Origin of the sequence: Flavobacterium sp. ACN2 (genome assembly GCF_002303885.1) — a bacterium.
GTDB lineage: Bacteria > Bacteroidota > Bacteroidia > Flavobacteriales > Flavobacteriaceae > Flavobacterium.
In genome coordinates, this window is record NZ_MRCM01000016.1 from 57,672 (window position 1) to 114,008 (window position 56,337).

Sequence of the window (56,337 nt, forward strand, 5' to 3'; positions counted from 1 at the left end):
TTCTAAAAAAGCTTTTCCTAAGTATTTAATAATAGTAGAAGCTGTAAAAGACTCATAACCTGTTTTGGACAAAGCTAAATCGGCTGTTAGTCCGTGGAGGTAGACACCAAATTTTGAGGCATATTTAGGTTCGTAGCCTTGTGCTAGAAGGCTGGTGAGGATTCCAGTTAAGGTATCTCCGCTTCCTGCAGTTGCTAAAGCTGCGTTTCCTGTTGTATTTTCGTATACCGAAGTTCTGTTGATAATGTAGGTTGGTGCGCCTTTCATAACCACAATGACTTTATATTTTTCTGAAAAAGCGATTGTTTTTTGAAATTTCTCAGCTTCTGAATTCCATTTTCCAATCAAACGTTCTAATTCTTTTGGGTGAGGTGTCAGAATCGTGTCTTCTGGAACTAATTCTAACCAAGATAAATTTTCTGAAATAATATTCAACGCATCGGCATCGAGAACTAAAGGCGCTTTATTGACTCTTAAAAACTCAAACAAAGCTTTTTGTGTTCCGAGCTCCTTTCCTATTCCTGGGCCGAATCCAACTGCTTGCGGAATTAATGGCAGATGAATATTGGTTATAAAATTCACATTTTCATCAGTTGCCACCATCACTTCTGGAATGGAAATTTGAAGTATTTGATAACCGCATTTGGGTACAAAAGTTGTTACGAGTCCGCAGCCTGTTTTTAGGCAGGATTTTGAAGCTAAAACCGCTGCTCCTATTTTGCCATAACTTCCGGCAATAATCACCGCATGACCTTGTGTTCCTTTATGTGCTTTGGAATCTATTGGTTTGTATAATTTCAGAATCTCTTCTTTTGTAATTAAATACGATGATTTCATTTGAATACTTTTATATAATAAAATTACGTAAAAAATCGAAATCATGATTGTTCTTTTGAAACTGTTAGCCCTAGCCCTGATTACTTCACCATATTTTTATTTTTATAGGAGTTCAGTGAACTTCGTTTGTAGCGATATCCTTTTTGTTTTTTCTTTAAAAACAAAAAGATATAGCGGATAGCAGGAAATAGCTCCTAATTATTGCGAAATTTATAATTTAAGACATTCAAATTTGATATTTTTTGAATAGATTTGCAAAACAATTTTATAAAACAACACAATGAAAAATACTGCGCTTACGCACATACATGAAGGTTTAGGAGCGAAAATGCTTCCTTTTGCTGGTTATAATATGCCTATTACTTATGAAGGGGTTAATGCTGAACACGAAACGGTTCGTAACAGCGTAGGAGTTTTTGACGTTTCGCATATGGGTGAATTTTTGTTGACAGGTCCAAATGCTTTGGCTTTGATTCAAAAAGTGACTTCAAACGATGCATCTACTTTGACAATTGGAAGAGCGCAATATTCTTGTCTTCCAAATAATGAAGGCGGAATTGTTGATGATTTGATTATTTATAAAATGAAAGAAGAGCAGTATTTACTAGTTGTAAATGCTTCGAATATTGAAAAAGACTGGAACTGGATTTCTTCTCACAATGATTTGGGAGTTGATATGAAGAATATTTCCGAAGACTATTCTTTATTGGCGATTCAAGGTCCAAAAGCGGTTGAAGCTATGCAGGCTTTGACTTCTGTAAATTTATCTGAAATTGCTTATTATCATTTTGAAGTTGGTGATTTTGCTGGAATCGCACATGTAATTATTTCTGCTACAGGATATACTGGTTCTGGAGGATTTGAAATTTATTGCAAAAACAGCGAAGTAGAGCAAATCTGGAATAAGGTTTTTGAAGCGGGTGCTTCTTACGGAATTAAACCAATTGGTCTTGCGGCTCGTGATACTTTACGTCTTGAAATGGGATTCTGTCTTTACGGAAATGATATTAACGACACAACTTCTCCACTTGAAGCTGGTTTAGGATGGATTACGAAATTCACAAAAGATTTCACTAATTCTGAAGCGCTTAAAAAACAAAAAGAAGCTGGTGTTACAAGAAAATTAGTTGCTTTTGAAATGCAAGAGCGCGCTGTGCCAAGACATGATTACGAAATTGTAGATGGTTCTGGAGCAGTAATTGGAATTGTAACTTCTGGAACTATGTCTCCTTCTATGAATAAAGGAATTGGTTTAGGATATGTAACAGTTGCAAATAGTGCGGTTGACAGCGATATTTTTATTAGAATTAGAAAAAATGATGTTCCTGCAAAAGTGGTTAAATTACCGTTTTACAAGAAATAAGTTTTGACTTTATAGTTTAAAAATGCGTTACGATTGTAACGCATTTTTTTTTCTTCAAAATAGGCAAATTCGAGTTAAATTATTTGGTGTACGTTCGTTTAACGATTAAAAACTTTTCATTGTCGATATTTTGCTAAAAAACCTACAATTTGTAAAAAATTTAGTGTAACTTTAATCATGAACCCATGAATTTCCATTTATGAAAAAGATTTCACTACTCCTTTTTTTGCTGACATCAACTATATCCATTGGTCAGAACAGCGCAGAAACTTGTGAAATATTAAACAAAATAAATGCGCTTATTCAAGCAGAACACTTAAGGCCAAAACCCGTTGATGACAGTCTTTCTGTGTTTGTTTTTGACAATCTTATTAACGAACTCGATCCTTCACGCAATATCTTCTTCAAGAGCGAATATGACGAATTGGCTCAGAAATACCGTTACAATCTCGACAATTTAATTTTAAAGAACGACTGCAGCTTTCTTACCGATATTAAAGCTACCTACATCAACGGCCTTTTACGTACTAAAAAAATTTTAGAAAAAATTCAGACCATTCCGATTGATTATACGAAGAAAGATACCATCCGTTTTTATAAAAAATCTTTTGCTTTTTATTTGAAGAAAGAAGACTTAGAAAAGGTTTGGGTAAAAAAACTGCGCTATCAAATCTTAGATGATATTGTTGAAACGAGCGATAATCTCGATTCTTTAAAAACCAATTTTAAATCTATTGAACAGGCTTCTAAAAATCAAATCGTTACAAATGAAATCTGTCGTTTTAATTCGCTAATAGACTCTAATACGAAACAGGAAGAAAAACTATACAATTTCTTCTGTACCTATTTTGACCCTCATACGGCTTATTTTAGCGATGATTCTAAAACGAGTTTTGTTGCTTCTTTGTCTAAAGAACATTTATCACTTGGAATGACGGTAAACCTCAACGAGAAAAACGAAATTATAATCGATGAGGTAGATCCAAACGGACCGGCTTATCAAACAGGACAGATAAAAAAAGGCGATCAGATTATTTCGATTTCCAATCAGAAAGAAACACTTCAGGTTTCTTGTGCTTCTTTGGAGTCTATATCGTCCATGATTTTATCTGAAAATAACAAGCATATTACGCTTACTTTAAAACGCAATTCGGGCAAAAATTTTGATGTTTATATTGAAAAACAAATGATGAAAGATGAAGAAAACTCTGTTTTCAGTTTCATCATTGGCAAAGACAGTAAAATTGGATATATAAAAATTCCGAGTTTCTATGCCGACCTTGATGGCAATAGCAGAAAAGGCTGTGCAGATGATGTGGCGCGCGAGGTTATTAAACTGCAAAGAGATAGCATACAAGGACTTGTTATTGATCTTATAGACAATGGGGGCGGCTCTATGGAAGAAGCTATAAAACTGGCAGGAATGTTTGTAGATTACGGTCCGCTTTCTATTGTAATAGATAATAAAAAAGAGAAATCTGTAATTAACGATCCGTTTAAAGGTGTTATTTATAGAGGCCCAATTGTAGTTTTGGTAAATAGCAATACGGCTTCAGCAAGCGAGTTTTTTGCTTCTATTATGCAAGATTATAACCGTGCGCTTTTGCTAGGAAGCAATACCCTCGGAAAAGCCACAATGCAGACTATTCTTCCGCTTGAAGAAGATAAAAACACGGATTTCTTAAAAATTACAATCAATAAATTTTACAGGATTACGGGCAAAAGTCATCAATATATCGGCGTAAAGCCAGATGTTGTGCTACCTGAATTTTACGAAGATATTTACCAAAAAGAAAGCGACTTTCCTACGGCGATAAAAAATGACAGCATCGAACCGTTCTTAAAATACAAGACGTATGTAAAGCGAAATTTGATAGACAAAATTGCTAAAAACAGCTCGGCGAGATTATCAGACAATTATTTTTTCAATAACATTAAAAAGATTAACCTTAAAATAGATCAGATTGTGAATGCCCCTAAAGCCGAAATTCCAATGACATTAGATTCGGTTTTCAAGCAGAAAAAGACATTAGGTGCACTTTGGACAGAGATCAATACTTTTAATGATGAAAATAATCCGCTTGATGTGTACAATTCTAGCGTTAATCAGTTTCTTCTAGGCGCTTATCCAAATGATAAAACGATTAATCAATATCAAATGGACAATCTTAAAACTAATCCGTACCTCAACGAAGCCGTAAATATCATTAATGAATTTAATGGAATTAGTAAGTAATGGTTTTGTTTCAGGTTTCAGGTTTCAGGTTTAACCGCAAAGTGCGCAAAGGTTTACGCAAGGTTCGCAAGGTTTTATTTATATAGCTTTGTAAACTTTTTTTATTTTATAACTTAACTTAAAAATTTCTTTGTGTGCTTTGCGTAAACCTTTGCGCACTTTGCGGTTAAATTCAACACAACCTAAATAACTTGAAACCTGAAACCTGAAACAAAAAAGAACAATTTTGTTTTTGTAAAAATTAGGAAAACCTTATTTTTGCATCACAAAACTAAAAATTAGAAATGGGAAGAGCGTTCGAATTTAGAAAAGGAAGAAAAATGAAACGTTGGTCTGCAATGGCCAAAACGTTTACCAGAATTGGTAAAGATATCGTAATGGCTGTTAAAGAAGGTGGACCAAACCCAGATGCCAATTCTAGATTAAGAGCTGTTATACAAAATGCGAAAGCTGCCAACATGCCTAAAGACAATGTGGAGCGCGCGATTAAAAATGCAAGTAATAAAGATACTGCCAACTATAAAGAAATTTTGTTTGAAGGATACGCTCCTCACGGAATTGCAATCTTAATTGAAACTGCTTCTGATAACAATAACAGAACTGTAGCTAATATTCGTAGTTATTTCAACAAATGCAACGGAACAATGGGAACTCAAGGTTCTGTTGAGTTTATGTTTGACCATACTTGCAACTTCAGAATTGCAAAAGACGGTATCGACGCTGAGGAATTAGAATTAGAACTTATCGATTTTGGTGCTGAAGAGGTTTTTGAAGATGAAGACGGAATCTTAATCTATGCTCCTTTTGGAAGCTTTGGTGCTTTACAGAAAGAATTAGAAAACAGAGGTCTTGAAATTTTATCTTCTGGTTTTGAGCGTATTCCGCAAATCACTAAAGAATTAACGGAAGCTCAAATTGCTGATGTTGAGAAATTGATCGAGAAAATCGAAGAAGATGATGACGTAATGAACGTTTATCATACCATGAAAGAAGAATAGTCTTTCTATCAAATATATTAAAAAAGCTCTGGATTTTTCTGGAGCTTTTTTTTACCCTAAATACAAATTCGTAAAATGATGAATTCTTATTTTAATAAATTTCAGGATGGAATATTTGTAATTATCAAATTAGACAATAAGCCATCTATTTATTTTGGAGAAAATTCATGGTGGCTTTTAGACGATTGGGAAAATGAAATTCTGAACAATAAATACTTACAAGAAATAGAACCTTTAAAAATTGAATTTGAAAGTATTTATAATGCATTTAAAACCGAATATTCCAATTTAAATAAAAGCACTTATAATAATTTTCTTCCAAGTTTGTACATTGATTTTGACCCATAAAAAGCTTTATAGCAACTTCTTTGATCAGTCTTTAGAAAATAGAATTATGGAAGGCTGGAAAGGTATTTTTATAGAAAATCAAGTTCAGTTTTTAGAACTGATTCCTGAAAATTACAAGTATTGGAAATATAAAAATTAAAATTTCTAAAACTTTTCCTGTTTCAATTTATTTGGGCTTTAGTTTCAAATAAAAAATTATATTTGCTACTATCAGATATAAACTAACTTAAATCTTCAATTATGCAATCATCAAAATTTATGAAATTTGCTGTAATAGCACTTGTAATCTTATTTATTGTGATTAGTGTTATTAGCTAAAAAAAAAATATAAGTCTTTTGATTTTCAGAAGACTTTTTTATTTCAAGACAAATTCCCTAAATGAAACTAATAGAAAACTTCTACTGCATTCAATCTGTAAATTTTGAAAACGATATTGAAGGAATAAGTTCAATAAAAACCGAATTGATAAGACCTTCCATAAAAATATTAGAAGTAGAATATTCAGAGAAAAAAAACTATAGAAAAAGGTTAGTTGGCGATTTATCTGGAGATTCTCATGAATATTTTTCATTAGAAGAATTATTGTTTTTATCCAAAACATACGGATTTGAAATCGAAGAGAGCATCTATTCTAAAGGATATTATTACAGCGTTTTAAAAATACATAAACTATATGATGTTCCAGGCTATATTACTTTAATGGAATTGGATGAAAAAGAATATCTAATGATTGAATTTAACCGTTGGCAATTTGATTATCAGCCTAGAGGAGCCGGAGAAGATAGTTTGGGCGAAGATGTAACTTATATTCTTGGCATTTGGGAATCTCCATTACTGACAGATGAAATAATTGCAAAAATAAAAAAGCGATAATTAAAAGTCAGACTACTCATTATGACCAAAATTTCAATTATAAAAAAAATACAATTAGGTGGCGAAAGATCGTTTCCAATTGAATCTCCTGATTCTGAAGTATATTTTAATTTCTACTGCGGAAATGGAGGAATAAAGCATGAAGCTATTATCTCTTTTAAAAACTCTAATTTTTTAAGCTCATTAATCGAAACTGGTCTGATAACAAATCATGATTTAGCCCAAAACAATATAGTTAAACTAGAATATTTGGAGGATCAAAACGCAGTATTTTCATTTAGGTATCAGATTTGTAATTTTAAAGATTGCCAGAACACTTATCTTTTAATTTTTGATGTTCATGAAAATAGAGGTTATTATGGCTTTTTTATACATAGAGTTTTACAGATAGAAAAAATAATTATTGAATAGTTTATGGATAAAAAAGAGCTTTTTAAAGACGCACTTATCAATGCAGGATGGTATGAAGGAAGAAACATAAAAGACGAAATTGAAAATACACCTCTTTATAAAATGTTTCCACCGAAAATTCAAGATTTTTATTGTGAATTTGGCGGTCTGACCCTTCATGCTGAAAATAAACTAGAAACAATGACTATCGATATAGATCATTTTAGCAATCTAAAAGTTGTAGAATACTATAATTTTAAGATTTATAGAATAAATGATGAAATTGATTTTAAAAAGGATAATCTTGAGTATTATTATTCAACATTGATTGGCAGACCATTGTATTATGTTGCCGGATTAATCGAAAATAACACAGTCCATATGGATGAAAATGGCAATTTTTATATCATAGACTTTATACCCCAATTTACCTGGGTTTCAGATAATGCTTTTGAGGCTCTTGCCAAAATAGTAATAGGTTCAGCATATATGTACATTTTTAATGAGCATACTATGAAATGGATGCCTCCTGTTGGAAAAGAATTACCTCACCCTCTGCCTATTAACCCATTGTTTAAAGATAATCCTTGGGGTTAAAAACTTTTGAATATGAATAAGATTCGTTTACATTCGAAAAAATTATAAAATACCTCATCGCAGAACAATGAATTTAAAAAACGAATTAGAAAAAACTTTCAATTACCTTTTTTTTGACGGCTTAAAACTGTATAAAGTAGCCAATCAATACTATGATTGGTTTAGTTCTGATGATTACGCTATTTGGAGTAATTCGTATGTAGAACTAAACAATAAAAGAATTTATATTATTAAAGAAAATGTGAAGGTATTATCGACCTTTAGATTCTATACTAAGGAAGAACTCGAATCAATATCTTCAAAATATAATTTTCAAATAAAAGAAGAAAATGGAGTTTATTATGCTTTTACAGAAACTTCCAGTTTTAGACAATTTGAAATTTCAGAAAATGATGAGCTAATTGTTATTTACTGTACCAATGGAAGTTATGCGCCTGAAAGCATTTTCATTTATGGAGTTTATGAAAAATAAAAAATGATCATAAATTATTTGAACTCATTTTAAACTAGGCCTAAAGATAGCTAAGGGTAACATTTCGATTATATTTGCAATACCTCAAATAATTAAAACTAAAAAATGCAAACATCAAAAATCACCCGAATTGCTGTCGTAGCACTAGTCCTTTTATTCTTAGTATTAAGTGTAATTAGCTGCAGTACACATACACACGTTCATAACCACCCTGCTCCATCTGGTAAAAAAATGCCACCAGGACAAGCCAAAAAAATGCATGGAGATAAAAGTGCAAAAGCTTACGCTCCAGGCCAGCAGAAAAAGAGATAATTTACAAGCCTTCTGAAATTCAGAAGGTTTTTTATTTTTATCTCAATTTTAAATAACTTCATCATTCCTATTCAAAAAATTAAGAGGAAGTTTATATATTGGATATTATATATTTTTATTAAAAGAAGTTTGAATTAGAGAATTCAAAGAACAAACTAATTATACTTTCAATATAAATGAATACTTTTAAAAGACTATCTAAATAATTTTGATATGATAACTTTAAAATATAAAATTAAACCAACTATTTATTTTGAAGACAAGGAACTTTGGATTTTTAATAATGAAATTCTAGAAATGTCCTTTTCTATGATAGAGGATGGCATTACAAGCTGTAAACGAGTAATGAATGGAGAATATCCACAAATGTCATGGGGTCTGGAAGTATCCGAATTATTGATAAATAAAGAAATGAGCACTTTGGAATATCACGGAAAATTTGTAGCAGAAATACCAACAGCAGAGATTTGTGAAATGCTAGAAAAATATCGAGACAAATTAAAAGAATATCAGAGTGAAGAAGGTTTAATATAAGATTTTTAAAAAAAACTTTCAAACTTTATCAACGAGCGAAGTACTTATGCCTGATGCCCATAAATGATTTACAGGTAAATACGAAAGACAGCTCCAATTGCCCAAAAAACACACAAAAACCTGCAGAAGAATAAAAATGAAAAAACTGTTAGCCTATATTACATTAGTCTTTGCTATTGGTGGATTAATTTCTGAATTAACACATAATTTCAGGGATCTCAAATTAATATATTATAATTTGGATCCAGCTAAATATTATGAAAAAGATAAATTATACATTTATAAGATAGAGAATAATAATTCCTCCAATTCAAGCGGATCTAATTCTTGGTATTATGGTGTTTTAGAAAAACAAAAAATAAATGAAAACATATACTATTCTACTTCTTATTTAATGGAAAATACCTCGCTAGATACAAAGGGACAATATTTAAAAGTGTGGTATTGCAAAAATGTAAACAAAACTATATTACGAGATACAAATGAACTACAACCTACAATTTATATTAAAGGTATAATTATTTATGCACTGATTTTACTCATAATTCCTTGTCTGATTTCTATTTTAAAAAAAAGTAAAAGTTAAACAGCTGTTCTTAAATCTCATTTCTTTAAATTCTCAAAACGAAAATGAAGGCTACTTAATTAAATGTAACAAGGATATTACACAAACCTTAACAATTATTTCTTAGAACCATTAATAACCTTAATCAAATAAGTTCCTTCTGGTAAATCAGTTATATTAGAGGCATTGGCACTCATTATTTGCTTTCCTTGTGAGAAAACCTCAATAGTTTTACCACTTTTATTGGTTTCTGCTGAAGTCGCGGGAGCTGCAGTCTTTACAGGCATAGCTGTTGCAACAGCTTTTTTTGATGCATTTGAAATTGCGGGACTTGAGACTGGTATGCTTTCGGTTACCGGAGCACCACTTGGTTTGGAACTATTATACGCTTCCCTCACCTGTTCGTCTGTCATGGCAACACTATACAATCTTAAATCATCAATATCTGCATTGATGCTCGTTGAGGTATTCAATTTTCCAAGATTTAAAATATAACCTTTTGCTGCACGCTGAATTCCTTCTGCAGATTTTAGCAATTCGCCATTTCGGTAGATTTTAGAAATATTTCCATCATAAGTAATACTATAAAAATACCAAGTTTCTTTTACTAAAGGCACAGAAACAATTACATTATTTGCGTCTCCCCATCCTACCAAACTTACATCTGCGCTAGATCCTACTGCTGGCTGCTGAACTAATCCAAAGTATTGCCCGTTTACGGCATTACCATATCCTAAAATATAATTAGGAATGTTGACCGCATTAAATTTTACCCAAACCGATATTGTTTTTGGTTTATTATCTTGTGGAAGCTCTCCTACCACAGCCTGATACCCCTTATTTACAAGTCGTAAAGCACTTTTAGGACTTCCCATTCTATCGTTTACAAAAAGCGGTGTGCCTAAAAATGAAATGGAGTTATCGGCACTGTTTAAATTTCCGTTGAAATTAAACTCCTGCACCGGATTTTGCGCATTGGCAGTTAAAAAATTTACAAACAATAAAGTGAGTAATATTTTTTTCATAGTAGTAGCTTTTATCAGAATAGTTTTGGTTTAAGGCAAATAGCAACTGACTGTAAAATTTAAATTCTTTAGATTTTGCAGTTCTAAAATTTCGTTTATTATTTTTAGAAAATTTGTTAAAACTATAATTAAAATTCAGCATCTCCAAACAATTCCTACACACAAATGCATAATTCTCACAAAAATACTTTTACCCATCAAACACCTTTCTTTTACAGAATATTTGAAGTGCTACAGAGTTATCTATCGAACAAATTAAAAAAAGCCTTCTGAACACAGAAAGCTTTCCTTACTATTCCAAAAACCCAATTGCTTGCGCAATAAAAAAACTAACTAACATTTAAAAACTAAAAAACCTTTATTTAGAAGTAATTTTCTTTGACGGAGTGCTGGTAATTTTTAATAAATAAGTCCCTTCTGGAAGATTGCTAATATTTGCCGCATTACTTCCTACTATTTTTTGTCCTTGCGAATAAATTTCAACTGTCTTAGATGCACCACTTATATCGCTTGAACTAATAATCGTCTCATTTGCAGTTTTTGCTTTTACGGCCGTTTTTGCCGTTTTTGTTTCTACAGAAGTCGCAACCAAATTAGTTGCTTTTTCGCTTTCATATAATCCTGTTACCTGCTCTGGCGTTAAAGCTACATCGTAAATCTTTAAATCGTCTATATCAGCATTTATTCCAACCATTGTATTTATTTCGCCCAATCTAAAAATAGTACCATTAGTAGATCTGGCCATACCTTCTAAATATTTCAATAATTTGCCATCTCGGTATATTTTAGAGGTAGTTCCTTCATAAGTAATGGTATAATTGTACCAAACACTTTTTTCTAGAGATGTAGACACAATAACATCATTAGAAGCTCCCCAAGCTGCTAAACTCAAATCGGAGTTAGAAGTAGTGGTTGCTTGATGTAATAAGCCACAGTATTGAGCATTTAACGGATTTCCGTACCCCCAAATATAGTTTGCGTTTGAAATATCATTGAACTTAACCCAAATACTAACTGTTCTTGAGCTTTTTCCTTGAGGGAGATTGTCAATTACAGCTTCTAGAGCTTTATTATTCAATCGCTGAGCTCCTTTTAAAACTCCAGCTCTGTCTGCTACGAAATTGTTGGTACCGATAAACGAAGTGGTGTTTGCAGTATTATTTAAAGTACCATTAAAGTTAAATTCCTGAATCGGTGTTTGCGCATTCACATTCAAATAACTTACAAACAATACTGTTAGTAGTATTTTTTTCATAATAGTAGATTTTAGGGATTAAACAACTATGTTATTTTAATACCCCTAAACTATATTATTATGGTCTCGAGCTAAAATATTTCCGACAACTTACCTAAATACTCGTTAAAATAACGTTTTTTAAGCATTTCATCTATAAAAAGTCATTTTTTAAAAATCAAAAATTTCATTAAAACTTTAAATTAAATTTATTAATCTTAATAATTTCCTACGTATAAATACGGTACAATCAACAAAATAATAAATTTTAACTTTTACACTTTTGTTCACTTACGGAAAAAGAAGCCAACAAAAAAAACTCCATTCGAAAATTACGAATGGAGTTTCTATATTAATATAAAGTACTATATATTACTTTACGAATTCAATTTTTTGAGCTTCTTCTTCATTAACACTATCAAAGAAACCTTGCTCGTTCATCCAGTCATCGCTGAATACTTTACTCATGTAACGAGAACCATGATCTGGGAAGATAGCAATAATATTACTTTCTTTTGTAAATTCTCCTTCTTCAGCATATTGTTTAATAGCTTGCATTACTGCTCCAGAAGTATATCCAACAAATAAACCTTCTTTTCTAGTAATCTCTCTAGCAGAGTGAGCACTTTCTTCGTCTGTTACTTTCATGAACTTATCAATAATATCAAAATCTGTAGCCGATGGGATTAAGTTTTTACCAAGACCTTCTATACGATAAGGGTAAATTTCTTTGCTATCGAATTCTTTTGTCTCATGGTATTTTTTCAATACAGAACCAAAAGCATCAACTCCTAAAATTCTAATATTTGGATTTTTTTCTTTTAAGAATTTTGCAGTTCCAGAGATAGTTCCTCCTGTTCCGCTGCAAGCAACTAAGTGCGTAATTTGTCCTTTTGTTTGTTCCCAAATCTCTGGACCTGTAGTGTTGTAGTGAGCATCAATATTTAATTGATTAAAATATTGATTAATGTAGACTGAACCTTTTGTCTCTTCGTGCAAACGTTTTGCTACATTATAATAAGATCTTTCATCATCTGCAGAAACGTGAGCCGGACAGACATACACTTTGGCGCCTAAACTTCTCAACATGTCAATTTTATCTTTAGATGATTTTGAACTTACAGCCAAAATACAATTGTAACCTTTAATAATGCTTACCATTGCTAAACTAAATCCTGTGTTACCAGATGTTGTTTCGATAATGGTATCTCCCGGAGATAGAATTCCTTTTCTTTCGGCTTCTTCAATAATATATAGTGCTATTCTATCTTTTGAGGAATGACCTGGGTTGAAAGCTTCTACCTTTGCGTAGAAATTTCCTTCTAACTCTTCGGTAATTTTATTTAGCTTAATAAGGGGGGTGTTTCCTATTAACTCTAAAACATTATTATAAGCAGTTATTTCTTCTTTCATAAAAAAATAGTTAATCAAAGGTCTTTTCTAAATTAACCTTGATAGGTTGCAAATTTAACAAAAAATTTCTAATTAGCTTTTAATTTTTTCTAAATCTAATAAAAAACTAAATTCTTTTGCTAAGTCTTTTAAAGCCTCAAAACGTCCCGAAGCCCCGCCATGACCTGCATCCATGTTGGTATCTAAAAACAAAAGTTTATTATTTGTTTTCAAATCTCGCAATTTCGCAACCCATTTAGCTGGCTCCCAATATTGTACCTGCGAATCATGAAGACCAGTAGACACATACATATTAGGATATTCTTGTGCTTTTACGTTATCGTAAGGCGAATACGACAACATATAATCGTAATATTCTTTCTTGTTTGGGTTCCCCCATTCGTCATACTCTCCAGTTGTAAGCGGAATACTGTCGTCCAACATCGTGGTAATTACGTCTACAAAAGGCACCTGAGCGATAACGCCATTATACAATTCAGGAGCTTCATTTACAATCACTCCCATTAAAAGTCCTCCAGCAGATCCTCCCTCAGCATAAAGATGTTCAGGAGAAGTATACTTTTGGTCTATTACAAATTTAGAGCAATCGATGAAATCTGTAAAGGTATTTTTCTTTTTTAACAGTTTTCCGTCTTCATACCATTGTCTTCCTAAGTCCTCGCCTCCTCTGATATGCGCAATAGCATAAACAAATCCGCGGTCTAAAAGTGATAATCTTGTTGAAGAAAAGTACGTATCCATCGTAATTCCGTACGAACCGTATGCGTAAAGCAGTAACGGATTTTTACCATTTTTCTCCAATCCTTTTCTGTAAACCATCGAAATAGGCACTTTTACACCATCTCTCGCTGTTGCCCAAACTCTTTCTTCTATATAATTGTTCTTATCAAATTTTCCTCCCAAAACCTCTTGTTCTTTCAAGATTTCTTTGGTTTTTGTCTTCATATTAAAATCAATTACAGAAGACGGCGTTGCCAATGATTGATAACTGTAACGCAAAATATCAGTATCAAAATCAACATTGGTTGTCGTGTACGCATTATACGTTTCACTGCCAAAAGGAAGATAATAATCTGGCTCATCGCCCCAAGGCATGATTCTGATATGATTTAATCCGTTAGAACGTTCTTCTACGACTAAATAATTCTTAAAGATTTCAATATCTTCCAACAAGACATCTTCTCTATGCGGAATAAGATCTACCCAGTTTTTCTTTCCTGTTTTACCTTCAGGCGTTTTCATCAATTTAAAATTGGTCGCCTTATCTTTATTGGTTAGAATATAAAAAGAATCTTCGTAATGAGAAATACTGTATTCTAACCCGCGTACACGAGGCTGAAAGACTGTAAATTCTCCATCTGGATTACTTGAGTTTAGAATTCTATATTCTGTCGTCAAAGTACTCCCAGAACCAATTACAATATATTTTCTTGATTTTTCTTTACTGATCGACACATTAAAAGTATCATCAGTTTCATCAAAAACCAAAACATCATTTTCAGATGCAGTATTTAATTTATGTCTAAAAACCTTATCGGCTCTCAACGTAACTTGATCTTGTCTCACATAAAAAATAGTACTGTTGTCATTTGCCCAAACTGAAGCTCCTGTAACATTTTCTATTTTATCCGCCAAGATTTCACCAGTCTCTAAGTTTTTTACTTGAATCGTATAAATTCTTCTTCCAACAATATCTACTCCAAAACTAGCAAATTTGTTATCTGGACTAATGCTTAAACCACCTAATTTGAAATAAGCGTGTCCTTTTGCCATTTCGTTACAATTAAAAAGAATTTCTTCTTCGGCAGAAAGGCTTCCTTTTTTTCTAGCAAAAATTGGATAATCCTGCCCTGTTTCGAAACGTGTAATATAAAAATATCCGTTATAGAAATAAGGAACAGAAGAATCGTCTTCTTTAATCCTTGCTTTCATCTCTTCAAACAGACTATCTTTTAAATTTCGGGTATGAGAAGTCATGCTTTGGTAATAAGCATTCTCCTTATTTAGATAATCAATTACTTCAGAATCCTCTCGGTCATTAAGCCAGAAATAGTTGTCAATTCTAGCTTCTTTATGTTTTTTTAATGTCTTTGGAATTATTTTAGCCTTTGGGGCCGATATATCATTTTGCATTTATTGAGCATTAATTTTTAAATATGAAGACGCAAAAATAGCACAAACCCAACAGAACAGAATTAATTTTTTCTTAAATTATTCTATTGAATTCACACAGCAATATAGTAATTTTGTCTGAAATAATTTAAAAAATCAACAAAAATGGATTTAATGGGAATGATGGGCAAACTTAAAGAAACCCAGCAAAAAATTGAAGATACTAAAAAGCGTTTAGATACTGTTTTGATTGATGAACAAAGCGCTGACGGATTATTAAAAGTTACTATCACTGCAAGCAGAAAAATAAAATCGCTTTCTATTGATGATTCTCTTTTAGAAGATAAAGAGCAATTAGAAGACTATTTAATTGTAACGTTAAATAAAGCTATAGAAAAAGCAACAAGTGTAAACGAAAAAGAATTAGACGCTGTAGCTAGAATGGATATGCCGTCTATTCCTGGAATGGATAATTTGTTTAAATAAGATTCTAAGAAACTAAGATTCTAAGTTTCTGAGTTTTCCCTATTGAAGACTTAGAAACTTAGAATCTTAAAAACTTAGTAACTTTCTCTAAAACTTCGAAAGCGTATCTATTACATACGTATGCATCACTTCTTTATAATCTAAATGTGTTACAATACGAAGTTTGTTATGCCCTAGCGAACTTATCAATATATTTTTCTGTTTTAATTTTTCGATTAGCAATTGGTCGCTGTAACCTTCTGCAAGCGAAAAAATCAAAATATTGGTTTCAACGGGTTCAATAGATGCAATCCAAGGTTTTGTGCTTAAAATCTTTGCAATTTCTTTCGCTCTGCGATGATCTTCTGCCAATCTTTCGATATTATGAGCCAAAGCATATAATCCTGCCGCAGCCAAATAACCAACTTGACGCATTCCTCCACCCAATATCTTCCTGATTCTCAACGCTCTGTGAATATCAGCTTTACTTCCAAGCAGTACAGAACCAATTGGAGCACCTAATCCTTTAGACAAACAAACTGAAATTGTATCGAAAATTGCTCCAAATTCTCTGGGATTCTGTCTTTTAGCCACTAATGCATTCCAGATTCTCGCACCATCTAAATGAAACTTCAAATTATGAGCATCACAGACTTTTTTTATCTCTTTTAAATCTTCTAATTCGTAACAAGCGCCACCACCTTTATTAGTTGTATTTTCTACACAAACCAAACTCGTTAGCGGACTATGATAAAACTCTGGATCGTTTATTGCGGCTTTTACTTGCGCAGCAGTTATCATTCCGCGATTTCCATCCAATAAACAGCAAGAAACACCGCTATTAAAAGAAACTCCTCCACCTTCATAATGATAAACGTGAGCATATTTATCTGCAATTAATTGTTCTCCAGGCTGCGTGTGCAGTTTAATTGCAGTCTGGTTTGCCATAGTTCCAGACGGAAAAAAAAGTCCAGCTTCCATACCAAAAAACTCCGCTGTTCTATTTTCTAATTCAATCACCGTTGGGTCCTGTTTGTATACATCATCGCCGACATGAGCGTTAAACATATACTGAAGCATCTCATAAGTAGGCTTTGTTATGGTATCGCTGATTAAATTTATTTCCATATTCTAAAAACTATATCTTATTTTTGTATGCAAAATTACGTATTACAAATAGTTATTCTGGGCAAGTTTAATAAAATTTAACTCGCTCGTTTCTATAGACCAAATTAACGTAATAATTCTAAAAAACATATAAAAACCTATTAATTAATTTATGACAACAGCCGAACAAGTAAAAGGTATTGTGGAGCGCCTTGGTGCGTTGAGGAGGTATCTTTGACGTCGATGCTAAACTAATCGAGATTGCAAACGAAGAAGAAAAAACTTTTGCTCCTGATTTTTGGAACAATCCAAAAGAAGCAGAGAACATTGTAAAGAACCTTCGAAACAAGAAAAAATGGATTGAAGATTATGACAAAGCCGTATCACTTACAGAAGAATTACAGCTAGCTTATGATTTTTACAAAGAAGGAGAACTTACTGTAGAGGAACTGGATGAACAATATGAAGCGGCACAAGCACATATTGAAAATATCGAGTTCAAAAACATGCTTTCTGACGAAGGCGACAGCTTAAGTGCGGTAGTTCAAATTACTGCAGGAGCTGGCGGAACTGAAAGTTGCGATTGGGCAGGAATGCTGATGCGTATGTACATGATGTGGGGAGAAAGCTATGGCTACAAAATCAAAGAACTTAACTTTCAAGAAGGCGACGTAGCTGGAATTAAAACCGTAACTTTAGAATTCGAAGGAGATTATTCTTTTGGATATTTAAAAGGAGAAAATGGTGTTCACCGTTTGGTTCGTATTTCGCCTTTTGACAGTAATGCAAAACGTCATACTTCTTTCGTATCGGTTTATGTTTATCCATTAGTTGATGATAGTATTGAAATCGACATTAATCCTGCCGATATCGAAATCACAACTTCTCGTTCGAGTGGTGCTGGTGGACAGAATGTAAATAAAGTTGAAACTAAAGTTCAGTTAGTTCACAAACCAACTGGAATTCAGATTCAATGTTCTGAAACCAGATCTCAGCAAGACAACAGACAACGTGCCATGCAAATGCTTCGTTCTCAATTGTATGAAATCGAATTGAAGAAACAACAAGCGCAACGTGCTGATATTGAAGCTGGAAAAATGAAAATCGAATGGGGTTCGCAAATTCGTAATTACGTTATGCAACCTTATAAATTGGTAAAAGACGTTCGTACAGGTTACGAAACCAGCGATGTGGACGGTGTAATGAACGGAAATATCGATCCATTCCTTAAAGCCTATCTAATGATGATGGGACAGAAGGAAGAGGAATAGTATTCAGTGTTCAGTGTTCAGTTTTTTTTTAGTGGTCAGTTGCAGTAAACTTGAAACCTGAAACTTTAAACTTTAAACTTTAAAACAAAAAAGTTATGATAAAATGGGCAGATGTAATTCATTTTACAAATAAAGGAAATCCAACTCCAGACAAAAGAGTGGAGAAAACGGATGAAGAATGGAAACAAATTCTAACTCCAGAAGAATTTCAGGTTACACGTTTAAAGGGAACTGAAAGATCTTTTAGCTCAGAAATGTGCAGTTTATTTGAACCTGGAATTTACGAATGTAAATGCTGCGGCACTTTATTGTTTGATGCCAGCGAAAAGTTCGAATCTGGAACAGGATGGCCCTCTTTTACACAACCCGTAAAAGAAAATGCGGTTGGATATCACGCCGATAGATCTCACGGAATGATCCGTGTTGAAGTAACCTGTAATGTTTGCGATTCGCATTTAGGCCACATTTTTCCTGATGGTCCGCCTCCAAGTGGCTTACGCTACTGCATTAACGCAGTTTCTTTATCAAAAATCAAAGAATAATACATCAAAAAGCGGTTCATTAAAACGAATCGCTTTTTTTATTAAACCCTCACTATAAATGATTTAACAAAACAAATGTAAGCGATAACCTAACAATTAAATTATTTATTTTCTATACTCACTTTTCAATTATTCTACACAAAATACCCAAGCGTCTATTACTCAATTTATTAAAAAACCCTCATTAAATTAATACACTGAATGTTAATTTTGTAAAAATTACCATCTTATTTTAAACATTTATTAAGAAACGTGAAAAAATAATTAGGTAATTAAAATCTAATTCATTTTATTTGGCAAAAAATAACCCTTTAGTCGATTAAAATTTGTCAATGAGATCCTATTCAATTCAAGAAATTAGCGAAGTTATTAATGGTGTAATTTACGGCAGTACTTCACAAAGCGTAACTGCAACAGAACAATTAGAAAAAGCAACGACTTCGGAAATCTCATTTATCGGAAATAAAAAATACGAAAAATACTGGTCGACATCTAATGCTTCCATTGCAGTTGTAAACGAAGATATTTCAATAGAGCCTGGAGAGAACCGCGCTTTTATAAAAGTAAAAAATGCCGATTTGGCAATGTCACAAATCCTTGCCCTTTTTGCTCCCCCTCCCCCAATCTTTCATAACAACATTCATAAAACAGCCACTATAGACGAAACCGCTATAATTGGTGAAGGCGTTAAAATTGGCGCTGGCTGCTACATTGGCCCAAAAGTAGAAATTGGCGCTAACACCGTAATTTATCCTAACGTGACCATTTTAGACGAATGTACAATCGGAAGAAACACGATTATCTGGTCTGGAACCGTTATTCGTGAACGTTGTCATATCGGAAGCGAATGCATCATTCATCCAAATGCAACAATTGGTGCAGATGGTTTTGGATTTCGTCCTTGCACAGAAAAAGGATTGGTAAAGATTCCGCAAATTGGAAATGTTATCATTGGAAATGGAGTTGAAATTGGCGCAAATTCTTGTGTTGACCGAGGAAAATTCAGCTCTACAATTCTTGGCGACGGATGCAAAATTGACAATTTAGTTCAGATTGGACATAATAGCAAATTAGGCAAGTTCTGCATTATGGCTGGAAACAGTGGTTTAGCAGGTTCTGTAACCTTAGGAAACGGAGTTATTATTGGCGGAAGCGCTTCTATAAAAGACCACACTACAATTGGAGATGGTGCCATAATTGGTGCCGGATCTGGCGTTACTGGAGATGTTCCTGCAGGAAAAACAATGTTGGGATACCCTGCCGTTGAAGCTCGTGATGCTTTAAAACAATGGGCTTTGCTTAAACAAATGGTTTGCATTCCTAAAAAATAATTCAATTCTATTTATAAAAAAAACATCCGCTTTTGCGGATGTTTTTTTGTTTTATAAAGCTTCACATTCAAAGCCAATAACTTTCATCAGGAAAATTACTTTTTCGATGATATCATCTTTACATTCAAATCTGAGAATATTATCACGATCTTCAAGATCAAAATTCCATTTTGAATCTGGAAACAAACGATTCAGTTTTGGCGTAACTTTCTTCACTTTCGAAATGCTGTCAACATTTGTTTTGAATACAAAAATCATGATTTTACCCGTTTTTAATCTTACTTAAAATTTTAGAATCAATATAAAAAGTACCAAAGGGAATTATACAAGCTAAAAGCACTTTCCATGTTGTAGTTGCAAACTTCCAGTTCTGCTCTACTCCAACGCTTATTGTATTAAATACAAAAAGTAGAAATAAAGCTCCATGAATGGTTCCTACTGGCCTGGTCAAAAATGGCATTTCAAAAATATATTTCATGGGCATTGCTATAAAAAGCAAAATCAAAAGTGAAGTTCCTTCGAGAAATCCAATAATTCGTAAACGTCCGGTATTGGTGTGAAATAAATTTTTCATAATTATCTAAAATAAGGTCGGTTAGCAAGAGGTGAAAATGGCCACGGAATGGCAATAAAAATGATTATTAAAGCGATAGAAAACCAAATAAGCATGGTTTTAAACTTCTCTTTGTCAGAAAGTTTTCTTTTGGCTAAAGCAGATCCAATTGTTATAAAAATAATCGCTACAAGCATTAAAGTAATATGAATAATTCCGAAGAAAGAAGCATCCAGATTTTGAACAGCATCTTTATAATTTCTCCAAAAATATTTCACAATTGGACTTTGCACATATACCAATATTCCAAAGAGAAGCTGAATATGAGCAATTGTGGCTGTCCAGTGTCTGAGGAGATTATCCTTTTTGGTAAAAGGAAGTTTTTGAGAATAACCTTTGTAAGCAATAAAAATAGAATACAGTAAGCTTACTAATACAAGCCACCTCACAAATGAATGGCCTTCTAAAAGTGTTTGATACATTGTTTTTTGATTTTAGACAATGCAAATATATTCAAAAACATACTAATTGGTATGTTTTTGAATATTAATTTTATTTCAAACCATTCAAATAAACATTAAGTTCCTTTAAATAAACTAGATAAGAAGAATTATCGTTCTGAAGTTTCCCGAAATTTCGTATTCCCCAATAACCAGATAAGATAAAAAATGCTACTTGTTCACCAACGACATCTTTACGAATTAAACCTGCTTCTTTTCCTTTTTCAATTGAATTGATGATGGTTGCCTTCCATAAATCAACCAATTCGGCTAAAGCTTCACTGAATTTAGTATTCCATGGCGTCATTTCCTGAGTAAGATTTCCAACTGGACAGCCGTATTTTACCTGCAGGAAAGGATCTTCAAACAACAAATATGAAATCATATTATAAAAATCTTCAATAGGATTTTGAGAGGCTTCTGTTGGCTTTATGAAATGTTCCTGCATCGTTGGTTTTAGAATTTCTTCAATAATTGCAACTCCCATTTCATCTTTCGTTTTAAAATGATAGTAGAAAGCACCTTTTGTTACTTGAGTTGTCGCAATAATTTCATCAATACTAGTGGTTTGATACCCTTTGGTATAAATCAATTCAAATGCTTTATGTAGAATTGAAAGTCGTGTATTTGCCGCTTTTGACATAAAAAATACTAATTAGTATGAAATAACAAATTAAAGAAAAATAATTGAGTAATCCTTCTCGCCCTACTTTTGAAAAATACAATGAAAAAACATTTGCAAGCTATTTCTTAAATTCGTGAAGCTACTCATTTATTTCAATTGATTTTGTAAATTAGCCAACACTATTTTATCAAATCAATACTACATCATGGATTTAAACTTCAATAAAAACGAAGATCACAATAAATTACTTCTTTCTGAACTAAAACAAAAATTCGCCAAAGTAAAATTAGGCGGAGGCGAAAAAAGAATCGAAAAACTGCATGCTGAAGGTAAAATGACCGCTCGCGAAAGAATTGCTTATTTATTGGATGAAAATTCTAAAAGTATTGAGATTGGAGGGTTTGCTGGAGAAGGAATGTACCCAGAACATGGTGGCTGCCCTTCTGGAGGTGTTGTGGTGAAAATTGGCTACATCAAAGGCAAACAATGTATTGTAGTTGCCAATGATGCAACTGTAAAAGCCGGAGCTTGGTTTCCGATTACAGGAAAGAAAAATCTTCGTGCGCAGGAAATTGCGATGGAAAACCGACTTCCTATAATTTATCTTGTAGACAGTGCAGGAGTTTATCTGCCAATGCAAGATGAAATTTTTCCAGACAAAGAACATTTTGGACGTATTTTTAGAAACAACGCTCAAATGAGCAGCATGGGCATTACCCAAATTGCTGCCGTTATGGGAAGCTGTGTTGCTGGCGGAGCTTATCTGCCAATTATGAGTGACGAAGCTCTAATCGTTGACAAAACGGGAAGTATTTTCCTTGCTGGAAGCTATTTAGTAAAAGCTGCTATTGGAGAAACAATAGACAATGAAACTTTAGGTGGTGCGACAACACATTGCGAAATTTCAGGCGTTACCGATTATAAAGCCAAAGACGATAAAGATGCTTTAGATAAAATCAAAAATATTGTAGATAAAATTGGTGATTTTGATAAAGCAGGCTATAGCCGAATCAAATCGGAAAAACCGGCATTAGAACCAAATGACATTTACGGAATCCTTCCAAAAGCCAGAACCGAACAATACGATATGATGGAAATCATTAAGCGTCTGGTTGATAATTCAGAATTTGAAGCTTACAAAGAAGGTTACGGACAATCTCTAATTACAGGTTATGCCAGAATTGATGGCTGGGCTGTAGGTATTATCGCCAACCAAAGAAAAGTGGTGAAAACCAAAAAAGGAGAAATGCAGTTTGGCGGTGTTATTTATTCTGACAGTGCCGATAAAGCTACTCGTTTTATTGCCAATTGCAACCAGAAAAAAATTCCATTGGTGTTTTTACAAGATGTTACTGGTTTCATGGTAGGTTCAAAATCTGAACATGGCGGAATTATTAAAGACGGTGCCAAAATGGTAAATGCTGTAAGCAATTCAGTTGTTCCAAAATTTACAGTTATTGTCGGAAATTCATACGGAGCAGGAAACTATGCTATGTGCGGAAAAGCTTATGATCCTCGATTAATATTTGCATGGCCAAGCGCAGAACTTGCTGTAATGGGTGGAACTCAAGCGGCAAAAGTATTAGCACAAATTGAAGCTTCTTCGCTTAAAGCAAAAGGAGAGAAAGTCGATGAAGCCAAAGAAACAGAGCTATTCAATAAAATAAAAGCACGTTACGACGAGCAGACTTCTCCTTATTATGCAGCCTCAAGATTGTGGACAGACGCAATTATTGATCCATTAGAAACCCGCAATTGGATTTCAATGGGAATTGAAGCTGCAAACCACGCTCCTATTCAAAAACCATTCAATTTGGGAGTCATTCAAGTTTAGTAATTTAAGAATTCTTAAAGAAACATTAAATTAAAAGCAAGAAGCTTATTTTCAATATGTTAAAAATAAATATTTAATTAAAAATTAGTAACTTAGTAATGTAATTTTTAATCACACAACATCATGGAAAATGTAAAAAGTTTGAATAAATGGGCAAATTCGCACACTTATTTACCAGTTGATTTAGTACGTATTGTTTTGGGTGGATTTTTATTTATGAAAGGTGTCTCTTTCGTCACCAATATTCAATACCTGCATGATTTGATTTCCCCTATCGATAAGTATGGCGGAGGTATGTTTATGCTACATTACATTGCTCCTGCCCACATGATTGGTGGTATAATGATTATTTTTGGACTTTTAACCAGATGGGCAATAGCAGCTCAATTACCAATTTTATTCGGAGCCGTTCTCATTAACTTTATGGGACAAATGCACTCCGAAAGTTTAGTTTTAGCATTAATCATTTTATTTGTCTGCATCTTTTTCCTATTCTATGGAAGCGGTAAACACTCGGCAGATTACTATTTTAAAATGCAACAATAACTCTTAAGGCCCCATTTTATTGGGGTCTTTTTTTTGAGTGTTAATTAATTCTATAAAATTTCTTTAATTGCGTTTTATGACTTAAATTCGCCGGCATGAATTGGATTCGTAAAACCGTTATTTTCATTACGCTTTTGCTAGCGGGATTGTTTGCTTATCAGGCAGACCAAGCTTCTGCACGCATAATCGAAACAGAAAAATCGGATACCAATTTCTGTAAAGACGTTTTAGATTCTTCTGCATTTATACAGCCTCAGGGAAGTTATCAGTTTGCGGCAAACATCAAAACAAATCCTAGCGGAATTATTAAATGTTTTGACACGCTATTACCGTTAATCCCACAACATCAAACCGTTACTTATAACACAGCATATACTAAACTCTTTACTACTCAAAGTAAAAAGGTTTTGGTCATACTTTATGCTTTCCATTTTTTCTGGTAAATAAATACTTGATTTTTCTTTAGAAGATTTATTCTTCTAGCTCTTAATTAGCCGTTTTCAAACTGAAAACCGCTTTGTATATCATTTATTTATTTCATTAAAAACATCATGGAAACTACTACTACCATTATGGGTATTGTGATTTTAATTATTGTCGCTATCCCAGTATATTTTTCTGCGCGCTCATCTGCAGCTAGTAAATCAAGAATTTTAAACATCAAGAAAAGATTCAATCCAAATCATCCAGAAGATTTTGACTTGACAGAATCAATCAACAATAAGACTTTAACGATTGACCAGAAAAATAATAAATTCATTTTGATGAATTTCAATCCAAATCAGCAGGAATCAACCTATGTCGACTTAAATACAATTGCTTCCAGCAAATTAATTCCGACAACAGATGCTGGTTCTGATACAATTATCAAAATTGATTTCGAATTTCAAGAAAAAGAAACATCCAAAAAAATATTAATTCCATTCTATGATTTTGATGATGACCGCATCAAACAGATTAGTGTCTATCAAGATCATCAGTTTGCGAAAAAATGGCTTAAAATCATCCAAGATTCTATATCACGTTAGTTATTTAATTCAGTAAAGAGACTCAATTTTGGGTCTCTTTTTTTTTACAAGTTATATGATATTTGTCATTTTATGTCTTCGCCTTAAGTTTTAATTTTGATGAAAACTAAATCCGTCGTTATGAAAATTTCTTTGACACAAAAGTACAATGTCCCAGGTCCAAGATATACTAGTTATCCGACAGTTCCATATTGGAACGAAGCTGACTTTACATCAGAAAAATGGATTACTACTTTAAAACAATCATTCTCAGAAAGCAATTCAAAGAACGGAATCAGTTTATACATTCACCTGCCTTTTTGCGAAAGCATGTGCACTTTCTGCGGATGCAACAAACGTATTACTAAAAATCATTCAGTAGAAGAGAAATACATTCAGGCAGTTCTTAAAGAATGGGAAATGTATTGTGATTTACTTCCAGAAAAGCCCGTTATTAAAGAAATACATTTAGGGGGAGGAACTCCAACATTCTTTTCAAAAGAAAATCTGGAGAGCCTTATAAACGGAATTTTTAAAAATGCTGTGAAAGCAGCAAATCACGAATTTAGTTTTGAAGGACACCCAAACAATACAACTTACGAACAGCTTAAAAAACTTTACGAATTAGGCTTTCGCCGAGTAAGTTTTGGAGTTCAAGATTACTCTGCAACTGTTCAAAAAGCTATAAATAGAATTCAGCCATTTCATAATGTTGCCAAAGTAACTTTTTGGGCAAAAGAAATTGGCTACACATCAATTGGACACGATATTATCTTTGGACTTCCGTTTCAAACTATTGAAGATGTAATAGATACAGTTGAAAAAACCAACTCATTAAAACCAGACAGGCTAGCATTTTACAGTTATGCGCACGTACCTTGGATAAAAGGGAATGGACAACGAGGTTTTAATGACGAAAATCTACCTAAAGATTCGGAAAAAAGAAAACTGTATGAAATTGGTAAAAAACTTTTAATTCAAAACGGCTATCATGAAATTGGTATGGACCATTTTGCTTTAGCAGACGATAGTTTATATAAAGCCGCACATAACGGAAATCTGCACAGAAATTTCATGGGCTATAGTGCTTCTAAAACACAAGTTATGATTGGACTTGGCGTATCTTCTATTAGCGACAGCTGGTATAGTTTTGCACAAAACACCAAAAGTCTAGAGGAATATTACGAGATTTTAGAGTCTGACCAACTTCCTGTTGTAAAAGGTCATATTTTGAACGCTGAAGATCTAATCATTAGAAAACATATTCTGAATTTAACCTGCGAATTGGAGACTTCCTGGTCTGGTGAATCTCTCAATTTTGCCGAACTTCCTGAGGTTATAATTGCTTTAAAAGAAATTAAAAACGATAATTTAATTGTTGTTGAAAGTAATAAAATCAAAATTACAGAAGAAGGAAGACCTTTTGTACGTAATATTTGTATGGCTTTTGATTTACATCTAAAAAGAAAGTCACCGGAAACAAATTTGTTTTCGATGACCGTATAAAATCTTTTTAAAATATCTTTTTAGTGGCAGTTTGGAGTCTGCTGCACAAATAAACTCATGTTTGAAGGAGAAATATAAGGAATACCCAATCCTAATCCGCGAAGGATAAATAAAACTCCAATTATAACTGCTACATAAGGAATTGCCTTTTGAATTTTGTTTCTGAAAGGCAATTTAAGCAATGTATTGACATAAACTACAATAGTCATCAAAGGAATTGTTCCGATTCCAAACAAAAGCATATAAAGCACACCAAAACCTGCACTCTGCATGGCAATTGCTCCAAACAAAGCAACATAAACCATTCCGCAAGGCAAAAATCCGTTTAGAAGACCAATTGTAAAAAGAGATTTATAGCTCTTGTTTTTAAACTGACTTCCTAAATTCGCTTTAATTTTAGAAATGATTTTATATACTGGCTTAGAAAAATTGTATTGCGCAAATTTCTTCTCAGGAATCAAAACCACGACAATCATAATTACACCAATAATTATTGACATTTTCTGCTGTAATCCTGCGAGAAAAAAACCTCTTCCTAGCAATCCAAAAATCAACCCAATTGCTGAATACGCAGTTAATCGACCAAAATGATATGTCATAATCTGTGTTGCTCTTTTGGCTTCATTTTGCCTGTCTACAGGAAGCATCATAGCAATTGGTCCGCACATTCCAACACAATGCAGACTACTGATTAAACCTAAAAAGAAAGCAGAGAATAACATTTTATTTTAGTTTACGTAAATAACTTCTTTAGTGAGATATTTTTTACCCTCATACTGCCACTCCATATTAACATCCCAGCGTCCTTTCAATAATTTTTTCTGTGGAATAATAATTTCTGAATTAGTTAAAGCAATTTGAGTATTAAAATCGAATTTTTTGTTTGAAGGTCTATACAATTGAATATTCCCTTTCACTTTGTCACTTTCAAATCCTGCAGGAAAAATTACCGCTACACCATCTTCAGTATATTTTATTGATGGCTTATGCTGTAAATCGTGTGCATTTTGAATCCTTGCCATTTCGTCCTGAAAGTGCGTATCGTGTTTGTAATATTCTTCAACTACCAGATCGTTATCGTATTTAGAATTTGACTGCACTTCAAAAACAAAATATAAAATGAATGTCATAAACAATCCGAATGCAATGACAATTCCAGTTCCCCAATTAAATTTCATAATACTATATTTTTAATTAAAACTACGTGGTCCTAAGAAATTTGTTGTTGTTGTTTCTATGAGTTCAGAACCATTATAAACCCCAATTTTCACCTTTGTTTTATCACTTTCCAATAAAACTTCATCGATTTCGATGAATAATGTTCCTTGAGAAATTCCTTCTTTTGCAACCTTAAAATGTCTCTTACCAACATTTTTAATTTCTCCCTTTTGATCGATTAATTCGAAATGAATATCGTTGTAATCTTTCATCGTTTTGTTTACAATTTTATACGTGTAAACATTACTAATTTTTTCCCCATTGTGCTGGAACAACTGACCTGGCAAACGTAAAACCACCGCTTGAACATCAGTTCTTAAAAACAGCATACCAACAAAAATACTCAATAAAATAAAGAGAACAGCCGTATAACCTTTCATTCTTGCTGTAAATTTGAAAGGCTCTTTTTTAGCAATTTCATCTTCAGAAGCATAACGGATAAGACCTTTTGGCAATCCTACAGATTCCATAATATGATCGCACTCATCGATACAAGCTGTACAGTTTGTACATTCTAACTGAGTTCCGTTTCTAATGTCAATTCCCATAGGACAAACATGAACACATTGCAGGCAATCAATACAATCTCCTTTTCCAGTTGATGTTCTGTCTTCATTTTTCTTGAATTTTGCACGTCCTTCTTCTTTTTCACCACGAACAAAGTCGTAAGCAACATTTATAGATTTATTATCTAAAAGAACACCTTGTAATCTTCCATATGGGCAAGCAATAATACAAACCTGTTCACGAAACCATACAAAAACAAAATAGAAAACTCCAGTAAATATTAGTAACGCTATAAAATTGCTTGCTTGTTTTATCGGGCCTTGCTCAATCATTAAAAATAATGTGTCGCTTCCTACCAAATAAGCAAGAAAGACATTAGCGATAAGGAAAGAGATCAGAAAGAAAATAGTCCACTTAATCAGTCTTTTTCTAATTTTTTCTGCATTCCATTCTTGTTTTGCTAGACGAGTTTGCGCTCCGCGATCTCCATCGATCCAATATTCTATTCGACGGAAAACCAATTCAAGAAAAATAGTCTGCGGACAAATCCATCCACAAAAAATCCTCCCAAAAACAACAGTAAATAAGAGTATAAATACAACGCCGATCAGCATTGAAATTACGAAAAGATAAAAATCCTGTGGCCAAAAAGGGAATCCAAAGATATTAAAACGACGCTCTAAGATATTGAACATCATAAACTGATTCCCATTAACCTTGATAAAAGGATTTATGAATAAAATTGCCAACAAAACATAGCTGACAATTTTTCTATAATCATAAAATTTACCAGACGGTTTTTTAGGAAATATAAATTTTCGTTTTCCACCTTCATCTATTGTTCCAATGGTATCTCTAAAAGCTTCGTCTGGTAAATTTGACATGATATTCTAATTATTTTTTAACTTGTGTGGTATCTTTTGGTGCTGCAGCGGCCGCATCTGTTTTAGGGGCACTATCATCTACCCAAACTTCTCCTTCAGCTTCTTTTGGGTCTTTAGGATTACTTCCTCGTAAAGAAAGAATATAACTTGCCACTTTTTGTATTTCTTTTGGTTTAAGGGTTCCTTTCCAAGCAATCATCCCTTTACCATCTCTACCTCCATTTGTAATAGTGTGGAATAAATTTTTAATTCCTCCTCCTAAAATCCATTTATCATCTGTAAGGTTAGGCCCAATTTGACCTCCTCCATCTGCACGGTGGCATGCGGCACAATTGGTTGTAAAGATTGTTTTACCTTCATCCAAACTTGGTGCATCAGTTAGTAAAACAACTGTTTTTTCATCCATTAAATCTGGTGCTGTTTTCATGTATTCTGCAACATCAATCTTTGCTTGAGCTAATTCTTTTTTCAGCTCCATTTCTTGATCATCAGCTCCTAAAACATCGTAACGAACTACATAGATTACTCCAAAAATGATACAGATGTAGAATAAATATACCCACCATGGTGGTAAATTATTATCTAATTCTTTGATTCCGTCATAATCATGATCCATCAATAAATCAGCTTCTTTCTCAATCGGTTCTGTTTTAGTCAATTTATGCATAAGGTTTTTAAACCAAGTGCTTTCTTTGAAGCTTAAACTTTCTTCAAGTTCTTTTTGCGCTTTTTCTTCTGGTGATAGCAATTGATACATCACTCGATTTACAGCGCTAAGCGTAATTTCGATTGCAATCAGAATAAATAAAAAGACAAATAAAAACAGGGCTACCATTGGGAACTTTACAAAAGCTGGCTTATCGCCTGAGTCTATAAAATATTCCATCAAAGCAAATACGATGAAGAAAATCAACGGTACTCTAACATATACTGGGAAAAACTTTTTCATTTTTATCTATCTTTTGTAATTACACTAAGTCCTTCATCTAAAGGTATATTACTCATTTCTTGAATTTTTTCTTTTCTATAAGAGAATACCCAAACGCCTAATCCTACAAAGAATAAGAAGAAAATTAAGAGGGAAATAATCGGGTAAACTTCTATACCCGATATTGTTTCCATATTGTGTTTTATTTGTTCAAACATAATGCTGTTATTTTGAAGTTTCTTTTACTTTAATATCAGTACCAAGTCTTTGAATATAAGCGATCAAAGCAACGATTTCTCTTTCGTTCATTGGAATGAATTTCTCGCCTTTTGCTTCAGCTTTTTTACGGCTATCTTCATAACTCTTGACGAAATCAGGATCGCTTTCTAAGTTTTTTTCTATCTTAACAGCCTGCTCTCTTAATGTTCTTTGCGCATTTGCAACCTCTTCTGGAGTATATGGCACCCCTAAAGAAATCATTGCCTGCATTTTCTTCTGAGTCAATGAAATGTCCATCGGTTTGTTATCAAACAACCATTTGTAACCTGGCATAATTGATCCCGCAGATGTACTTTGCGGATTCCACATGTGGTTAAAATGCCAATTGTCATTATACTTACCACCTACTCTTAACAAATCTGGTCCAGTACGTTTTGACCCCCATAAGAATGGATGGTCATAAACAAACTCACCCGCTTTTGACTGAACTCCATAACGTTCAACCTCACTTCTGAACGGACGAACGGACTGAGAGTGACATCCAACACAACCTTCTCTGATGTATAAATCACGTCCTTCAAGCTCTAACGGCGTATATGGTTTTACACTTGAAATAGTTGGAATATTTGATTTTACCATTATTGTTGGAACAATCTGAATAATACCTCCAATTAAAATTGCAATAGTTGCTAAAATGGTTAACTGGATTGGTTTTCTTTCTAACCATGAGTGGAATTTCTCTCCACTTAATCTACTGCTTTTTATTGTCTGTAAAGCTGGAGCCTGAGCCAATTCATCTTCAATTGTATTACCAGCTTTTACAGTCATAATAATATTATAAACCAAGGTCAGCATACCTATTAGATACAAACTACCTCCAATAGCTCTCATCCAATACATTGGCATAATAGCTGTTACGGTTTCAAGGAAGTTACCATAAGTTAAAGTACCATCTGGATTAAATTGTTTCCACATTGATGCTTGTTGGAAACCAGCCACATATAACGGAATTGTATACACAATAATACCTAAAGTCCCAATCCAGAAATGGAAGTTTGCTAATTTCTTAGAGAATAGCTCTGACTTTGTCATTCTTGGAATCAGCCAATAGATAATACCAAATGACATGAAACCATTCCAAGCTAAAGCCCCTACGTGTACGTGTGCTACGATCCAGTCCGTATAATGCGCAATAGCATTTACGTTTTTTAAAGATAACATCGGACCTTCAAAAGTTGCCATACCGTAACCTGTAATTGCCACTACGAAGAATTTTAAAACGGGTTCTTCACGAACTTTATCCCAAGCTCCTCTTAACGTAAGAAGACCATTGATCATACCTCCCCAAGATGGAGCAATTAACATTACTGAGAATGCAACCCCTAAATTCTGAGCCCAGTTTGGCAATGCAGAATATAATAAGTGATGAGGTCCTGCCCAGATATATATAAAGATTAAAGACCAGAAGTGAATAATAGATAATCTATAAGAATAAACAGGTCTGTTTGCAATTTTTGGAACGAAATAGTACATTAATCCCAAGAAAGGGGTTGTAAGGAAGAATGCCACCGCATTATGCCCGTACCACCATTGCACAAGCGCATCCTGAACACCTGCATATACAGAGTAGCTTTTTAATGCTGAAACCGGAATTTCTATATTATTAAAGATATGAAGTACTGCTACCGTTACAAATGTTGCTAAATAAAACCAGATTGCAACATACAAGTGACGCTCTCTACGACGCAGCATGGTTCCAATCATATTGATTCCCATTACCACCCAAATTAAAGCGATTGCAATGTCAATTGGCCACTCTAGCTCTGCATATTCTTTAGAAGAAGTATAACCTAACGGAAGTGTAATTGCGGCTGCTACAATAATTAACTGCCATCCCCAGAAATGAAGATTACTTAAAAAATCACTAAACATTCTGGCTTTTAGCAATCTTTGTAGCGAGTAGTACATACCAGCAAAGAAAGCATTACCCACAAAGGCAAAAATAACTGCATTGGTGTGTAACGGTCTCAAACGGCCGTAACTAAGCCACGAAATCCCATCTGTAATGTTGGGAAAAAGGTACATTACCGCAAGGGTAAGTCCCACTAACATACCCACAACACCAAATAGTATTGTGGCGTAAATGAATTTTTTTACAATTTTGTTGTCGTAATAAAACTGTTCCATTTCCATAATTATACTTGTTTTTCTTCGATTGGTGAATTATTATTTTGGGAATTAATTTTGGTTTCGTCATCAAAAAGAATTCTGACTGAAGGGGTATAATCATCATCGTACTGTCCAGACTTGACAGCTGCGATAAAGGCAATAAAGAAACAGATTGCCACAAAAATACTTACTGAAATTAATAGATAAATAACACTCATACCTTAGATTTATATTAACAAAATTACTTCGTTAAGGGCGCATAAAATATGATAATTATCATAAACAAAAAGATATGTTAAATTTATAAAAAAAATCTTATTATATAATTTATAATCATTCTAAATTTCTGTTACTGAAATAGTTAGACATAAAAGTGACAAAACTTACAATAGTAATTGTACTCAACGGCATAATGATCGCAGCAACCAATGGAAGTAGGTTTCCTGTAACCGCAAATGCGAGCCCGACAACGTTGTAAAGCAATGAAAGTCCGAAACTCATTTTAATAATAGAAATCGCTTTATGTGAGAGCTTTAAAAAGTAGTTTAAACGTGAAAATTCTGTTGCATCTAGAATTGCATCGCATGCAGGTGAAAAGACATTTACATTCTCTGAAATAGAGATCCCGACGTTGCTTTGCGCGAGCGCTCCAGCATCATTCAGCCCGTCACCAACCATCATTACATTTTGACCATTTTCCTGAAGATTTTTTATGTATTCGAGTTTTTGCTCTGGTTTCTGATTAAAAATCAGCTCAGTTCCTTTTGGAAGAATCGCTTCTAAATTAGCTCTCTCACCATCATTATCTCCAGAAAGCACTTTGATTTTATAAGCTTTACTCAGATCTTCAAAAAGTTTTTCTAAACCTTCACGATATTGATTTTGAAAAGTAAATTTCCCAAAATAACTCCCTCCTATTTTGATATGCAATGCTGTTTTTTCAATTTCCGAACCATCTGCAACTATATCATTTACAAATTGTCCTGAACCAATTTTAATTTCTTTTTCGTCAACAATTGCCAAAATTCCTTTTCCTGTAATCTCTTGAAATTCTTCTACAGCGACACGTTTAGCTTCTGGCAGAAAATCATACAGCATTCTGCTTAATGGATGATTTGATCCTCGCAATACATTTTTAATCAATACAATATCTGAATCCGAAATAGCATTTCCTTCATACATTATATTCGATTTTTTATTCGTTGTAATTGTTCCTGTTTTATCAAAAACAATCGTATCCACCTTAGCAAGTTGTTCGATTACAATCGCGTTTTTCAGATAAAATTTCTTTTTTCCTAAAATTCGCAATATATTTCCAAAAGTAAACGGAGCCGTAAGAGCCAATGCACAAGGGCAAGCTACAATTAATACGGCTGTAAAAACATTAAAAGCAGTATTGGCATCAATAAAAATCCAATAACCAAAACCACCAAATGCAATTAGTAATAAAATAGGGGTAAAATATCGGCTTATTGCATCTGTTATGGTTTTGTGTTTCTGATCTACTTTCTTCTGAAAAATTTCGTTACTCCATAACTGAGTCAGATAACTTTGTGAAACAGAATGCAATACTTCCATTTCTATTACTTTTCCAATCTGTTTCCCTCCTGCAAATATTTTATCTCCAGATTTTTTAGTAATTGGCACTGCTTCTCCTGTAACAAAACTATAATCTATCTCTGCGCTTTCGCTAATTAAAATTCCATCAACGGGTATAAGCTCTTGATTTCTAATCAATAATCGATCTCCTTTTAAAACATCATAAATAGCGACATTATCTTCGGTAGCATCTTTATTAATTTTAGTAACAGCAATCGGGAAATACGATTTAAAATCTCTTTCGAAACTTAAAAAGCTATACGTTTTAATTTGAAACATTTTACCAAGAAGCATAAAAAATACTAAACTGGCTAAACTGTCAAAAAATCCTGGACCGTGATCCATTAACATGTCGTATGTACTGCGAATAAACATCACGATAATACCTAAAGCAATCGGAATATCAATGTTAAGCATTCTAGTTCTAATGCTATGATAGGCAGAAATATAATACCCGCTTGCCGAATACAAGAAACTTGGTAATGCTAAAAGAAAAATCAGTAATCTGAAAAACGGCTTGTAACTATCCAACCAGAATTCTTTCATTTCGAAATATTCTGGAAATGAAAGCAGCATAATATTTCCAAAACAAAAAAATGCGACTCCAAGTTTATAAGTTAAACTCCTGTCTACCTTTGCCTTTGCTGTTCCGTAATTTTCTAGACTTATATAAGGTTCGTAACCAATAGAACTTAAACGATAAACAATTTCTTTTAAAGAAACGACATCTGAATTAAACGTAATTCTAACTTTCTTTTCGTGAAAGTTAACTTGAGAAGTACTAATTCCTGGCTGAAGACGATTTAGGTTTTCTAAAATCCAGATACAAGAACTGCAATGGATATGCGGAATATTGAGCGAAACAATCGAAGTGTTTCCTTCCTGAAATTCCAAAACCTTTGCTAGTATGGTTTCATTTTCTAAAAAATCATATTTTCCTTTGATGTCTTGCGGAGTGGCGCCTGGAGACTTTTCAAAATCATAATAAGATGTTAGGTCATTGATGCTGAAAATTTCGTAAACTGTTTTACAGCCTGTGCAACAAAACTTTTTATCATCAAAATCAATTTCTTCATTTTGTTCAATAGTTAAACCACAATGAAAACAACTTTGCTCCCTCATAAACTTGTTTTTATTTGTTGCAAATTTCCAATTAAAGCGTAATTTTTAAGATGACAATTATCATGTTATTTTGAAATCGGATTCCTAAATTTATAAAATAAAAAGCTCCAACGAGAGTAAACCCTAATTTATAATAATTTTACCTTATTATGGTGGTTAAAACCCTTAAATATGCTTATTTTTGCAGCAAACAAATATTGTCATGAACAAATGTGATCAATGCATTGTACGTCAGCTAAGCTCATTAAAAGCCCTTAACAAAGAAGAAGTTATTAAATTAGCCAGCAGTAAAACCTCTTACAAGATTAAAAAAGGTGAAGCCATTTTTGAAGAAGGCGAAGTAACCAATGGCGTTTTTTGTATAAAAGATGGTGTTGGTAAGCTTTCAAAATTGAGTGCAAACGGAAAAGATCAAATTGTAAAACTAGTTAAATCTGGTGAACTACTTGGACAGCGCTCGATGATTAGTAACGAGCCGGCAAATTTGACTGCAAAAGCGATTGCCGACATGGAGGTTTGTTTTATTCCTAAAACTGAAATCATCAATTTTTTTAATACTAACAATCAATTCTCTTTAAATCTGATGCAATCAGTATGCGAAGATTTAAAAGAATCTGAAAATGAAAAAATTGCTTTAGTTCAAAAAACAGTTAAACAGAGACTTGCAGAGACTTTATTGCAACTGCATGACGAGTTTGGCGAAGACTCTGACAAAACACTTAGAGTGCAACTAACAAGAGAAGAACTTGCAGGCATTATTGGTACGGCAACAGAAAGCTGTATTCGTCTATTATCTGATTTTAATAAATTGGGATTAATAGAATTAGTTGGTAAAAAAATAATGCTTAAAGACGTTCGCGCTTTAAAGAAATTAGCCGATAACTAGAGTTTTTTGGCTTCGTTCCAGAAAACATCCATTTCTGAAAGCGTCATATCCATTAATGGCTTACCTAGTTCATTTGCTTTACTTTCTAAGTACTGAAAACGTTTAATGAACTTTTTATTGGTTCTTTCTAAAGCATCTTCTGGGTTTACATTCAAAAATCGCGCATAATTAATCATTGAAAACAAAACATCTCCGAATTCATCTTCGATTTTGTCTTGATTTCCTGATTTGACCTCGTCTTGCAATTCTTGCAGTTCTTCTTGAACTTTATCCCAAACTTGGTGCGGTTCTTCCCAGTCAAAGCCAACACCTTTAACTTTATCTTGAATTCTGCTTGCTTTAACCAATGCGGGAAGACTTCTTGGAACGCCTTCTAAAACAGATTTTTTGCCTTCTTTCAGTTTTAATTTTTCCCAGTTTTGTTTTACTTCTTCTTCATTTTCTACTTTTACATCGCCATATATATGAGGATGACGATGAATTAGTTTGTCGCAGATTTCATTGCAAACATCAGCAATGTCAAAATCATTGGTTTCGCTGCCAATTTTAGCGTAAAAAACAATATGAAGCAGTAAATCACCTAATTCTTTTTTAACTTCATTTAAATCATTGTCCAAAATAGCATCACCTAGTTCGTAAGTTTCTTCAATTGTTAAATGTCTTAAGGTCTGTAGAGTTTGTTTTTTATCCCACGGACATTGCTCACGAAGTTCATCCATGATATTTAATAATCTTTCAAATGCTTTTAACTGATTTTCTCTGCTCATTTTGAAGTTCCTTTTTGATTTAAACTCGATTCTGTAAAAGTAAAAAATCCTGTTAAGAAAACATCTCAACAGGATTTATTTTATGTGTAAAGAAAAACTATTATTCTTCTTTTTTAGCTTTTGCTTTTTTAGCTGCCGGAGCTTTTTTTGGCTTTTCTTCAGCAACTGGAGCTTCTTCTTTTGGTTCTTCAGCTGCAGGCGCTAAATCTGTAACTAAACCTTTTGCTTGAAGCGTGTTGTACCAGTTTAATACTTTTTTGATATCTGATGGATAAACTCTCTCTTCGTCGTAATCTGGAAGAATTTGTTTGAAATAAGCAGACAAAGTAGCATTATCTTCTTTATGAGAAATAGCTTGTCCTTTGTTTTCTTTAACGGCAATCTGCTGCATTACTTCAGTTAACGGTTTTTCGCCTTCATAAGTATAAATCGAAATTTCAGACAATAAACTTACATTGCTTTTTAGATTTACAGTAATCTTCTTCCCATCAATTAATGATTCCGCCACAAAACCTGTACGAGTTTGTACTTTTAATTCGTATAAACCTGGTTTTCCTGAAATGGCTAAAATTTTCGTTAAATTCATTTTTATTAAAATTAGTATTAAGAATTTTATTTATTTTTTGTTTCTAAGTATTTAGAAAACTTATCTTGCTTTTTTAGCTGCGAAAAATTTCATTCTATATTCCTGAGAGGTTTTTCCTTCCGTAATATTTTTCAATTTCTTTTGGATCAAACGCTTTTTAAGAGAGGAAATTTTATCTGTAAACAATATTCCTTCAATATGGTCGTATTCATGCTGAATAACTCTTGCGATTAATCCGTCAAATACTTCTGTTTTCATTACGAAATCTTCTTCACAATATTCGATTGTAACAGTTGGTTTTCTATAAACGTCTTCACGCACATCAGGAATACTCAAACAGCCTTCATTAAATCCCCACTCTTCTCCTTCTTCTTTAACGATTTTAGCATTGATAAAAGTCTTCTTGAAACCTTTTAAATCTTTTTGTTCCTCTGAAGGAAGATCCTCATCATCACTAAAAGGCGTTGTGTCTATAACAAACAAACGAATTGGCAGTCCAACCTGCGGTGCTGCAAGTCCAACTCCATACGCATTGTACATGGTCTCGTACATGTTTGCGATCGTTTCTTTTAGGTTTGGATATTCTGGTGTAATATCTTGTCCTACTTTTCTTAAAACAGGATCACCGTATCCTACAATTGGTAAAATCATTTGTTTTTATTTATGTTTTAATGTGCTGCAAAAACAGAATTAAAGTTCTGATATTTCAGCTGGCAAAAATAGTAAAAAATAGTCAATGAATAATTCTTATGGGCTATTATATCATATTTTTTACTTACTGCTAAAAATCTCATCCATAATTATGCCAAAATCACTCCTACAATTCTTACCTTTGTTAGTATACCTCTTTTTATGATTGATAAGATTTCGAAATTTACAAACAGTACTTCCTTTCTCAATGCTTCTAAAGTAACCATTGCTTCTGTTGTGCCTGTTTTAGTTTTAAATTTTCTAGGTCATTTTGAAATTGGATTTACCATTGCGCTTGGTGCTTTTTATACCTATCCTAGCGATATTCCGAGTTCTCTTAGTCATAAAATAAAAGGATTAATTGCAGCCTCATTCATTGTTTCCGGAGTTAATCTTCTGGTAAATCTCGTTTATCCGTTTCCAGTACTTTTTTATATATTTTTAGGTTTTCTGCTGTTTTTATGCTCAATGATTTCAGTTTATGGACAGCGAGCCACTTTAATTTCTTTCTCTGCTTTATTATCAATTTCTCTATCTTTTGGGCATTTGCATGAAGGCTGGGAAGCTTTTGAATATTCAGGTTTTATTTTTATCGGAGGAATTCTGTATTTAGTAGTATCCCTTGTTTTTCATTTTGTACAGCCTTATAAATATGTAGAATTACAAATTGCTGAAGGAATAAAACTCACTGCCAAATACCTTAAATTAAGAGGTGATCTCTGGAGCCCTGAGGCTAACCGAAAAGCAATTATAGAAAAGCAGCTGGCTGTGCAGGTAGAATTAAATCTTATTCACGAAGATTTGAGAAAAATGCTGATTGGAAACCAAAATGCATCTGGAACTACGAGTCAGAACCGTAAAATGCTTTTAGTTTTTATTACTTTGGTTGAAATTCAAGAATTGGCGCTGTACACTTCTTTTGATCATAGCAAACTTCATGAAAAATTCGCCAAACATCCCGATGTTTTAAGAACGTATCAAAATGTTGCCTATAAACTGGCTTCAACCCTTAAGAAGCTTTCAAAAAATGTCCGTCATATTAGTGTTTATGTTGATAAACATGATTTGAAAAACGAATTGGATGCTCTTGAATTTGCCATTTTTGATTATGAAAAAACATTAGGTAAAGAAGAAGCCGCAGAAGGTGTTTTAATGCTAACCAATATGCTGAAATATGCTAAAAATCAGGTTGGAAAAATCAAAACCATTCAGCGCGCACTTTCTCTAGCCATGCAGTCTTATAAACTAAAAGACAAAGACAAGGAACTTGAAAAATTCCTTACGCCACAATATTATCCGTTGCGAACTTTAATCGAAAATTTAAGCTATTCTTCTTCGATTTTCAGACATTCGATACGATTAACCATTACTATTTTAATCGGTTTCTTTCTCGGACAAGTGCTTCCATTTCAAAACGTATATTGGATTCTGCTAACGATTGTAGTAATCATGCGCCCTGGTTATGGCTTAACAAAAGAACGATCTTACAACAGAATGTTCGGAACTGTTTTGGGAGGATTTATAGCTTTCGGAATTGTATCGGTTATTCAGAATCACGTAGCATTAAGCATTTTCTCTATTGTTTGTATGCTTTTGGGAATTTCATTTACCCAAATCAACTATAAGATAAGTGCGACATTTGTTACGATGTATGTCGTTTTTATTTACGGAATTCTTACCCCAGATATCAATGAAGTAATCCAATACAGAATCTTAGATTCGCTTGCTGGAGCTATTTTAGCCTTTATTGCCAATCAGTTTTTATGGCCTGCGTGGGAATTTATCAATACGCCTATTCACATCGAAAACACGATTCGAGCGAACAGGAATTATCTCAAAGAAATTGCAGATTTTTATAATAAAAAAGGAGAAGTTCCTACTTCTTACCGTCTTGCAAGAAAAAATGCTTTTGTTGAAATAGGCAATTTAATGACTTCTTTCCAGCGCATGATGCAAGAGCCAAAATCGAAACAGAAGACCATGCCTTTAGTTAACAAATTGGTAGTTTTAAACCACTCTTTATTATCTGCTTTGGCTTCATTGTCAACTTATATTCAGTCACACCAAACCACTTCTGCATCAGATTCTTTTAATTATATCATCAAAACAATTTTAGCCAATTTGGATCATTCTATTTCTGTTTTAAGAAATGAAGTTATTATAAAGGATACTTTTTTTGAAAAAGAAGATGTGACTTTGCAATTTGAAGAATTAAAGCGAAGGCATTTTACGCGCTTAGCCGAAGATGATGATTTGGATAAAGAAACGCGTCAAGCCAAAATGCAGGAAGCACAAATGGTAATTGAACAATTGATCTGGATGAGTAATCTGGCTGAAAAAATTCTAAAAAACACAACCGACCTAAAAAAAACAAATCCAGATTAATTCATCTGGATTTGTGTTTTATTCAATATAAGGAAAAGCTTAATTTAATTTTAAAACTTCTGCTGTTTGTTTTCTAAGCTCTTCTAAAAGTTCTGGCTTATCATTTAAAGTCTGACCATAAGAAGGAATCATTGTTTTTAATTTTGCTTGCCATTCTGGTGTTTTAATTTGATGTGTAAAACATCTGCTGATCAAATCAACCATAATTGCTACAGCTGTAGAAGCACCTGGAGATGCACCTAATAAAACCGCCAACGTTCCGTCATGCGTATTAATTACTTCGGTACCAAATTCTAAAACTCCGCCATCTTTTTCATCTTTTTTGATAACCTGAACACGCTGTCCTGCTTTTTCCAATTTCCAATCTTTTGAACGTGCTGTTGGAAGATATTCGCGTAAAGCTTTCATTCTATCTTTTGGCGACTGGCGCACTTGCTCGATCAAATATTTCGTTAATGGAATATTGTGATATCCTGCAGCCAGCATCGGAATTAAATTGTTAGACTTAATAGATAATGGCAAATCTAAATAAGAACCATTTTTCAAGAAACGAGTTGAAAATCCTGCAAATGGACCAAAAAGAAGTGCTTTTTCTCCATCAATTACACGAGTATCAATATGGGGAACAGACATTGGAGGAGCTCCAACACTTGCTTTTCCGTATACTTTTGCTTGGTGTTTTGCAATTACCTCAGGATTTGTACATTTTAGCCATTGTCCGCTTACAGGAAAACCTCCATATCCATTTCCTTCAGGAACATTTGCTTTTTCTAATAAAGGAAGAGAACCTCCACCCGCACCAATAAATACAAATTTAGTATAGGCTTTACGAGTTTTTCCTGTCGACAAATCTTTAATTTTAATTCTCCAAGATTTATCTTCACGCTGTTTTAGTTTTTTAACCTCATGATTAAAATACAAAGAAACACCATCTAATTTTTCTAAGTAATTGAACATACTTCTTGTTAAAGCACCAAAGTTAACATCGGTACCAATTTCCATATGTGTTGCTGCTAATTTTTCGTCAGCAGTTCTGCCTTCCATTACCAATGGCATCCATTTCTGAAGTTGCTCAAAATCGGTACTGAAAGTCATATCAGAGAAAATTGGATTGCTTTGAAGCGCTTCAAATCTCTTTTTTAAATAATCTACGTTTTTATCTCCCCATACAAAACTCATATGAGGTACGCTTTTAATAAAATTATCCGGAGACGGCACTTTATTTTGTTGCACTAAGTAAGACCAAAACTGGCGAGAAATCTCAAATGATTCTGCGATGCTTATTGCTTTTTTAGGATCGATGCTACCGTCTGCCTTTTCTGGAGTATAATTTAATTCACAAAAAGCAGAGTGTCCCGTTCCTGCATTATTCCAAGCATCAGAACTTTCAGCTGCTGCAACATCTAATCTTTCGTAAATTTCAATTTTTATATCTGGTTGTAATTCTTTCAAAATTACTCCAAGAGTGGCACTCATTATTCCAGCGCCAATGAGTACTACATCACTATTTGAACGTATGGTTTCGTCAGGCATAACAGTATTTTTATTTAAAGTGCAAAGGTACTTTTTTAATTGCAAAAAAAAACTAATTTTTAGATGATAAAAGTTAGGATTTTCTAAAAACCATTAAATTATAAATAAAAAATACGACGAACAGCGTTATTTTTTTGCGGAAAGATAATCTTGAAGCATAATTGTAGCAGAAATTTCGTCTATCAAACCTTTGTCTTGACGTTGCTTTTTATTTAAACCGCTGTCGATCATGGTCTGAAATGCCATTTTTGAAGTAAAACGTTCATCAACACGAATTACTTTCATATCGGGGAAAATATTCGAAAAATGAGTCACAAAGCCATTAACCACAGAAGCACTTTCAGACGGAAGACCGTTCATTTGTTTGGGCTCGCCAATTAAAACCGCTTCGACTTTTTCTTTGGCAAAATAATCTTTCAAAAAGTCAATCAAAGTATGAGTCGGAATTGTAGTTAAGCCCGAAGCAATAATCTGCATTTCGTCTGTAACAGCTATCCCTGTGCGTTTTTGTCCGTAATCTATCGAAAGGATTCTTGGCATGTTTTGAAATTTTTATAAAAAATTTAGAAAGTAAAATTATAATCTCTAAAGAGAGTCTTTATATTTTATAAAACCGAAAATGAAAACAATGTTTTTATCGGTATCAACTTCATAAATAGAAACATAACCTTTAAAAACATAATCCCTAATATTTTCATCATCAAAATATCTTGATTTTTTAAAGAGAAAAGGCTGTTTTAAATCTTTTTTAATATTTCTTAGCAAATCTTTCCTAAACTTTAGTGCTGCTCCAGGTTTATCTTTATAAATATAATGAACTTGTTCTTTTAATAATTTTAAAAATTCATTCGAAATTTTAATTGTCATATTCCGAAAATGTATTGTCTAAAATTGAATCTACTTCATCTATTGAATACAACTTTTCATTACCACTTTTTAATTTAGCATAAGCTGCATGTACTTTTTTTTTATCATTTTCAAAATCAGAATCTTCTTCAATAATTGTCAATTCACTAGGAGAAAACTCACTTAATAATTTAAGTACTTTCTCTCTAATCTCTGGCTGAAATTCTAATCTAATCGCTTCCATAATACTTTCGTTTTCCATACAAATATAAACCTTTTTAAATTCATGTTTTTTAAATTAAACTTAAAAACAGAAAAATCCGCCCTGAAAAACTCAAGACGGACTTTTATCCAAATATTCAAACCTAAAAAATAACTCAATTTATCTTCCAAACAATCGGCCAAAAAAACCTCTGTGTTCTTCTTCCTCTCCTGCATCCTCTTCTTCACTGTAATTAGCAAACTTAGATTGTGATTTTTCGTGTTCGTAAATCAGCTCCTTAATATATTCAACATACGTTCTCTTTTTCTCTTCTAAGAATCCTATTAAATACTTTTCGCTAAATTCAACTCCGCTTGCGGCTTCAATCTGCAATAACTTTTTATATAAAGGTTCAATATGCATCGCAATAACTTCCTGCGGTACAGCTTGTCTTCTTCCGAAATAATTTACAATAACGTCGTTTTCGTCGCGGGCGATTTCAAAATCTGTAATTACCCAATAGTATCTTCCAGACTTTGCAAGGTTTTTTACAATAGCGTGAAAGTTTTTCCCGTTTTTAAGATTTTCCCAAAGCACTTTAAAGATTACTTTTGGCATATCAGGGTGACGTATGATATTATGAGGCTGCCCCATTAATTCATAGTCTTCGTAACCACAAACATCTACAAACACTTCGTTGGCATATTCTATAATACCAAAAGCATTTGTTTTACTCATAATAACCTGAGTTTTATCCCAGCTTACTTCTTTGTCAATGATTACTCTGTTTTGAAGGTGATTTTCTTGATTCATATTTTACTGCTTATATGATTTATTTATGGAATGGAATTGTTGATCAACACTGCGAAATTAAAGCGAAGAAAAAGCAGAAACCCTGACTTTTGTCATATTTTGATACAAAAAAAACTTCTAGTGGTAGCAGTATTAGTAAAAAACACATATCGCTTCATTAACCTTACAAATAAGAAACAAAAAGTTAAATCTGTAACATTTTCAAACCGTTTTACTTTTTTGCATTTCTACAAATACCTTATCTTTGCCAAAAAATTAAACGTATGAATTCTTTACAGACTATAATTGAACAAGCTTGGGAAAATAGAGCTTTATTACAAGAAACCGCAACAACTGATGCTATTAGAGAAGTTATCGAATTAATAGACGCTGGAAAATTACGTGTTGCTGAACCAGTTGGTGACAAATGGCAGGTAAACGAATGGGTTAAGAAAGCGGTTGTGATGTATTTCCCGATTCAAAAAATGGAAACATGGGAATCTGGTATTTTTGAGTACCACGACAAAATGTTGCTAAAAAGAAATTATGCTGAAAAAGGAATTCGTGTAGTACCAAATGCTGTTGCTCGTTATGGAGCTTACATCTCAAGCGGTGTAATCTTAATGCCAAGTTACGTAAACATTGGTGCCTATGTTGACGAAGGAACAATGGTTGACACTTGGGCAACTGTAGGAAGCTGTGCTCAAATTGGTAAAAATGTACACTTAAGCGGTGGTGTTGGTATTGGTGGTGTTTTGGAGCCATTACAAGCTGCTCCAGTTATTATCGAAGACGGTGCTTTTATCGGTTCTCGTTGTATCGTGGTTGAAGGTGTTCATGTTGGTAAAGAAGCAGTTCTTGGAGCCAACGTATGTTTAACGGCATCTACAAAAATTATCGATGTTACAGGTGATGAGCCAGTTGAAATGAAAGGTTATGTACCTGCTCGTTCTGTAGTTATTCCTGGAAGCTACACTAAGAAATTCGCAGCTGGAGAATTCCAAGTTCCTTGTGCATTAATCATTGGAACTCGTAAACCATCTACAGATTTAAAAACTTCTTTAAACAATGCACTTCGTGAATACGATGTTGCTGTATAAGCTTTAAAAAGTCTAAATATTTTTAAAATCCAAATTCCAATAGATTATTACTGGAATTTGGATTTTTTTATTACTTATTTTTTTGAAGTTTAATAAGCTTAGCATATTTCATATAAGAGAAAAAAGCCTGAATCATTGCGATTGTCAATCCATCAAGACCGTTGAAGATTCCTTTTTTAAAGAAATAACATCGAACAAAAGCTACAGTTCCGTTCAAAACAGGTTTAAAGGCATTAATTCTTTTTCCTTGATCATACAACTGCTGCGCATGCCATCCAGAATATTGATTCTTTTTAGCAATAATCTGATCAAAAGAATCCCATCCGTAATGCAAAATGTGCACTGCAACTTTTTTCTCATTTTGAGCTACAATTTTCTGATGTACTTTAGAATCAGAAGGATGAGCAGTCTGCTTATTAAAAAAACGAACTTTATGATCTGGATACCATCCTGAAAAATCAATTAGTTTATCGGCCAAAAAGTTTTTTACTCTAAAACTTAAAGCATCATGATTTCCTTCCAGATATTTTTTCTTTAGAATAAAATCTTCTGCATCTTTATCTAAAAACTCATCTGCATCAAGATTTAAAATCCAATCGTTTTTACAAAATGGCAAACCATGCGTACGCTGGGGGCCATCTCCTAAAAATGCCTGCTGAATAACTTGCGCTCCTTTTCCTTTAGCTATTTCTACTGTACGATCTTTACTGAAAGAGTCTACAATAATAACTTCATCACAAACTTTAAATAAGGCATCTATACATTTTCCAATGTTTTTTTCTTCATTGAAAGTAATAACCAAACCGCTAATTCCCATTATAAATTTTAATTTGTTGACCACAAAAATATAACTTTTTAATTTAGTTTAATCTTAATTACCGCCATCACTTGTGCACTTCATAAAATAGTTTGTACTTTAGCTTTCAAATTGAATAAAAAACCAGATGAGAATATTAGTTATCCAACAAAAAAGAATTGGAGACGTTTTAACAAGCACAATTATTTGCAATAACTTGAAAAGCAAGTTTCCGGACTCTACAATTGACTATATGTGTTATCCCAATTCGATTGATGTTCTAAAAGAAAATCCGAATATCGATAACATCATTCCGGTGACTAATAAAATCCGAAAATCGACTTTTGGATTCCTTAAATTCATTTTTGAGATTCGAAGAAAAAAATATGATGCCGTAATAGACGTTTACAGCAAACTAGGAACTAGCTTAATCACGTTTTTTTCTGGAGCAAAATATAAAGTTTCGTATCATAAATGGTATTCTAATATCTTTTACAATTATAGTTACGAACGTTTTGATGCCATAAAATCAGAATATGGCTTGGCAATTGAAAACAGGTTGTTGCTCCTTAAACCATTTTTTACTGAAAAGATAACGAATGTAAAACCGAAAATCTTTTTAAAAGAATCTGAAATTGCAGAAGCAAAAAGCATTTTAAAAAGCTACAATATTGATCCTGAAAACCCCCTTATTATGTTTGGAATTTTAGGAAGCGAGCACTACAAAACCTATCCGCTTGACGGAATGGCAAAAATTATCGATTTTACTGTAGCAAAAACAAACGCTACTATTCTCTTTAATTATATTCCGAACCAGAAAGAAGAAGCTTTGGAGGTTTACAACCATTGCTCTGAAGAAACAAAAAAGCATATTATTTTCGATTTGTATGCTACAGATTTACGTCAGTTTTTAGCAATACTTTCTCAATGCGAGATGTTGATAGGAAACGAAGGAGGAGCTGTAAATATGGCCAAAGCACTAGAAATACCAACTTTCTCTATTTTTACTCCTTCTGTTAGAAAAGAAACTTGGCAGTTGTTTGAAAATGAAGCAAAAAATGCTTCAATTCATTTAAAAGATTTAAAACCTGAGATTTACGAGAAGCACACCGAACAATACATAAAAGAACACACTTTTGAATATTATGCTGAATATCCGTTGGAACTTATGCTTAAAAAACTAGAGACTTATTTTCAGGAATATAAAAATTGAAAAAGCAAAGCATCACCAATGAATAGTGAAAAGCAAAAATTATCAGTATTGATTATTACGCTTAATGAAGAACATCATATAAAATCACTTCTTGAAGACATTGATTTTGCAGATGAAATAATTGTTGTTGATTCTTACAGCACCGATAAAACGGTACCTATTGTCGAGTCTTTCAAAAACGTAAAATTAATTCAGAATCCTTTTATTGATTATACCTCTCAGCGAAATTTTGCCTTAGAGCAAGCCGAAAACTCATGGGTTTTATTTATTGATGCTGACGAAAGATTAACACCCGAATTAAAATCTGAAATCGTTACTGCAATTAATGCTGAAAACGCCGCAAGCGCTTATTTTGTCTATCGTATTTTTATGTTTAAGGAGCGCCAACTAAACTTCAGCGGCTGGCAAACCGACAAGATTTTTAGGCTTTTTAATAAATCAAAATGCAGATACAATGAAGAAAGAACCGTTCATGAAAAACTGATTGTAAACGGACCAATTGCTACTTTAAAAAATAAAATTATACATTTCTCCTACTCTTCTTATGAGGATTATAAGTCGAAAATGTACAATTATGGAATTCTTAAAGCCAATGAAAAATTTGCAAAAGGAATAAAACCTTATTTCCTACTGCTATTTCTTCATCCTTTATACACTTTTTTGTATCAATTTATAATCCGATTGGGTTTTCTGGACGGAGGAAAAGGTGTAACAATCTGCTATCTTAATGCTTACAGCGTTTTTGTTCGCTATAAAGAGTTAAGAAGAATTACTTCTTCCAGAATTTAAGTTTCTTTTTCAGACGTTTTTTTCGATAAAACTTTTCTTGAAAATCTGAAGTATCTTTCCATAAAGTATTGAAAATCTTCTCTTCAGGTTCATTATAATATTTAGCATATTCGTTACTCATTGTTGCCACCATTTCTTTTAATGGAGTCAAACGGCATAAGTTTTTCATACGTGTTTCAAAAGACATTGTAGTATGAAATTCCATTCTGTTCAAATCAACTAGAAAAAAATCATAATTTCCGTTCGCATTCTTTTTTATTAAAGTATTTCCTGGAGAATGATCTAAAAATTCAATTCCCTTTTTATGAAGATCAAAACTGAATTTGGTAAATTGTCTTAGAATATTATCACGATCTGGATAATCAGGCACTTCTACAAGCTCTCTATACGTCAAGTCACACAAAAGATGCTCACTTACATAATAGCTGTTTTCTAAACCTAATAAAGACGAAAACTCTACAAATGCAATAGGTTCTGGTGTTCCAACACCCAATTCTATAAGCTTGTTTGCATATTCAAAAGATCGTCTGGCTTTTGATTTTCTAAAATATTTATATGCGATTTTATTAATAAAATGAGGAATCTTGAAAGATTTCACGTTTACAATCTTCCCATTTAGATCAAATAATTTTATTTTATTTCGATCGCCATTTCCAAAAAGTTCACCAGAAGAATCAAAACTGCTGATAATTTGTTGTATTGAATGTTCTTCGGACTTAAATTTTTTGCTTATTTCAAATGACATAATGGGTATCTATACTTTTAAAATTCAAAAATAACTAAATGCTTTCATAGAAATAAAAAAAGAAAAGAATATTTTTACAAAAAGTAATCCTTTTCTCATATATTTGCAAAAATTTAAAGCAATGAAAATACTAAATGTTACCTCGATGATTGACTTTCGAGGTGGCGATTCGCAAATGTATACAATCTACAAGCTATTAGCTGATAAAATGGATCTAAAACAATACATTTTATGTCCAGATAAAGCTGTTTTAGCGGCTATCTGCAAAAATGACAATGCTAATTTTTTTACTTACCCAACAAACCGATTCAAATTATTCAGTCTGATTTTATCTATTATTAAAATCTGCAAAAAAGAATCGATAACCGTATTGCATATACATGATTCGTCTTCTTTGACTGCTGCGCTTATTGCTTTAAAATTTTTAAACAAATCAATTACCTTAATATTTAGCAGAAAAAGAAACAATAAAATTAAAGACAAATTTTTAAACAGGTATAAATATTCGCATCCTAGAATTCATAAAATTATATGCGTTTCTAAGGCTGTTGAAGCTATTTTTGAAAAAATTGTAGATCAAAACCGTCTTATAACAATTTATGACGCTATCGATGTTGAACAATTTGCTCAAAAGACAAATCAAAATCTGCTTCATAAAGAGTTTAATTTTGCACCAGAAACCAAAATAGTGGGAAATATAGCCGCTCTTACAAGTCAAAAAGACATACACACTTTTATTGACACAGCTAAACTAATTAAGCTAAAAACCAACACTTCTGACTCCATAAAATTTATTGTAATTGGAGACGGCCCTCTTAAAGAAGAGTTAGTAAATTATACTATTGAAAATAATTTAGAGCATGATTTATTCTTTACCGGATATCGAAATACTGCCGATTTACTTCCAGAATTTAATGTTTTTCTATTAACTTCTGTAACTGAAGGACTTCCATTGACTATCTATGAAGCTTTTGCCTGTAAAATTCCTGTGGTATGTACTAAAGCCGGCGGAACACCAGAGGTCATTACAAACGGTGAAACGGGATTTCTAGCCGATTTAAAAGATACCGAAACGTTATCCAATAGCGTACTTAAAATTATAAACAATCCAGCTTTACAGGAAAAAATAAAAACCAATGCCTTTCAGCTCGTTAGTCAAAATCATAATCTTAGCATAATGCAAAAAAACTATTATGATTTTTACAAAAGCTTAAATTAATATTGATCTAAAATTGGTTTCCAGAACTTATTCACTTTAGGTTTGTTAATGGCATGGCAGCCAAAAGGAAGTCTATTACCAGCTATTTTCATAGCAATTTCTGGTTTTCTATCAATGGCAAAAAGCACACCTTCTTTATAATCCGGAATTCTAAAATTTGAATCAAATTCGGGAGCTTTTAAAGACCAAAAAACGTCTTCTGTAGCATAAATTGGCTTTTTTTCTGATTTTAAAAAGTCTGATATAAATTGGCTTTTTTCTTTTGCAATAGCAAAATGCGAAGCCACTTTACGTAATGAAAATCCGCCATTACCTACTTTATAAAAAATCTGTTCACGCTCTTTTTTCTTAGCCGATCTGAAATTTTTAGTAATTGTGTTTAATATTTTCTTTCCAAAAGTATCTACAGGAGTTGCAATCCAGGGAGCACCAATATAATCGTAACCTTTCTGGCACCATTCTGTTAATTCATTTCTAAAAACGAATGCATCGAGCTGATAAATCAATATATATTCTGAATCTAAAAAAGGCTCGTAAAATTCAGGCAATAGCAAAAGCTCATTATAACCATCTATAGTAGCAAAATGATGTTTAGGAAAACTTTTGAAAGTTAAATTCCCATATTTTTCAGTCAAATAAGAACAATTTAATCCTTCTGGATGCGCAATTACAATTTCATAATCTTTTAAAATTTTGCAGCCTTGTAAAAATGATTTTTCTTCTAACTCTCCAAAATATTCCTTGTATACAGGAATAACTACTTTTGCTAATACTTTATTCATATGGTTTTTGGTTAAAGCAAAACTGCTTACGGCTTGGATTTTTTGCTATTTTGTATTCTAACTTTAAGTGCAAAAATAATCTTATAAATTACAAAAACTTAATTATTGCCAAGGAAATTTGATTTTTTTACCAAATAAAAAAATTAATTTTGCACTTTACATATTCCATTTATAATGAACGAAGAAATTATCAACGCATACGAAGTAATTAAGGAAGGCGGTATCATTTTATATCCAACAGATACGGTTTGGGGAATTGGCTGTGACGCTACAAACCCAGAAGCTGTTGCTAAAATCTACAAATTAAAACAGCGTGCAGAAACACAAAGCATGATTGTTTTAATGAATGGCGAAAAGATGCTGTACAATGTATTTAAAGAGATTCCTGAAGTTGCATGGCAAATCTGGGATTTATCGGAGAAACCAACTACTTTAATTCTTGATGATGCCAGAAACGTTGCTCCAAATATTATTGCTGAAGACAAATCGCTAGGGGTTAGATTGGTAAAAGAACCTTTCTGCTTCAAATTGATGGAGAGAATGAAAAAGCCTTTGGTTTCCACTTCTGCTAATATTTCTGGACAACCAACACCAATAGCTTTCAAGGACATTAGTCCAGAAATTATTAACGGTGTTGATTATGTTGTAAAATTAAACCAAGACAAAATAAACGGGAAATCATCAACCATAATCAAATTAACCAAAGATTCTCAGGTAAAAGTAATTCGCAAATAGTTTTTTGTTTCAAGTTTCAGGTTTCAGGTTTCAAAAACTTTGAGTGTAGTTTTTACCGCAAAGTACGCAAAGAAGCTTTTATTGAGAATCTAAATAGAATTTAAAAAGTTCGCAAAGCTTTATCAAAACAAGCTTTGCGAACTTTTTCATTTTAATGGCTCTAAAAAAACTTATAATCTCAGAACCTTAGTATCTTAGCAACTTATACCGTTTTCAAGCTCTCAATTAACCAATCGATATCTTCTTTGGTGTTGTAATGACTAAATGAAATTCGGAGATTTGGCAATTTTAAATCGGTTTCCGAAAGCATTTCGTTTAAAACGTGCGACGGTTTAATACTTCCAGATTGGCAAGCGCTTCCTCTAGAAACAGCAATTCCTTTCATATCTAAACTAAAAAGCAGCATCGGAGTTTTGTCTGATGAAAACGGCAGAATGATATTGATAATGTTATAGAAATCTTCTTTTTTTCCGTTAATTCTGAAATTTGGAAAATGAATTTCTAATTGTTCTATCAGATAATTTTTCAAACCTAAAATATAAAGCCTTTCTTCTTCTAATTTTTCATACGAAATAGACAAAGCTTTTGCCATACCAGCAATCTGATGCACGGCTTCGGTTCCTGCGCGAAGGCCTTTTTCTTGTTCTCCTCCAAAAAGCAAGGGTTGTAAACCAGAATTTTTTCGAATAAAAGCAAATCCAATACCTTTTGGACCGTGAAATTTATGTGCACTCGCCAAAATAAAATCAATAGGCGTTTTTTGCAGATCGATTTCCGTTTTCCCGACAGATTGAACTGTATCCGAATGGAACAAAGCGCTATACTGCTTGCAAATCAAACTTACACGATCTAAATCTAAAATTGTCCCCGTTTCGTTATTGACATGCATTAAACTAACCAAAGTCTTTTTTTCTTCGGCCAGTAAATTAGACAAATGCGTTAGGTCTAAACTACCGTCTGCATTTACACGAACATAATTAACTTGAATATTGTATTCTTCCTGAAGCGCCCAAACAGTATGCAAAACAGCATGATGTTCAATTTTTGAAGTAATGATTCTCTCCACCTTCAAATCTTCAACAGCAGAGCGCAAAATCCAGTTGTCGGCTTCCGTTCCGCCAGAGGTGAAAATTATTTCTTGAGCAGTGCAATTTAAGTGTTTTGCGATACTCTTTCTAGAAAGTTCTAATATGGTCTTACCGTTTCGACCAAAACTGTGTGTAGACGATGGGTTTCCGTAATCCTCAAGCATTATTTTTGTCATTTCCTGAATTACTTCAGGACGCATGGCAGTTGTTGAGGCATTATCTAGATATACTTTTTTCATTGCTGCAAAGTTAAGAAATATCAATTGTCAAATCTTAAATATCATTTGGCAATTTTTTCACTATTTTTGACCCAAATAATTTTTACGATGAAAAAATATGCTGCCCTCCTATTATTCGCTCTTTTTTTAAATGGATGCGATGATGGAGATTTAACTGTAGACGAAATAGATTTTGCTGATGTACAGCAATCGTCAGCCTGTGATCCGTTAACCAATACTTTAATTTATAAACTAAAATCTCAGGAAGCACTTTTGCTTCAATTGCCTGCAGGAGCAATTGTTAATGATCAAGGAACCTACACGTATACTATTGACGCAAATGGAAAAGGATCATACCGTGTCGTTTATAGAGCTTATGACGGAACTGTAGCAAAAGATAATATTTGTGGCGCAATACCTCCTACCACTCCAAAAGTAACTGAAGAATGGAATGGAGTCGAAGGTTTAATTGAAATCGTAACTACACAAACAGAAGTACCAAACACTAATAATGACGGAGGAAGTAGAATTACTGGATACGAGCATAGTATTGTTTTTAGAAATATAACATTTGCAAAACCAGCAGGAAACCAAACAGAAGCTGAATTTGTATTTGGAACATACAATACTACTGTAACACCTGCTGATTTAACTTTCAAAACTAATCCGAATGGTTCGGCTTATGAATGTGACAACAAAACTTACAATTACAACAATTCATTTTATTTATCGATTGAAGATATCGATCCTGCGCTACTTGTCAATGAAGTAACAGCTGGTAACCAACCACGTACAAGTTTAATAACAGCAACACAAAACAAAGTGTTTTACAGAACCGCATTGACAGAAACTGGATCTATTACACCAGCTTTTATTTGCGCTAAAGTACAACCAAGTTCTCCGGCAATCGATGAAACATGGACAGGCCAATTTGGTGTAGCAAACGTAAGTGGAATTATCGAAGTAACGACTACCGTATCACCTAATGCATTAGGTCAACTTTACACGCACACAATTGTGCTTAAAAATGTAATTTTATTAAAAGGCAAAAGTAGTTTTAAACTTGGAAGCAGCTTCGTTCTTGGAAAAATTGAACGACAAGGGTAACTAAAAGCCTATTTTTTACAAAAAATAATTCTTACAAAAAAACATCTGTTTTTTGTCCTGATTTAAGTATAAATCTTTTCAAAAAACAGACGTTTTTTTTATGCTTTGCAATTCATGTTTTCGCTTAAAAAAAGCGGTTTTATTTATTGTTTTGTTTTATATAAACTTCAGTTGCTCCAAGTCCGTATTTTTGATAATTGGCATCTTGGAAATCAATTCCGTCATAACGGCCTAATAAAAAATCAAGTTCTGCTTTCAAAATTCCTTCGCCCACACCATGAATAAAAACGATTTTCGGAATGCGATTTCTAATCGCAAATTCGACATGTCTTTTTGCCGTTTCGGTCTGTAATGTCAAAATATCATAGTTAGACATTCCGCGTTTATTTGGAACCAGTTTTTCGATATGCAAATCAAATTCTGGAACACCAACATCACGTTTATCTTTCTTTTCTTTAACAAAACTTCTCGGTTTTGGCTCTGTTTTCTCTTTTGAAACTTCATCTAAATCAATTCTTTTAATAGAATTCATTAAATTACTGGTTTCTTGTATTTTAATTAGTTCGTTGACTAAAAATGTCATCATGAATCCGTCCTCACTTTCAATTAAAACTTCATTGTTTTTAACCGAAATCACCGTTCCGTTTATGGCTTCATCAAGTACAGAAACCTTATCTCCTTTTGCCAGCATCCTACTCTTCTTTATCGTTATTTTTACTTGGTGTTTTTGCACTAAGTTGCATCATTCCGAACATGAAAACTACAATTGCAGCGATCATGATATAGATGTTTTTTTCTTCTGAAACTTGCTCATAAAGTGCAACCGAAATTGCAAGAATCATTATTATAATTTTAAAAGTTTTCATCCTTCCTGTATTTTAAGATTTCAAAAGTATAAAACTTTCAAGTACTTGTTCTATACCGTGCCAAACGTTTGTCATATTTTTTTAGTAAAATTGCAAAAAAGATTCACCATGAGCTTAGAGAAATATATGATTCCTTGCCTATTCAAAACATTCTTTGGTTATGACTGTTTAGGGTGTGGATTTCAGCGCTCTTTATTCTTACTTTTTCAAGGTAATTTTTCAGCCGCTTTTAAAATGTATCCGGCCATTTATACCTGCCTCTTACTCTTCCTTTTTATCGCGTTTCATTTCTTAGACAAGTCTAGAAATTACAAAAAAATCATTTGGAACATTGCCGTGGTAAATTTCATTTTTATGCTCGGCGGCTATTACTTCAAACACTTTTATTTTTAGATTTTAGATTTTAGATTTTAGATTTTAGATTTTAGATTTTAGATTTTAGATTTTAGATTTTAGATTTTAGATTTTAGATTTTAGATTTTAGATTTTAGATTTTCTAAAAAGTCGCTTCGCTCCTTTTGGAGTTTGGGATTTCAAAAAATTGGATTTTCAAGAATCTTTTATTTCTTAATCTGATCCAAAATATCGTTCATCATCTCGATTTGCACTTTCTGAATTTCGATTAATTCTTGCTGCTGATGCATAATTAAATGATCAATTTTATCATGAATTAATCTAATCTCCAATTCCGATTTCAGGTTGATCATAAAATCTTTTTTAGCGCGATTACGATCTTTTTCTTCCTGACGGTTTTGACTCATCATAATAACCGGCGCCTGCAAAGCGGCTACGCAAGAAAGTATTAAATTTAAAAGAATGAACGGATAGGGATCAAAACCTTTGTTTAGAAAAATATAAACATTTGAAGCAATCCAAATCGTAATGAAAACAACAAACGAAATAATAAAAGTCCAGCTCCCACCAAAATCAGCTACTTTATCGGCCACTTTTTGTCCTAAGTTTCTAGCTTCTTCCTCCTCTTCTACAATGCTTACAATCGATTTATCTTCTTTTAGTGAAGAAATGACATTTTTTTCCATTGCCGAAAGTGCTCCTATTTCGGTAGAGAGATAATTCGAAATGTATTTCTGGCGGTAGACATTCAATTCATTTATAGAAATGCAATCTTCAGCATTAAAATCGGGATATTCCTTTTTAATCAATCCCAAAATAGGATCATGAATTGCTCTTCCATAAATTTTCTCATTTTCATTAAAAGAGATCCCAGAAATTGCACTCGTAAATGTTGGCTTATTTTTCATTTTTAGTATATTTTGAAAGCTAATTTACGCAATTAACTTCTTAAGAATTGTATAAATAAGAACCGTTTAGAATTTGCTTTTTATCACAAATCAAACCTTTCAAAGTAAATTTCTTTCGTTAAATCGTGATTTTATTTCCAAAAAACGCCTTACTTTTAACGTTCCAAAATTATTCATTCATTTTTACCATTGTGACAAAAGACAATATCATACAAAATATAAGAGCTTTAAAGAGCCACTCACACATAAATTACGGTATTAAAACCAAAACAGAAGACTTTACAGAAAAGCTTTTTTACACGCTTTTTGATTCGAATGCAGCACTTGACGAAAGCATTGATGAACTAGAGTTTCGCTTTAAAGAAATTGCGGTTTTGGCTTGTAAAAAACCTCAAAATTTATGCGAATCTATCTGGGATCGCTTTTTGGAGAAGCTTCCTGGAGTTTTAGAAAAACTAAATCAAGATGCCGAATATATTCTTGAAAA

The 56,337-nt window shown here is 33.0% G+C and carries 63 protein-coding genes (2 of these 63 running past the window's edge); 30 read left to right on the top strand and 33 right to left on the bottom strand.

Translation table 11 applies throughout. The features are described 5' to 3' along the window. A protein-coding gene (locus BSF41_RS17955) for an NAD(P)H-hydrate dehydratase (RefSeq protein WP_095930883.1) crosses the window boundary here: on the bottom strand, positions 1-837 show its 5' portion. Its footprint begins 12 nt before the window's first position; 837 of the gene's 849 nt are visible here — the first part of the coding sequence; its start codon is at positions 835-837; its stop codon lies beyond the left edge, outside the window. 280 nt (positions 838-1,117) lie between these two features. On the opposite strand from BSF41_RS17955, the gene gcvT reads away from it, so the two are divergent. From gcvT to BSF41_RS18010, 11 genes are all read left to right on the top strand, one after another. After that, complete coding sequence (gene gcvT / locus BSF41_RS17960) at positions 1,118-2,200, top strand: glycine cleavage system aminomethyltransferase GcvT (RefSeq protein ID WP_095930884.1); 1,083 nt, start codon at positions 1,118-1,120, stop codon at positions 2,198-2,200. Between the two features lie 199 nt (positions 2,201-2,399). Continuing rightward, the gene (locus BSF41_RS17965; protein WP_095930885.1) at positions 2,400-4,436 is read left to right on the top strand and encodes a S41 family peptidase; all 2,037 of its coding nucleotides are present in this window, start codon (positions 2,400-2,402) and stop codon (positions 4,434-4,436) included. 284 nt (positions 4,437-4,720) lie between these two features. Continuing rightward, on the top strand, positions 4,721-5,434 hold the full coding sequence (locus tag BSF41_RS17970; RefSeq protein WP_012024626.1) for a YebC/PmpR family DNA-binding transcriptional regulator: 714 nt from the start codon (positions 4,721-4,723) through the stop codon (positions 5,432-5,434). Between the two features lie 75 nt (positions 5,435-5,509). Further along, on the top strand, positions 5,510-5,782 hold the full coding sequence (locus BSF41_RS17975; protein ID WP_095930886.1) for a hypothetical protein: 273 nt from the start codon (positions 5,510-5,512) through the stop codon (positions 5,780-5,782). A 379-nt stretch (positions 5,783-6,161) separates the two neighbouring features. Continuing rightward, positions 6,162-6,656 (top strand): hypothetical protein, encoded by a 495-nt coding sequence (locus BSF41_RS17980; RefSeq protein WP_095930887.1) that lies wholly within the window; start codon positions 6,162-6,164, stop codon positions 6,654-6,656. Positions 6,657-6,677: 21 nt separating this feature from the next. After that, positions 6,678-7,067, top strand: a complete 390-nt coding sequence (locus tag BSF41_RS17985) for a hypothetical protein (RefSeq protein ID WP_095930888.1) — start codon at positions 6,678-6,680, stop codon at positions 7,065-7,067. 3 nt (positions 7,068-7,070) lie between these two features. Then, positions 7,071-7,643: an SUKH-3 domain-containing protein gene (locus tag BSF41_RS17990; protein WP_095930889.1), complete on the top strand. Its 573-nt coding sequence runs from the start codon at positions 7,071-7,073 to the stop codon at positions 7,641-7,643. A gap of 67 nt (positions 7,644-7,710) precedes the next feature. Beyond that, on the top strand, positions 7,711-8,115 hold the full coding sequence (locus tag BSF41_RS17995; RefSeq protein ID WP_095930890.1) for a hypothetical protein: 405 nt from the start codon (positions 7,711-7,713) through the stop codon (positions 8,113-8,115). A gap of 105 nt (positions 8,116-8,220) precedes the next feature. Next, on the top strand, positions 8,221-8,427 hold the full coding sequence (locus BSF41_RS18000; RefSeq protein ID WP_095930891.1) for a hypothetical protein: 207 nt from the start codon (positions 8,221-8,223) through the stop codon (positions 8,425-8,427). 213 nt (positions 8,428-8,640) lie between these two features. Further along, positions 8,641-8,961: a hypothetical protein gene (locus BSF41_RS18005; protein ID WP_095930892.1), complete on the top strand. Its 321-nt coding sequence runs from the start codon at positions 8,641-8,643 to the stop codon at positions 8,959-8,961. 136 nt (positions 8,962-9,097) lie between these two features. Continuing rightward, complete coding sequence (locus BSF41_RS18010; protein WP_095930893.1) at positions 9,098-9,547, top strand: hypothetical protein; 450 nt, start codon at positions 9,098-9,100, stop codon at positions 9,545-9,547. A 95-nt stretch (positions 9,548-9,642) separates the two neighbouring features. Here the strand turns inward: BSF41_RS18010 and BSF41_RS18015 are convergent, their stop codons facing one another. From BSF41_RS18015 to BSF41_RS18030, 4 genes are all read right to left on the bottom strand, one after another. After that, positions 9,643-10,551, bottom strand: coding sequence for a LamG domain-containing protein (locus BSF41_RS18015; protein ID WP_172426933.1), 909 nt, complete (start codon positions 10,549-10,551; stop codon positions 9,643-9,645). A 358-nt stretch (positions 10,552-10,909) separates the two neighbouring features. After that, positions 10,910-11,806, bottom strand: a complete 897-nt coding sequence (locus tag BSF41_RS18020; protein WP_095930894.1) for a LamG-like jellyroll fold domain-containing protein — start codon at positions 11,804-11,806, stop codon at positions 10,910-10,912. A 351-nt stretch (positions 11,807-12,157) separates the two neighbouring features. Continuing rightward, complete coding sequence (locus BSF41_RS18025; protein WP_095930895.1) at positions 12,158-13,198, bottom strand: PLP-dependent cysteine synthase family protein; 1,041 nt, start codon at positions 13,196-13,198, stop codon at positions 12,158-12,160. Between the two features lie 72 nt (positions 13,199-13,270). After that, positions 13,271-15,331 (bottom strand): S9 family peptidase, encoded by a 2,061-nt coding sequence (locus BSF41_RS18030; RefSeq protein WP_095930896.1) that lies wholly within the window; start codon positions 15,329-15,331, stop codon positions 13,271-13,273. A gap of 144 nt (positions 15,332-15,475) precedes the next feature. On the opposite strand from BSF41_RS18030, the gene BSF41_RS18035 reads away from it, so the two are divergent. Further along, on the top strand, positions 15,476-15,796 hold the full coding sequence (locus BSF41_RS18035) for a YbaB/EbfC family nucleoid-associated protein (RefSeq protein WP_095930897.1): 321 nt from the start codon (positions 15,476-15,478) through the stop codon (positions 15,794-15,796). 87 nt (positions 15,797-15,883) lie between these two features. Here the strand turns inward: BSF41_RS18035 and BSF41_RS18040 are convergent, their stop codons facing one another. Next, positions 15,884-16,903, bottom strand: coding sequence for a low specificity L-threonine aldolase (locus BSF41_RS18040; RefSeq protein WP_095930898.1), 1,020 nt, complete (start codon positions 16,901-16,903; stop codon positions 15,884-15,886). 151 nt (positions 16,904-17,054) lie between these two features. Between BSF41_RS18040 and prfB the strand changes: the two genes are divergently transcribed. The 3 genes from prfB (at position 17,055) to lpxD (ending at position 20,026) form a co-directional block, all read left to right on the top strand. Then, positions 17,055-18,153, top strand: a protein-coding gene (gene prfB / locus BSF41_RS18045; RefSeq protein WP_141248161.1) for a peptide chain release factor 2 whose coding sequence is annotated in 2 segments (ribosomal slippage) — positions 17,055-17,117 and positions 17,119-18,153 — 1,098 coding nt in all. Because the reading frame shifts where the segments join, the coding sequence is not laid out codon by codon here. Between the two features lie 95 nt (positions 18,154-18,248). Next, the gene (gene msrB, locus BSF41_RS18050; RefSeq protein WP_095930900.1) at positions 18,249-18,695 is read left to right on the top strand and encodes a peptide-methionine (R)-S-oxide reductase MsrB; all 447 of its coding nucleotides are present in this window, start codon (positions 18,249-18,251) and stop codon (positions 18,693-18,695) included. Between the two features lie 332 nt (positions 18,696-19,027). Continuing rightward, positions 19,028-20,026 (top strand): UDP-3-O-(3-hydroxymyristoyl)glucosamine N-acyltransferase, encoded by a 999-nt coding sequence (lpxD, locus tag BSF41_RS18055; RefSeq protein ID WP_095930901.1) that lies wholly within the window; start codon positions 19,028-19,030, stop codon positions 20,024-20,026. A 51-nt stretch (positions 20,027-20,077) separates the two neighbouring features. On the opposite strand, the gene BSF41_RS18060 is transcribed toward lpxD, so the two are convergent. The 4 genes from BSF41_RS18060 to BSF41_RS18075 form a co-directional block, all read right to left on the bottom strand. Continuing rightward, positions 20,078-20,284: a hypothetical protein gene (locus BSF41_RS18060; protein WP_095930902.1), complete on the bottom strand. Its 207-nt coding sequence runs from the start codon at positions 20,282-20,284 to the stop codon at positions 20,078-20,080. Between the two features lie 4 nt (positions 20,285-20,288). Then, the gene (locus tag BSF41_RS18065; protein ID WP_095930903.1) at positions 20,289-20,600 is read right to left on the bottom strand and encodes a DUF3817 domain-containing protein; all 312 of its coding nucleotides are present in this window, start codon (positions 20,598-20,600) and stop codon (positions 20,289-20,291) included. 2 nt (positions 20,601-20,602) lie between these two features. Next, entirely contained in the window at positions 20,603-21,061 is a 459-nt protein-coding gene (locus tag BSF41_RS18070; protein ID WP_095930904.1) for a hypothetical protein, read from the bottom strand. A 70-nt stretch (positions 21,062-21,131) separates the two neighbouring features. Beyond that, on the bottom strand, positions 21,132-21,722 hold the full coding sequence (locus tag BSF41_RS18075) for a TetR/AcrR family transcriptional regulator (protein ID WP_095930905.1): 591 nt from the start codon (positions 21,720-21,722) through the stop codon (positions 21,132-21,134). A 187-nt stretch (positions 21,723-21,909) separates the two neighbouring features. Between BSF41_RS18075 and BSF41_RS18080 the strand changes: the two genes are divergently transcribed. The 5 genes from BSF41_RS18080 (at position 21,910) to hemN (ending at position 26,597) form a co-directional block, all read left to right on the top strand. Continuing rightward, entirely contained in the window at positions 21,910-23,538 is a 1,629-nt protein-coding gene (locus tag BSF41_RS18080; RefSeq protein WP_095930906.1) for an acyl-CoA carboxylase subunit beta, read from the top strand. 123 nt (positions 23,539-23,661) lie between these two features. Beyond that, positions 23,662-24,084: a DoxX family protein gene (locus tag BSF41_RS18085; RefSeq protein ID WP_095930907.1), complete on the top strand. Its 423-nt coding sequence runs from the start codon at positions 23,662-23,664 to the stop codon at positions 24,082-24,084. A 95-nt stretch (positions 24,085-24,179) separates the two neighbouring features. Beyond that, positions 24,180-24,527, top strand: coding sequence for a hypothetical protein (locus BSF41_RS18090; protein ID WP_095930908.1), 348 nt, complete (start codon positions 24,180-24,182; stop codon positions 24,525-24,527). Positions 24,528-24,635: 108 nt separating this feature from the next. Further along, positions 24,636-25,112 (top strand): hypothetical protein, encoded by a 477-nt coding sequence (locus BSF41_RS18095; RefSeq protein ID WP_095930909.1) that lies wholly within the window; start codon positions 24,636-24,638, stop codon positions 25,110-25,112. 120 nt (positions 25,113-25,232) lie between these two features. After that, positions 25,233-26,597 (top strand): oxygen-independent coproporphyrinogen III oxidase, encoded by a 1,365-nt coding sequence (gene hemN, locus BSF41_RS18100; RefSeq protein WP_095930910.1) that lies wholly within the window; start codon positions 25,233-25,235, stop codon positions 26,595-26,597. A 20-nt stretch (positions 26,598-26,617) separates the two neighbouring features. Here hemN and BSF41_RS18105 read toward each other — a convergent pair whose 3' ends face one another. The 8 genes from BSF41_RS18105 to BSF41_RS18140 all read right to left on the bottom strand — a co-directional run bounded on the left by BSF41_RS18105 (position 26,618) and on the right by BSF41_RS18140 (position 35,243). Then, positions 26,618-27,319: a sulfite exporter TauE/SafE family protein gene (locus BSF41_RS18105; protein WP_095930911.1), complete on the bottom strand. Its 702-nt coding sequence runs from the start codon at positions 27,317-27,319 to the stop codon at positions 26,618-26,620. Positions 27,320-27,325: 6 nt separating this feature from the next. After that, a complete protein-coding gene (locus BSF41_RS18110; protein ID WP_095930912.1) occupies positions 27,326-27,775 on the bottom strand; it encodes a FixH family protein in 450 nt (149 codons plus the stop codon). Between the two features lie 12 nt (positions 27,776-27,787). Beyond that, the gene (ccoG, locus tag BSF41_RS18115) at positions 27,788-29,206 is read right to left on the bottom strand and encodes a cytochrome c oxidase accessory protein CcoG (protein WP_095930913.1); all 1,419 of its coding nucleotides are present in this window, start codon (positions 29,204-29,206) and stop codon (positions 27,788-27,790) included. A 10-nt stretch (positions 29,207-29,216) separates the two neighbouring features. Continuing rightward, positions 29,217-30,155, bottom strand: a complete 939-nt coding sequence (locus tag BSF41_RS18120) for a cbb3-type cytochrome c oxidase N-terminal domain-containing protein (RefSeq protein ID WP_095930914.1) — start codon at positions 30,153-30,155, stop codon at positions 29,217-29,219. A gap of 2 nt (positions 30,156-30,157) precedes the next feature. Next, the gene (locus BSF41_RS18125; RefSeq protein ID WP_095930915.1) at positions 30,158-30,352 is read right to left on the bottom strand and encodes a cbb3-type cytochrome c oxidase subunit 3; all 195 of its coding nucleotides are present in this window, start codon (positions 30,350-30,352) and stop codon (positions 30,158-30,160) included. A gap of 7 nt (positions 30,353-30,359) precedes the next feature. After that, a complete protein-coding gene (gene ccoN, locus BSF41_RS18130; protein ID WP_095930916.1) occupies positions 30,360-32,546 on the bottom strand; it encodes a cytochrome-c oxidase, cbb3-type subunit I in 2,187 nt (728 codons plus the stop codon). 2 nt (positions 32,547-32,548) lie between these two features. Then, a complete protein-coding gene (gene ccoS / locus BSF41_RS18135) occupies positions 32,549-32,740 on the bottom strand; it encodes a cbb3-type cytochrome oxidase assembly protein CcoS (protein ID WP_095930917.1) in 192 nt (63 codons plus the stop codon). Between the two features lie 115 nt (positions 32,741-32,855). Continuing rightward, entirely contained in the window at positions 32,856-35,243 is a 2,388-nt protein-coding gene (locus BSF41_RS18140) for a heavy metal translocating P-type ATPase metal-binding domain-containing protein (RefSeq protein WP_095930918.1), read from the bottom strand. A gap of 202 nt (positions 35,244-35,445) precedes the next feature. Here BSF41_RS18140 and BSF41_RS18145 point away from each other — a divergent pair, with 202 nt between their 5' ends. Continuing rightward, positions 35,446-36,129 carry a Crp/Fnr family transcriptional regulator gene (locus BSF41_RS18145; protein ID WP_095930919.1) on the top strand — a complete coding sequence of 228 codons (684 nt, stop codon included), beginning with the start codon at positions 35,446-35,448 and terminating at the stop codon, positions 36,127-36,129. Here the strand turns inward: BSF41_RS18145 and mazG are convergent. The 3 genes from mazG to def form a co-directional block, all read right to left on the bottom strand. Then, a complete protein-coding gene (gene mazG, locus BSF41_RS18150; RefSeq protein ID WP_095930920.1) occupies positions 36,126-36,896 on the bottom strand; it encodes a nucleoside triphosphate pyrophosphohydrolase in 771 nt (256 codons plus the stop codon). The genes BSF41_RS18145 and mazG overlap by 4 nt on opposite strands. 100 nt (positions 36,897-36,996) lie before the next feature. Beyond that, entirely contained in the window at positions 36,997-37,482 is a 486-nt protein-coding gene (locus BSF41_RS18155) for a DUF5606 domain-containing protein (RefSeq protein ID WP_095930921.1), read from the bottom strand. A 60-nt stretch (positions 37,483-37,542) separates the two neighbouring features. After that, positions 37,543-38,133, bottom strand: a complete 591-nt coding sequence (gene def, locus BSF41_RS18160; RefSeq protein ID WP_008462650.1) for a peptide deformylase — start codon at positions 38,131-38,133, stop codon at positions 37,543-37,545. A gap of 201 nt (positions 38,134-38,334) precedes the next feature. Between def and BSF41_RS18165 the strand changes: the two genes are divergently transcribed. Continuing rightward, positions 38,335-40,557, top strand: coding sequence for an FUSC family membrane protein (locus BSF41_RS18165; protein WP_095930922.1), 2,223 nt, complete (start codon positions 38,335-38,337; stop codon positions 40,555-40,557). A gap of 39 nt (positions 40,558-40,596) precedes the next feature. On the opposite strand, the gene BSF41_RS18170 is transcribed toward BSF41_RS18165, so the two are convergent. The 5 genes from BSF41_RS18170 to BSF41_RS18190 all read right to left on the bottom strand — a co-directional run bounded on the left by BSF41_RS18170 (position 40,597) and on the right by BSF41_RS18190 (position 43,951). After that, positions 40,597-42,090: a malate:quinone oxidoreductase gene (locus tag BSF41_RS18170; RefSeq protein ID WP_095930923.1), complete on the bottom strand. Its 1,494-nt coding sequence runs from the start codon at positions 42,088-42,090 to the stop codon at positions 40,597-40,599. A 126-nt stretch (positions 42,091-42,216) separates the two neighbouring features. Beyond that, entirely contained in the window at positions 42,217-42,630 is a 414-nt protein-coding gene (gene ruvX / locus BSF41_RS18175; RefSeq protein WP_095930924.1) for a Holliday junction resolvase RuvX, read from the bottom strand. A gap of 45 nt (positions 42,631-42,675) precedes the next feature. Then, positions 42,676-42,957, bottom strand: a complete 282-nt coding sequence (locus BSF41_RS18180) for a type II toxin-antitoxin system RelE/ParE family toxin (protein WP_095930925.1) — start codon at positions 42,955-42,957, stop codon at positions 42,676-42,678. Further along, the gene (locus BSF41_RS18185) at positions 42,947-43,198 is read right to left on the bottom strand and encodes a hypothetical protein (RefSeq protein WP_253251852.1); all 252 of its coding nucleotides are present in this window, start codon (positions 43,196-43,198) and stop codon (positions 42,947-42,949) included. Before BSF41_RS18185 ends, BSF41_RS18180 begins: the two co-directional genes overlap by 11 nt. A gap of 120 nt (positions 43,199-43,318) precedes the next feature. Beyond that, entirely contained in the window at positions 43,319-43,951 is a 633-nt protein-coding gene (locus BSF41_RS18190) for a PAS domain-containing protein (RefSeq protein ID WP_095930926.1), read from the bottom strand. 263 nt (positions 43,952-44,214) lie between these two features. On the opposite strand from BSF41_RS18190, the gene BSF41_RS18200 reads away from it, so the two are divergent. After that, positions 44,215-45,030 (top strand): 2,3,4,5-tetrahydropyridine-2,6-dicarboxylate N-succinyltransferase, encoded by an 816-nt coding sequence (locus tag BSF41_RS18200; RefSeq protein WP_095930928.1) that lies wholly within the window; start codon positions 44,215-44,217, stop codon positions 45,028-45,030. 70 nt (positions 45,031-45,100) lie between these two features. Here the strand turns inward: BSF41_RS18200 and BSF41_RS18205 are convergent, their stop codons facing one another. Then, positions 45,101-45,847, bottom strand: a complete 747-nt coding sequence (locus tag BSF41_RS18205; protein ID WP_095930929.1) for a glycosyltransferase family 2 protein — start codon at positions 45,845-45,847, stop codon at positions 45,101-45,103. A 127-nt stretch (positions 45,848-45,974) separates the two neighbouring features. On the opposite strand from BSF41_RS18205, the gene BSF41_RS18210 reads away from it, so the two are divergent. Both BSF41_RS18210 and BSF41_RS18215 read left to right on the top strand, forming a co-directional pair. Continuing rightward, positions 45,975-47,039, top strand: a complete 1,065-nt coding sequence (locus BSF41_RS18210; protein ID WP_095930930.1) for a glycosyltransferase family 9 protein — start codon at positions 45,975-45,977, stop codon at positions 47,037-47,039. 18 nt (positions 47,040-47,057) lie between these two features. Continuing rightward, entirely contained in the window at positions 47,058-47,828 is a 771-nt protein-coding gene (locus tag BSF41_RS18215) for a glycosyltransferase family 2 protein (protein WP_095930931.1), read from the top strand. Here the strand turns inward: BSF41_RS18215 and BSF41_RS18220 are convergent. After that, the gene (locus BSF41_RS18220; RefSeq protein WP_095930932.1) at positions 47,809-48,573 is read right to left on the bottom strand and encodes a lipopolysaccharide kinase InaA family protein; all 765 of its coding nucleotides are present in this window, start codon (positions 48,571-48,573) and stop codon (positions 47,809-47,811) included. The two genes, BSF41_RS18215 and BSF41_RS18220, sit on opposite strands and share 20 nt — an antisense overlap. A gap of 121 nt (positions 48,574-48,694) precedes the next feature. On the opposite strand from BSF41_RS18220, the gene BSF41_RS18225 reads away from it, so the two are divergent. Continuing rightward, positions 48,695-49,792, top strand: coding sequence for a glycosyltransferase family 4 protein (locus BSF41_RS18225; protein WP_095930933.1), 1,098 nt, complete (start codon positions 48,695-48,697; stop codon positions 49,790-49,792). Here BSF41_RS18225 and BSF41_RS18230 read toward each other — a convergent pair. After that, positions 49,789-50,574, bottom strand: a complete 786-nt coding sequence (locus BSF41_RS18230; RefSeq protein ID WP_095930934.1) for a DUF5672 family protein — start codon at positions 50,572-50,574, stop codon at positions 49,789-49,791. The genes BSF41_RS18225 and BSF41_RS18230 overlap by 4 nt on opposite strands. 174 nt (positions 50,575-50,748) lie before the next feature. Between BSF41_RS18230 and BSF41_RS18235 the strand changes: the two genes are divergently transcribed. After that, the gene (locus BSF41_RS18235) at positions 50,749-51,309 is read left to right on the top strand and encodes an L-threonylcarbamoyladenylate synthase (RefSeq protein ID WP_095930935.1); all 561 of its coding nucleotides are present in this window, start codon (positions 50,749-50,751) and stop codon (positions 51,307-51,309) included. 202 nt (positions 51,310-51,511) lie between these two features. On the opposite strand, the gene BSF41_RS18240 is transcribed toward BSF41_RS18235, so the two are convergent. Continuing rightward, complete coding sequence (locus BSF41_RS18240) at positions 51,512-52,636, bottom strand: cysteine desulfurase family protein (RefSeq protein ID WP_095930936.1); 1,125 nt, start codon at positions 52,634-52,636, stop codon at positions 51,512-51,514. Positions 52,637-52,723: 87 nt separating this feature from the next. Between BSF41_RS18240 and BSF41_RS18245 the strand changes: the two genes are divergently transcribed. Continuing rightward, positions 52,724-53,722, top strand: a complete 999-nt coding sequence (locus BSF41_RS18245) for a hypothetical protein (RefSeq protein WP_095930937.1) — start codon at positions 52,724-52,726, stop codon at positions 53,720-53,722. Between the two features lie 139 nt (positions 53,723-53,861). Here the strand turns inward: BSF41_RS18245 and BSF41_RS18250 are convergent, their stop codons facing one another. Together BSF41_RS18250 and BSF41_RS23805 are read right to left on the bottom strand one after the other, a co-directional pair. Beyond that, positions 53,862-54,413 (bottom strand): Smr/MutS family protein, encoded by a 552-nt coding sequence (locus tag BSF41_RS18250; protein ID WP_095930938.1) that lies wholly within the window; start codon positions 54,411-54,413, stop codon positions 53,862-53,864. 1 nt (position 54,414) lies between these two features. Next, positions 54,415-54,588 carry a hypothetical protein gene (locus BSF41_RS23805; protein ID WP_008462622.1) on the bottom strand — a complete coding sequence of 58 codons (174 nt, stop codon included), beginning with the start codon at positions 54,586-54,588 and terminating at the stop codon, positions 54,415-54,417. 126 nt (positions 54,589-54,714) lie between these two features. On the opposite strand from BSF41_RS23805, the gene BSF41_RS18255 reads away from it, so the two are divergent. Beyond that, positions 54,715-54,981: a DUF2752 domain-containing protein gene (locus BSF41_RS18255; RefSeq protein ID WP_253251854.1), complete on the top strand. Its 267-nt coding sequence runs from the start codon at positions 54,715-54,717 to the stop codon at positions 54,979-54,981. Positions 54,982-55,148: 167 nt separating this feature from the next. Here the strand turns inward: BSF41_RS18255 and BSF41_RS18260 are convergent, their stop codons facing one another. Continuing rightward, the gene (locus BSF41_RS18260; protein WP_095930940.1) at positions 55,149-55,850 is read right to left on the bottom strand and encodes a DUF1003 domain-containing protein; all 702 of its coding nucleotides are present in this window, start codon (positions 55,848-55,850) and stop codon (positions 55,149-55,151) included. A gap of 191 nt (positions 55,851-56,041) precedes the next feature. Here BSF41_RS18260 and epsC point away from each other — a divergent pair, with 191 nt between their 5' ends. Next, a protein-coding gene (epsC, locus tag BSF41_RS18265) for a serine O-acetyltransferase EpsC (protein WP_095930983.1) crosses the window boundary here: on the top strand, positions 56,042-56,337 show its start. It continues 496 nt past the right edge of the window; only the first 296 of its 792 coding nucleotides appear in the window; it begins with the start codon at positions 56,042-56,044; its stop codon lies beyond the right edge, outside the window.

Excerpts from the sequence above, each read along its gene's own strand:
- gcvT (WP_095930884.1), top strand. The coding sequence starts at position 1,118 with ATGAAAAATACTGCGCTTACGCACATACATGAAGGTTTAGGAGCGAAA.
- BSF41_RS17965 (WP_095930885.1), top strand. The coding sequence starts at position 2,400 with ATGAAAAAGATTTCACTACTCCTTTTTTTGCTGACATCAACTATATCC.
- BSF41_RS17970 (WP_012024626.1), top strand. The coding sequence starts at position 4,721 with ATGGGAAGAGCGTTCGAATTTAGAAAAGGAAGAAAAATGAAACGTTGG.
- BSF41_RS17975 (WP_095930886.1), top strand. The coding sequence starts at position 5,510 with ATGATGAATTCTTATTTTAATAAATTTCAGGATGGAATATTTGTAATT.
- BSF41_RS17980 (WP_095930887.1), top strand. The coding sequence starts at position 6,162 with ATGAAACTAATAGAAAACTTCTACTGCATTCAATCTGTAAATTTTGAA.
- BSF41_RS17985 (WP_095930888.1), top strand. The coding sequence starts at position 6,678 with ATGACCAAAATTTCAATTATAAAAAAAATACAATTAGGTGGCGAAAGA.
- BSF41_RS17990 (WP_095930889.1), top strand. The coding sequence starts at position 7,071 with ATGGATAAAAAAGAGCTTTTTAAAGACGCACTTATCAATGCAGGATGG.
- BSF41_RS17995 (WP_095930890.1), top strand. The coding sequence starts at position 7,711 with ATGAATTTAAAAAACGAATTAGAAAAAACTTTCAATTACCTTTTTTTT.
- BSF41_RS18000 (WP_095930891.1), top strand. The coding sequence starts at position 8,221 with ATGCAAACATCAAAAATCACCCGAATTGCTGTCGTAGCACTAGTCCTT.
- BSF41_RS18005 (WP_095930892.1), top strand. The coding sequence starts at position 8,641 with ATGATAACTTTAAAATATAAAATTAAACCAACTATTTATTTTGAAGAC.
- BSF41_RS18010 (WP_095930893.1), top strand. The coding sequence starts at position 9,098 with ATGAAAAAACTGTTAGCCTATATTACATTAGTCTTTGCTATTGGTGGA.
- BSF41_RS18015 (WP_172426933.1), bottom strand. The coding sequence starts at position 10,551 with ATGAAAAAAATATTACTCACTTTATTGTTTGTAAATTTTTTAACTGCC.
- BSF41_RS18020 (WP_095930894.1), bottom strand. The coding sequence starts at position 11,806 with ATGAAAAAAATACTACTAACAGTATTGTTTGTAAGTTATTTGAATGTG.
- BSF41_RS18025 (WP_095930895.1), bottom strand. The coding sequence starts at position 13,198 with ATGAAAGAAGAAATAACTGCTTATAATAATGTTTTAGAGTTAATAGGA.
- BSF41_RS18030 (WP_095930896.1), bottom strand. The coding sequence starts at position 15,331 with ATGCAAAATGATATATCGGCCCCAAAGGCTAAAATAATTCCAAAGACA.
- BSF41_RS18035 (WP_095930897.1), top strand. The coding sequence starts at position 15,476 with ATGGATTTAATGGGAATGATGGGCAAACTTAAAGAAACCCAGCAAAAA.
- BSF41_RS18040 (WP_095930898.1), bottom strand. The coding sequence starts at position 16,903 with ATGGAAATAAATTTAATCAGCGATACCATAACAAAGCCTACTTATGAG.
- msrB (WP_095930900.1), top strand. The coding sequence starts at position 18,249 with ATGATAAAATGGGCAGATGTAATTCATTTTACAAATAAAGGAAATCCA.
- lpxD (WP_095930901.1), top strand. The coding sequence starts at position 19,028 with ATGAGATCCTATTCAATTCAAGAAATTAGCGAAGTTATTAATGGTGTA.
- BSF41_RS18060 (WP_095930902.1), bottom strand. The coding sequence starts at position 20,284 with ATGATTTTTGTATTCAAAACAAATGTTGACAGCATTTCGAAAGTGAAG.
- BSF41_RS18065 (WP_095930903.1), bottom strand. The coding sequence starts at position 20,600 with ATGAAAAATTTATTTCACACCAATACCGGACGTTTACGAATTATTGGA.
- BSF41_RS18070 (WP_095930904.1), bottom strand. The coding sequence starts at position 21,061 with ATGTATCAAACACTTTTAGAAGGCCATTCATTTGTGAGGTGGCTTGTA.
- BSF41_RS18075 (WP_095930905.1), bottom strand. The coding sequence starts at position 21,722 with ATGTCAAAAGCGGCAAATACACGACTTTCAATTCTACATAAAGCATTT.
- BSF41_RS18080 (WP_095930906.1), top strand. The coding sequence starts at position 21,910 with ATGGATTTAAACTTCAATAAAAACGAAGATCACAATAAATTACTTCTT.
- BSF41_RS18085 (WP_095930907.1), top strand. The coding sequence starts at position 23,662 with ATGGAAAATGTAAAAAGTTTGAATAAATGGGCAAATTCGCACACTTAT.
- BSF41_RS18090 (WP_095930908.1), top strand. The coding sequence starts at position 24,180 with ATGAATTGGATTCGTAAAACCGTTATTTTCATTACGCTTTTGCTAGCG.
- BSF41_RS18095 (WP_095930909.1), top strand. The coding sequence starts at position 24,636 with ATGGAAACTACTACTACCATTATGGGTATTGTGATTTTAATTATTGTC.
- hemN (WP_095930910.1), top strand. The coding sequence starts at position 25,233 with ATGAAAATTTCTTTGACACAAAAGTACAATGTCCCAGGTCCAAGATAT.
- BSF41_RS18105 (WP_095930911.1), bottom strand. The coding sequence starts at position 27,319 with ATGTTATTCTCTGCTTTCTTTTTAGGTTTAATCAGTAGTCTGCATTGT.
- BSF41_RS18110 (WP_095930912.1), bottom strand. The coding sequence starts at position 27,775 with ATGAAATTTAATTGGGGAACTGGAATTGTCATTGCATTCGGATTGTTT.
- ccoG (WP_095930913.1), bottom strand. The coding sequence starts at position 29,206 with ATGTCAAATTTACCAGACGAAGCTTTTAGAGATACCATTGGAACAATA.
- BSF41_RS18120 (WP_095930914.1), bottom strand. The coding sequence starts at position 30,155 with ATGAAAAAGTTTTTCCCAGTATATGTTAGAGTACCGTTGATTTTCTTC.
- BSF41_RS18125 (WP_095930915.1), bottom strand. The coding sequence starts at position 30,352 with ATGTTTGAACAAATAAAACACAATATGGAAACAATATCGGGTATAGAA.
- ccoN (WP_095930916.1), bottom strand. The coding sequence starts at position 32,546 with ATGGAAATGGAACAGTTTTATTACGACAACAAAATTGTAAAAAAATTC.
- ccoS (WP_095930917.1), bottom strand. The coding sequence starts at position 32,740 with ATGAGTGTTATTTATCTATTAATTTCAGTAAGTATTTTTGTGGCAATC.
- BSF41_RS18140 (WP_095930918.1), bottom strand. The coding sequence starts at position 35,243 with ATGAGGGAGCAAAGTTGTTTTCATTGTGGTTTAACTATTGAACAAAAT.
- BSF41_RS18145 (WP_095930919.1), top strand. The coding sequence starts at position 35,446 with ATGAACAAATGTGATCAATGCATTGTACGTCAGCTAAGCTCATTAAAA.
- mazG (WP_095930920.1), bottom strand. The coding sequence starts at position 36,896 with ATGAGCAGAGAAAATCAGTTAAAAGCATTTGAAAGATTATTAAATATC.
- BSF41_RS18155 (WP_095930921.1), bottom strand. The coding sequence starts at position 37,482 with ATGAATTTAACGAAAATTTTAGCCATTTCAGGAAAACCAGGTTTATAC.
- def (WP_008462650.1), bottom strand. The coding sequence starts at position 38,133 with ATGATTTTACCAATTGTAGGATACGGTGATCCTGTTTTAAGAAAAGTA.
- BSF41_RS18165 (WP_095930922.1), top strand. The coding sequence starts at position 38,335 with ATGATTGATAAGATTTCGAAATTTACAAACAGTACTTCCTTTCTCAAT.
- BSF41_RS18170 (WP_095930923.1), bottom strand. The coding sequence starts at position 42,090 with ATGCCTGACGAAACCATACGTTCAAATAGTGATGTAGTACTCATTGGC.
- ruvX (WP_095930924.1), bottom strand. The coding sequence starts at position 42,630 with ATGCCAAGAATCCTTTCGATAGATTACGGACAAAAACGCACAGGGATA.
- BSF41_RS18180 (WP_095930925.1), bottom strand. The coding sequence starts at position 42,957 with ATGACAATTAAAATTTCGAATGAATTTTTAAAATTATTAAAAGAACAA.
- BSF41_RS18185 (WP_253251852.1), bottom strand. The coding sequence starts at position 43,198 with ATGGAAAACGAAAGTATTATGGAAGCGATTAGATTAGAATTTCAGCCA.
- BSF41_RS18190 (WP_095930926.1), bottom strand. The coding sequence starts at position 43,951 with ATGAATCAAGAAAATCACCTTCAAAACAGAGTAATCATTGACAAAGAA.
- BSF41_RS18200 (WP_095930928.1), top strand. The coding sequence starts at position 44,215 with ATGAATTCTTTACAGACTATAATTGAACAAGCTTGGGAAAATAGAGCT.
- BSF41_RS18205 (WP_095930929.1), bottom strand. The coding sequence starts at position 45,847 with ATGGGAATTAGCGGTTTGGTTATTACTTTCAATGAAGAAAAAAACATT.
- BSF41_RS18210 (WP_095930930.1), top strand. The coding sequence starts at position 45,975 with ATGAGAATATTAGTTATCCAACAAAAAAGAATTGGAGACGTTTTAACA.
- BSF41_RS18215 (WP_095930931.1), top strand. The coding sequence starts at position 47,058 with ATGAATAGTGAAAAGCAAAAATTATCAGTATTGATTATTACGCTTAAT.
- BSF41_RS18220 (WP_095930932.1), bottom strand. The coding sequence starts at position 48,573 with ATGTCATTTGAAATAAGCAAAAAATTTAAGTCCGAAGAACATTCAATA.
- BSF41_RS18225 (WP_095930933.1), top strand. The coding sequence starts at position 48,695 with ATGAAAATACTAAATGTTACCTCGATGATTGACTTTCGAGGTGGCGAT.
- BSF41_RS18230 (WP_095930934.1), bottom strand. The coding sequence starts at position 50,574 with ATGAATAAAGTATTAGCAAAAGTAGTTATTCCTGTATACAAGGAATAT.
- BSF41_RS18235 (WP_095930935.1), top strand. The coding sequence starts at position 50,749 with ATGAACGAAGAAATTATCAACGCATACGAAGTAATTAAGGAAGGCGGT.
- BSF41_RS18240 (WP_095930936.1), bottom strand. The coding sequence starts at position 52,636 with ATGAAAAAAGTATATCTAGATAATGCCTCAACAACTGCCATGCGTCCT.
- BSF41_RS18245 (WP_095930937.1), top strand. The coding sequence starts at position 52,724 with ATGAAAAAATATGCTGCCCTCCTATTATTCGCTCTTTTTTTAAATGGA.
- BSF41_RS18250 (WP_095930938.1), bottom strand. The coding sequence starts at position 54,413 with ATGCTGGCAAAAGGAGATAAGGTTTCTGTACTTGATGAAGCCATAAAC.
- BSF41_RS23805 (WP_008462622.1), bottom strand. The coding sequence starts at position 54,588 with ATGAAAACTTTTAAAATTATAATAATGATTCTTGCAATTTCGGTTGCA.
- BSF41_RS18255 (WP_253251854.1), top strand. The coding sequence starts at position 54,715 with ATGATTCCTTGCCTATTCAAAACATTCTTTGGTTATGACTGTTTAGGG.
- BSF41_RS18260 (WP_095930940.1), bottom strand. The coding sequence starts at position 55,850 with ATGAAAAATAAGCCAACATTTACGAGTGCAATTTCTGGGATCTCTTTT.